52 protein-coding genes (2 of these 52 cut by a window edge) are annotated in these 57671 nt (G+C 39.8%); 24 read left to right on the forward strand and 28 right to left on the reverse strand.

All coding sequences use genetic code 11. The annotated features are described in order from the left end of the window. Nucleotides 1-289: the 5' portion of a hypothetical protein gene (locus R2Q94_RS10890; protein ID WP_316821488.1), read on the reverse strand. Its footprint begins 11 nt before the window's first position; only the first 289 of its 300 coding nucleotides appear in the window; it begins with the start codon at nucleotides 287-289; its stop codon lies off the left edge, out of view. 231 nt (nucleotides 290-520) lie between these two features. Between R2Q94_RS10890 and R2Q94_RS10895 the strand changes: the two genes are divergently transcribed. Beyond that, nucleotides 521-1666, forward strand: coding sequence for a tetratricopeptide repeat protein (locus R2Q94_RS10895; protein WP_316821489.1), 1146 nt, complete (start codon nucleotides 521-523; stop codon nucleotides 1664-1666). Here R2Q94_RS10895 and R2Q94_RS10900 read toward each other — a convergent pair. Genes R2Q94_RS10900 through R2Q94_RS10910 form a run of 3 tightly spaced genes read right to left on the reverse strand, consistent with a single transcriptional unit; the run spans nucleotide 1655 to nucleotide 4792 of the window. Next, entirely contained in the window at nucleotides 1655-2254 is a 600-nt protein-coding gene (locus tag R2Q94_RS10900) for a riboflavin synthase (protein WP_316821490.1), read from the reverse strand. The two genes, R2Q94_RS10895 and R2Q94_RS10900, sit on opposite strands and share 12 nt — an antisense overlap. A gap of 3 nt (nucleotides 2255-2257) precedes the next feature. Then, nucleotides 2258-3745, reverse strand: coding sequence for an acetyl-CoA carboxylase biotin carboxylase subunit (gene accC / locus R2Q94_RS10905; RefSeq protein WP_316821491.1), 1488 nt, complete (start codon nucleotides 3743-3745; stop codon nucleotides 2258-2260). Between the two features lie 6 nt (nucleotides 3746-3751). Beyond that, a complete protein-coding gene (locus R2Q94_RS10910; protein WP_316821724.1) occupies nucleotides 3752-4792 on the reverse strand; it encodes a GntG family PLP-dependent aldolase in 1041 nt (346 codons plus the stop codon). Between the two features lie 462 nt (nucleotides 4793-5254). On the opposite strand from R2Q94_RS10910, the gene R2Q94_RS10915 reads away from it, so the two are divergent. Both R2Q94_RS10915 and R2Q94_RS10920 read left to right on the forward strand, forming a co-directional pair. Then, a complete protein-coding gene (locus R2Q94_RS10915; protein ID WP_316821492.1) occupies nucleotides 5255-6112 on the forward strand; it encodes an N-acetylglucosamine kinase in 858 nt (285 codons plus the stop codon). 171 nt (nucleotides 6113-6283) lie between these two features. Beyond that, the gene (locus R2Q94_RS10920) at nucleotides 6284-9001 is read left to right on the forward strand and encodes an outer membrane beta-barrel protein (RefSeq protein ID WP_316821493.1); all 2718 of its coding nucleotides are present in this window, start codon (nucleotides 6284-6286) and stop codon (nucleotides 8999-9001) included. 68 nt (nucleotides 9002-9069) lie between these two features. On the opposite strand, the gene R2Q94_RS10925 is transcribed toward R2Q94_RS10920, so the two are convergent. Next, nucleotides 9070-9759 carry an NUDIX hydrolase gene (locus tag R2Q94_RS10925; protein ID WP_316821494.1) on the reverse strand — a complete coding sequence of 230 codons (690 nt, stop codon included), beginning with the start codon at nucleotides 9757-9759 and terminating at the stop codon, nucleotides 9070-9072. 564 nt (nucleotides 9760-10323) lie between these two features. Between R2Q94_RS10925 and pfkA the strand changes: the two genes are divergently transcribed. Genes pfkA through gap form a run of 3 tightly spaced genes read left to right on the forward strand, consistent with a single transcriptional unit; the run spans nucleotide 10324 to nucleotide 13161 of the window. Then, the gene (pfkA, locus tag R2Q94_RS10930; protein WP_316821495.1) at nucleotides 10324-11310 is read left to right on the forward strand and encodes a 6-phosphofructokinase; all 987 of its coding nucleotides are present in this window, start codon (nucleotides 10324-10326) and stop codon (nucleotides 11308-11310) included. A 2-nt stretch (nucleotides 11311-11312) separates the two neighbouring features. Next, nucleotides 11313-12155: a hypothetical protein gene (locus R2Q94_RS10935; protein ID WP_316821496.1), complete on the forward strand. Its 843-nt coding sequence runs from the start codon at nucleotides 11313-11315 to the stop codon at nucleotides 12153-12155. Nucleotides 12156-12159: 4 nt separating this feature from the next. After that, entirely contained in the window at nucleotides 12160-13161 is a 1002-nt protein-coding gene (gap, locus tag R2Q94_RS10940; protein ID WP_316821497.1) for a type I glyceraldehyde-3-phosphate dehydrogenase, read from the forward strand. Between the two features lie 246 nt (nucleotides 13162-13407). Here the strand turns inward: gap and R2Q94_RS10945 are convergent, their stop codons facing one another. Continuing rightward, on the reverse strand, nucleotides 13408-13869 hold the full coding sequence (locus R2Q94_RS10945; protein ID WP_316821498.1) for a JAB domain-containing protein: 462 nt from the start codon (nucleotides 13867-13869) through the stop codon (nucleotides 13408-13410). A 940-nt stretch (nucleotides 13870-14809) separates the two neighbouring features. Then, nucleotides 14810-14956 carry a hypothetical protein gene (locus R2Q94_RS10950; protein ID WP_316821499.1) on the reverse strand — a complete coding sequence of 49 codons (147 nt, stop codon included), beginning with the start codon at nucleotides 14954-14956 and terminating at the stop codon, nucleotides 14810-14812. Between the two features lie 696 nt (nucleotides 14957-15652). On the opposite strand from R2Q94_RS10950, the gene R2Q94_RS10955 reads away from it, so the two are divergent. After that, entirely contained in the window at nucleotides 15653-16450 is a 798-nt protein-coding gene (locus R2Q94_RS10955) for a hypothetical protein (protein WP_316821500.1), read from the forward strand. A gap of 3 nt (nucleotides 16451-16453) precedes the next feature. On the opposite strand, the gene R2Q94_RS10960 is transcribed toward R2Q94_RS10955, so the two are convergent. Beyond that, complete coding sequence (locus tag R2Q94_RS10960) at nucleotides 16454-16690, reverse strand: hypothetical protein (protein ID WP_316821501.1); 237 nt, start codon at nucleotides 16688-16690, stop codon at nucleotides 16454-16456. Between the two features lie 98 nt (nucleotides 16691-16788). On the opposite strand from R2Q94_RS10960, the gene R2Q94_RS10965 reads away from it, so the two are divergent. Next, nucleotides 16789-17130, forward strand: a complete 342-nt coding sequence (locus R2Q94_RS10965) for a DUF763 domain-containing protein (protein ID WP_316821502.1) — start codon at nucleotides 16789-16791, stop codon at nucleotides 17128-17130. Between the two features lie 143 nt (nucleotides 17131-17273). Continuing rightward, nucleotides 17274-17897: a phosphatase PAP2-related protein gene (locus tag R2Q94_RS10970; protein ID WP_316821503.1), complete on the forward strand. Its 624-nt coding sequence runs from the start codon at nucleotides 17274-17276 to the stop codon at nucleotides 17895-17897. Nucleotides 17898-17927: 30 nt separating this feature from the next. Here R2Q94_RS10970 and R2Q94_RS10975 read toward each other — a convergent pair whose 3' ends face one another. Further along, on the reverse strand, nucleotides 17928-18755 hold the full coding sequence (locus tag R2Q94_RS10975) for a glycosyl hydrolase family 18 protein (protein ID WP_316821504.1): 828 nt from the start codon (nucleotides 18753-18755) through the stop codon (nucleotides 17928-17930). A gap of 253 nt (nucleotides 18756-19008) precedes the next feature. Between R2Q94_RS10975 and R2Q94_RS10980 the strand changes: the two genes are divergently transcribed. From R2Q94_RS10980 to R2Q94_RS10995, 4 genes are read left to right on the forward strand one after another with little or no spacing between them, the layout of a single operon-like run. After that, on the forward strand, nucleotides 19009-19380 hold the full coding sequence (locus R2Q94_RS10980) for a hypothetical protein (RefSeq protein WP_316821506.1): 372 nt from the start codon (nucleotides 19009-19011) through the stop codon (nucleotides 19378-19380). A 38-nt stretch (nucleotides 19381-19418) separates the two neighbouring features. Beyond that, nucleotides 19419-20027 carry a hypothetical protein gene (locus R2Q94_RS10985; protein ID WP_316821507.1) on the forward strand — a complete coding sequence of 203 codons (609 nt, stop codon included), beginning with the start codon at nucleotides 19419-19421 and terminating at the stop codon, nucleotides 20025-20027. Continuing rightward, nucleotides 20006-20797 carry a sensor histidine kinase gene (locus R2Q94_RS10990; protein WP_316821508.1) on the forward strand — a complete coding sequence of 264 codons (792 nt, stop codon included), beginning with the start codon at nucleotides 20006-20008 and terminating at the stop codon, nucleotides 20795-20797. Before R2Q94_RS10985 ends, R2Q94_RS10990 begins: the two co-directional genes overlap by 22 nt. Before the next feature lie 11 nt (nucleotides 20798-20808). Continuing rightward, entirely contained in the window at nucleotides 20809-21480 is a 672-nt protein-coding gene (locus R2Q94_RS10995) for a response regulator transcription factor (RefSeq protein WP_316821509.1), read from the forward strand. A 70-nt stretch (nucleotides 21481-21550) separates the two neighbouring features. On the opposite strand, the gene R2Q94_RS11000 is transcribed toward R2Q94_RS10995, so the two are convergent. Next, entirely contained in the window at nucleotides 21551-21835 is a 285-nt protein-coding gene (locus R2Q94_RS11000) for an HAD hydrolase-like protein (RefSeq protein WP_316821510.1), read from the reverse strand. 292 nt (nucleotides 21836-22127) lie between these two features. Between R2Q94_RS11000 and R2Q94_RS11005 the strand changes: the two genes are divergently transcribed. Both R2Q94_RS11005 and R2Q94_RS11010 read left to right on the forward strand, forming a co-directional pair. Next, nucleotides 22128-22607 (forward strand): Lrp/AsnC family transcriptional regulator, encoded by a 480-nt coding sequence (locus R2Q94_RS11005; protein ID WP_316821511.1) that lies wholly within the window; start codon nucleotides 22128-22130, stop codon nucleotides 22605-22607. A gap of 9 nt (nucleotides 22608-22616) precedes the next feature. Next, nucleotides 22617-23591: an EamA family transporter gene (locus R2Q94_RS11010; RefSeq protein ID WP_316821512.1), complete on the forward strand. Its 975-nt coding sequence runs from the start codon at nucleotides 22617-22619 to the stop codon at nucleotides 23589-23591. Between the two features lie 97 nt (nucleotides 23592-23688). Here the strand turns inward: R2Q94_RS11010 and R2Q94_RS11015 are convergent, their stop codons facing one another. The 4 genes from R2Q94_RS11015 to R2Q94_RS11030 form a co-directional block, all read right to left on the reverse strand. Beyond that, nucleotides 23689-24090 carry a GreA/GreB family elongation factor gene (locus R2Q94_RS11015; RefSeq protein WP_316821513.1) on the reverse strand — a complete coding sequence of 134 codons (402 nt, stop codon included), beginning with the start codon at nucleotides 24088-24090 and terminating at the stop codon, nucleotides 23689-23691. 129 nt (nucleotides 24091-24219) lie between these two features. Next, entirely contained in the window at nucleotides 24220-24441 is a 222-nt protein-coding gene (locus tag R2Q94_RS11020; protein WP_316821514.1) for a hypothetical protein, read from the reverse strand. Between the two features lie 337 nt (nucleotides 24442-24778). Beyond that, nucleotides 24779-25246 (reverse strand): lipocalin family protein, encoded by a 468-nt coding sequence (locus tag R2Q94_RS11025; protein WP_316821515.1) that lies wholly within the window; start codon nucleotides 25244-25246, stop codon nucleotides 24779-24781. 163 nt (nucleotides 25247-25409) lie between these two features. Then, nucleotides 25410-26060 carry a hypothetical protein gene (locus tag R2Q94_RS11030; RefSeq protein ID WP_316821516.1) on the reverse strand — a complete coding sequence of 217 codons (651 nt, stop codon included), beginning with the start codon at nucleotides 26058-26060 and terminating at the stop codon, nucleotides 25410-25412. Between the two features lie 145 nt (nucleotides 26061-26205). Between R2Q94_RS11030 and R2Q94_RS11035 the strand changes: the two genes are divergently transcribed. After that, the gene (locus tag R2Q94_RS11035) at nucleotides 26206-26514 is read left to right on the forward strand and encodes a helix-turn-helix transcriptional regulator (RefSeq protein WP_316821517.1); all 309 of its coding nucleotides are present in this window, start codon (nucleotides 26206-26208) and stop codon (nucleotides 26512-26514) included. 100 nt (nucleotides 26515-26614) lie between these two features. Here the strand turns inward: R2Q94_RS11035 and R2Q94_RS11040 are convergent, their stop codons facing one another. Continuing rightward, entirely contained in the window at nucleotides 26615-27700 is a 1086-nt protein-coding gene (locus tag R2Q94_RS11040) for an acyltransferase (protein ID WP_316821518.1), read from the reverse strand. A gap of 172 nt (nucleotides 27701-27872) precedes the next feature. Between R2Q94_RS11040 and R2Q94_RS11045 the strand changes: the two genes are divergently transcribed. Then, nucleotides 27873-29660, forward strand: a complete 1788-nt coding sequence (locus R2Q94_RS11045; RefSeq protein ID WP_316821519.1) for an alpha-L-fucosidase — start codon at nucleotides 27873-27875, stop codon at nucleotides 29658-29660. A gap of 12 nt (nucleotides 29661-29672) precedes the next feature. Here R2Q94_RS11045 and R2Q94_RS11050 read toward each other — a convergent pair whose 3' ends face one another. Continuing rightward, the gene (locus R2Q94_RS11050) at nucleotides 29673-30914 is read right to left on the reverse strand and encodes an MFS transporter (protein WP_316821520.1); all 1242 of its coding nucleotides are present in this window, start codon (nucleotides 30912-30914) and stop codon (nucleotides 29673-29675) included. Between the two features lie 94 nt (nucleotides 30915-31008). After that, nucleotides 31009-32196: a DUF418 domain-containing protein gene (locus tag R2Q94_RS11055; RefSeq protein ID WP_316821521.1), complete on the reverse strand. Its 1188-nt coding sequence runs from the start codon at nucleotides 32194-32196 to the stop codon at nucleotides 31009-31011. 306 nt (nucleotides 32197-32502) lie between these two features. On the opposite strand from R2Q94_RS11055, the gene R2Q94_RS11060 reads away from it, so the two are divergent. Beyond that, nucleotides 32503-33030 carry a hypothetical protein gene (locus R2Q94_RS11060; RefSeq protein WP_316821522.1) on the forward strand — a complete coding sequence of 176 codons (528 nt, stop codon included), beginning with the start codon at nucleotides 32503-32505 and terminating at the stop codon, nucleotides 33028-33030. A 64-nt stretch (nucleotides 33031-33094) separates the two neighbouring features. Here the strand turns inward: R2Q94_RS11060 and glgB are convergent, their stop codons facing one another. The 3 genes from glgB to R2Q94_RS11075 all read right to left on the reverse strand — a co-directional run bounded on the left by glgB (nucleotide 33095) and on the right by R2Q94_RS11075 (nucleotide 40629). After that, nucleotides 33095-35068, reverse strand: coding sequence for a 1,4-alpha-glucan branching protein GlgB (glgB, locus tag R2Q94_RS11065; RefSeq protein WP_316821523.1), 1974 nt, complete (start codon nucleotides 35066-35068; stop codon nucleotides 33095-33097). A 24-nt stretch (nucleotides 35069-35092) separates the two neighbouring features. Next, the gene (locus R2Q94_RS11070) at nucleotides 35093-37564 is read right to left on the reverse strand and encodes a glycoside hydrolase family 31 protein (RefSeq protein ID WP_316821524.1); all 2472 of its coding nucleotides are present in this window, start codon (nucleotides 37562-37564) and stop codon (nucleotides 35093-35095) included. A gap of 179 nt (nucleotides 37565-37743) precedes the next feature. Further along, nucleotides 37744-40629: a TonB-dependent receptor gene (locus R2Q94_RS11075; RefSeq protein WP_316821525.1), complete on the reverse strand. Its 2886-nt coding sequence runs from the start codon at nucleotides 40627-40629 to the stop codon at nucleotides 37744-37746. A 198-nt stretch (nucleotides 40630-40827) separates the two neighbouring features. On the opposite strand from R2Q94_RS11075, the gene R2Q94_RS11080 reads away from it, so the two are divergent. The 3 genes from R2Q94_RS11080 to R2Q94_RS11090 are packed head-to-tail and all read left to right on the forward strand — an operon-like array spanning nucleotide 40828 to nucleotide 44628. After that, nucleotides 40828-43266: a penicillin acylase family protein gene (locus R2Q94_RS11080; protein ID WP_316821526.1), complete on the forward strand. Its 2439-nt coding sequence runs from the start codon at nucleotides 40828-40830 to the stop codon at nucleotides 43264-43266. 4 nt (nucleotides 43267-43270) lie between these two features. Next, nucleotides 43271-43624, forward strand: coding sequence for a hypothetical protein (locus R2Q94_RS11085; RefSeq protein ID WP_316821527.1), 354 nt, complete (start codon nucleotides 43271-43273; stop codon nucleotides 43622-43624). A gap of 23 nt (nucleotides 43625-43647) precedes the next feature. Beyond that, nucleotides 43648-44628 carry an acyl transferase gene (locus tag R2Q94_RS11090; RefSeq protein ID WP_316821528.1) on the forward strand — a complete coding sequence of 327 codons (981 nt, stop codon included), beginning with the start codon at nucleotides 43648-43650 and terminating at the stop codon, nucleotides 44626-44628. A gap of 83 nt (nucleotides 44629-44711) precedes the next feature. Here R2Q94_RS11090 and tyrS read toward each other — a convergent pair whose 3' ends face one another. Then, nucleotides 44712-45998: a tyrosine--tRNA ligase gene (gene tyrS, locus R2Q94_RS11095; RefSeq protein ID WP_316821529.1), complete on the reverse strand. Its 1287-nt coding sequence runs from the start codon at nucleotides 45996-45998 to the stop codon at nucleotides 44712-44714. Nucleotides 45999-46065: 67 nt separating this feature from the next. Between tyrS and R2Q94_RS11100 the strand changes: the two genes are divergently transcribed. From R2Q94_RS11100 to dapA, 3 genes are read left to right on the forward strand one after another with little or no spacing between them, the layout of a single operon-like run. After that, nucleotides 46066-46746 (forward strand): hypothetical protein, encoded by a 681-nt coding sequence (locus R2Q94_RS11100; protein WP_316821530.1) that lies wholly within the window; start codon nucleotides 46066-46068, stop codon nucleotides 46744-46746. Nucleotides 46747-46770: 24 nt separating this feature from the next. Further along, entirely contained in the window at nucleotides 46771-48783 is a 2013-nt protein-coding gene (gene ligA, locus R2Q94_RS11105) for an NAD-dependent DNA ligase LigA (protein ID WP_316821531.1), read from the forward strand. Nucleotides 48784-48792: 9 nt separating this feature from the next. Next, nucleotides 48793-49674 carry a 4-hydroxy-tetrahydrodipicolinate synthase gene (dapA, locus tag R2Q94_RS11110; protein WP_316821532.1) on the forward strand — a complete coding sequence of 294 codons (882 nt, stop codon included), beginning with the start codon at nucleotides 48793-48795 and terminating at the stop codon, nucleotides 49672-49674. Nucleotides 49675-49742: 68 nt separating this feature from the next. Here dapA and R2Q94_RS11115 read toward each other — a convergent pair whose 3' ends face one another. The 7 genes from R2Q94_RS11115 to murG form a co-directional block, all read right to left on the reverse strand. Beyond that, nucleotides 49743-49925, reverse strand: a complete 183-nt coding sequence (locus R2Q94_RS11115; protein WP_316821533.1) for a histone H1 — start codon at nucleotides 49923-49925, stop codon at nucleotides 49743-49745. Nucleotides 49926-50108: 183 nt separating this feature from the next. Next, a complete protein-coding gene (locus R2Q94_RS11120) occupies nucleotides 50109-51350 on the reverse strand; it encodes an aminotransferase class I/II-fold pyridoxal phosphate-dependent enzyme (protein WP_316821534.1) in 1242 nt (413 codons plus the stop codon). A gap of 177 nt (nucleotides 51351-51527) precedes the next feature. Continuing rightward, nucleotides 51528-53162 (reverse strand): cell division protein FtsZ, encoded by a 1635-nt coding sequence (ftsZ, locus tag R2Q94_RS11125; RefSeq protein WP_316821725.1) that lies wholly within the window; start codon nucleotides 53160-53162, stop codon nucleotides 51528-51530. 129 nt (nucleotides 53163-53291) lie between these two features. After that, on the reverse strand, nucleotides 53292-54653 hold the full coding sequence (ftsA, locus tag R2Q94_RS11130; protein ID WP_062547105.1) for a cell division protein FtsA: 1362 nt from the start codon (nucleotides 54651-54653) through the stop codon (nucleotides 53292-53294). Nucleotides 54654-54707: 54 nt separating this feature from the next. Further along, nucleotides 54708-55847, reverse strand: coding sequence for a cell division protein FtsQ (locus R2Q94_RS11135; RefSeq protein WP_316821535.1), 1140 nt, complete (start codon nucleotides 55845-55847; stop codon nucleotides 54708-54710). Beyond that, nucleotides 55840-57195 (reverse strand): UDP-N-acetylmuramate--L-alanine ligase, encoded by a 1356-nt coding sequence (murC, locus tag R2Q94_RS11140; RefSeq protein WP_316821536.1) that lies wholly within the window; start codon nucleotides 57193-57195, stop codon nucleotides 55840-55842. Before murC ends, R2Q94_RS11135 begins: the two co-directional genes overlap by 8 nt. Then, nucleotides 57182-57671, reverse strand: partial view of an undecaprenyldiphospho-muramoylpentapeptide beta-N-acetylglucosaminyltransferase gene (murG, locus tag R2Q94_RS11145; protein WP_316821537.1) — the end only. The gene runs 638 nt beyond the window's last position; the window shows 490 of its 1128 coding nt (coding positions 639-1128); the start codon falls outside the window, past its right edge; the stop codon is at nucleotides 57182-57184. Before murG ends, murC begins: the two co-directional genes overlap by 14 nt.

Consider the following 57671-nt stretch of genomic DNA (forward strand, 5'->3'; position numbering starts at 1 on the left):
TAGCTTCATTAATGGCCTGTTTTTCTTTTAAAGCTTCTACGTTGTTTTTATTTCCAAAATTCTGAGTTTTATCAGCAAAGTATTCCAGTATGCCAACAATGGTATCCAGGTTGTCCGATACCCTTTGGTGCATATCTGGCAAGTCTTTGTCCAGTCTTTTATCTCCCAATTCAATATTGTCCACTTCAATCTTACCTATTTTCTGGATAATCGCTTGTTGTGAATGTTGTAAATCTTCCAACTCCCTGACTATCTTCTCCATTAATTCAAACTTTTTTAAAGTATCCATATTTTTATCGATTTAGTTTAACCTAGTATTGATATACTAATAGAACCAATTACATGGCAAGTATGTTTTTATTTTTTCAGATAAGCGCAAAACCTACAGCCCATAATTTGGAAAACTGAAATCAAACTAATAACTTAGTTTATTAAATGAGCTCAGTATAATGTGCTGAGATTTTACAGCACCTAAAAATTCTGTATATACTTCTTTAAATTATAACACAAACAGCAACACATGAAAAAACTCCTGCTTTCGCTTTTAATTTTGATCAGTACCTCTTACGTAAACGGACAAACCAATGCTGTAGATAAAGAAAAATTGCTGGATTATTTTCAAACGCAACGCTACCTGGATGCTGCTCAGTACCTGCAAGGCATTTACACCGAAGACACAAAAGATTCGAAGGAGATTTCTCAGCTGGCTTATGCCTACCTGATGGCGGGAAAACTTGCTGAAGCAGAGAAGAACTACTTAAAGCTCTATGCAGAAAAACCAGAGGACATTGCAGGCTTGTTTAATCTGTCTAACATCAATTTAAGAAGGGGAAACAATGCCAAGGCCAAAGAATACCTGACCAAGGTTGTAGAACTGGATAGCAATAATTTCAATGCCTACAAGCAAATCGGGCGTATTGAAAAAGAACAGGGAGATCTGGTGCCCATGTTCAAAAATTTCAAAAAGGCGAATAAACTCAATCCAACAGATGCAGATGTAGCTTATGAACTCAGTGAGCTATACTTCAAGATGAACCAATTCATCAGTGCATTAAACGTGCTTGAACCTGCTTTGTCAGCTGACAGCAGTAATCTTCAATTGTTAAAAATGAAAATGCCAGCCAGCATTGCTACAAAAAAATACCAGGAGTCTATTCAAACCGGAGAAAAGCTGATGGCTTATGGGGACAGTTCTACTTTTGTGCTGACCAATATGGCGAAGAGTTATTTTCTACTTCTGAATTATCAAAAAGCATTGGATTACTTCTTAAAAGCAAGCATTGATAAAAATGCTGATGAAGGCCTTTTATATAATATCGCCTTAAGTTACCGCGGGATCAAAGATTACAAGAATGCGGCAGATTATTTAGAGCGTACCCTCAAAGTGGCCATTTCCAAGAAAACATCGAGTTATTACGGCCTTCTGGGAGATTCTTATGAAAGTATTGATAAAAACGACCTGGCTAATGCGGCCTATAAACGCGGGCTTTTATTTGAGAACAATGGCAGTTTATACTATAACATCGCTTTAGTCTATGAAACCAAGCTAAATGACAAGAAAAATGCCATCAATTATTACCAGCAGTACCTGAAAACCGTAGATCCTAAAGAGCAGGCCAAACTGGTCGTTTTTATCAAAAGTAAAATTGAAGAATTAAAGCGGTAATTCACCGCGTGCCATTAAGCGGGCCACGTATTTACCAATAATATCAAATTCAAGATTTACCGTATCTCCAACATTTACCTGATGAAGGTTGGTATGTTCAAAAGTGTAGGGAATGATAAAAACAGAAAACTCATCATTTTCTGACCCTACCACGGTTAAACTAATTCCATTGACACAAACAGAGCCTTTTTCTACGGTCACATTTCCGTTCTGGGCATCGTATTTAAAACGGTATTCCCAGCTGCCATCCAGTTCTGCTCTTTTCACACAAACCGCAGTCTGGTCTACATGTCCCTGTACAATGTGTCCGTCCAAACGTCCATTCATCTGCATACAACGCTCCAGGTTCACTTTGCTGCCTAGCGCCAAATGCCCCAGATTTGTCTTTTCTAAAGTTTCCTGAATGGCCGTTACCGTATGATTCGTGTCTGTTAAAGCCACTACGGTTAAGCAAACCCCATTATGGGCTATGCTTTGATCGATCTTTAGCTCATTGCTCAATTCCGATTTAACGGTAAAATGAAGATTAGTTCCTTCTTCCCTAATCGCTTCGATTTCTCCTAATGTTTCAATTATCCCTGTAAACATCTGCTAATTATATTTTGTACGGTTTCTTTTCCAATTGCTAGCCTGAGACTCCTGAGTTACAGTAGCTGGCTCATTGGTTTTCTTTTTATAAGTTATTGCAGCGATAACTGCTGCAATCATTGCTTCATTTTCATCGCTTTCCTTCAAGCGATCCGGATTAAAATACTTACTCACGAAGTGGGTATTGAAATCGCCTGATTTGAAAGCCTCATGTTGCATGACAAATTTACCAAAACCAAGGGTAGTTTTTATTCCGGTAATGTGATATTCGTCAATTGCCCTGACCATTCTTTCTATAGCCTCTTCCCTATTCTGGCCATAAGTAATCAATTTGGCGATCATTGGATCATAATAAATGGGAATTTCCATCCCTTGTTCAAAGCCGTCATCTACGCGGACCCCGTTCCCTTTTGGGCTCTGATAAACTTCCAGTGTCCCAATATCAGGAAGGAAGTTGTTCTCCGGATCTTCTGCATATACCCTCAGTTCAATCGCATGGCCATGGATTTTAAGGTCTTCCTGTGAATAGGACAAAGTCTCTCCTCTGGCGATTTTAATTTGCTCTTTAACCAGGTCTAAGCCCGTAATCAACTCTGTTACCGGATGCTCTACCTGAAGTCTGGTGTTCATCTCTAAAAAGAAGAAATCCAGGTGTTCATCCAGAATAAACTCTACAGTTCCAGCGCCCACATAATTAACCGAACGCGCCACATCTACGGCACATTTACCCATTTTAGCTCTGATTTCTTCAGTTAGCACACTTGAAGGGGCTTCTTCCACCACTTTCTGATGCCTGCGTTGAACAGAACATTCGCGTTCAAAAAGGTGCACAATATGGCCATGGGTATCCCCCAAAACCTGTATTTCAATATGCCTTGGCGAAGAAACATAACGTTCAATAAAAACAGCACCATCACCAAAAGCAGAAGTTGCCTCACTCACGGCCAACTGCATTTGCTCTTCAAAGTCTGCTACTTTTTCTACTATGCGCATTCCTTTTCCACCACCACCCGCAGCAGCTTTAATCAGAATAGGGAAACCTACTTCTACAGCTCTAGCTTTCGCTTCTTCTATATCAGTAATTGCTTCTTCAGTTCCGGGAACCATAGGGATCTGGTATTTTAAAGCTGCCGCTTTTGCAGACAACTTATTTCCCATAATTTCCATGGCTTCGGGAGTAGGGCCGATCAGAATTAGACCTGAGGCTTTCACCAATCTGGCAAAACCTGCATTTTCTGACAGGAAGCCGTATCCTGGATGAATCGCGTCGGCACCAGTAATTTTACAGGCTTCAATGATTTTTTCTCCCAATAGATAACTCTGACTGGATGCTGCAGGGCCAATACAAATGGCTTCATCTGCATAACGCACATGAAGCGCTGCTCGATCAGCTTCCGAATAAACCGCTACTGTTTTAATGCCCATTTCACGTGCAGAACGCATGATGCGCAATGCTATCTCGCCCCTGTTGGCTACCAAAATTTTCTTCATGTAAGGTTATTTATGCGCTGAAGGATGTAAATGTAAAATGATTTCAATGGTCTGGTCGATCATTTCCGGAGAAATATCGAGATGAGTCACCATACGAACCGTTCTCGGCCCGGTAGTACTGCAAACTACACCTTTTTCTGCCAAAAGATGGACAATATTTTCGGCATTAAAACCAGCGGCAATTTCAAACAACACGATATTGGTTTCCACAGGCATGACGGAAGCGACATAATTCATCTGAGTCAATGCCGCAGCCAATGTCCGGGCATGATCATGATCGATGGAAAGCCTTTGCACATGGTGGTCTAATGCATAAATTCCAGCCGCAGCCAGAAAGCCCGCCTGTCGCCATCCACCTCCAAACGCCTTGCGAAGTTTGATCGCTTTTTTGATGGTCTCTTTGCTTCCCAAAAGAACGGAACCCACCGGCGCGCCCAATCCTTTAGATAAACACACCGAAATACCATCAAAATATTGTCCGTAGTGTTTTGCAGAATTACCTGTCGCCACTAAAGCATTGAAAACTCTTGCGCCATCCAGATGTAACTTTAATCCTTTTATATTACATAAAGTATGAATGGGCTCGATCTGGGACAAATGATAACATGCCCCGCCCCCTTTATTTACTGTATTTTCCAATACCACAAGGCTGGAGTTCGGATAATGAATGTTATCTTCATTAATTTCAGGTTCGATCAGTTCCGGACTAACGATGCCCCTCGGTCCATGGAGTAAACGCACTGAAGCCATAGAATGATAGGCAATTCCGCCAGCTTCATAACGGTAAACATGAGCAGTCTGGTCGCAAATCACTTCATCCATTGGTTGGGTAAAACATTTGATCGCAATCTGGTTGGTCATCGTTCCTGATGGACAAAACAATCCGGCTTCCATATTAAACATCCCCGCAAGTTTCGTCTCCAGTTGATGAACAGTTTCATCTTCTCCGTAAACATCATCACCAACTTTCGCTGCCATCATTGCAGCCAGCATTCCAGCTGTTGGTTTAGTCACTGTATCGCTTCTCAAATCAATCTTTATTGGCATCATATTTTGATTATAGCTTATCTACAAATATTAACTTTTTAAATCTCGTTAAAAAGTGCTGCTCCACAAAATCAATGGAGCTAACGAGATAATTACAATAAATACAGATGATGGGTATTTTATTCAAAAACCGCTTTTAAGGCTAGTAAAACGTTTATTAAGTACGATACTGAGGTTTTTTAAATTTATAAAAAGCCCTTTTTCCAGAATTAAAATGCCAATTCCGCTAAATGCTTGATTTTTAATTTGGATTTCAAAATAACAAGTGTATTTTAGGCTTAGTGTTTTTTTAACAATATGGTAACTTTAAATCAATAAATAAAAAGAGCAAAAACGCCCTTATTTGCACAATAAAGGCGGAAAATTATTTAAATAACTTAAACCAAAGAATTAAATTTATGAAAAAAAAACATACAAAAGTGTTAGGATTATTTACTTTTATCCCGAAAAAAACAAATTAAGATGATAGTTATTGCAGATGGTGGTTCCACCAAAACCAATTGGTGCTTAATTAATGAAGCTGGCAGAAAAATTCTATTTAATACAGAAGGATACAATCCATACTTTTCGGATACCGCATATATTGTTGGTTCGTTAAGAAAATCTCTTCCGGATCATTTAGAAACAGATAAACTTACCGAAGTAAATTACTATGGTGCAGGATGTTCAACTGATGCCAAACGCAAAATTGTAGCAGATGCAATGCAACAGGTATTTCCTAATGCAAAGATCAACATCGGACATGATTTATTGGCTTCATGCCGTGCTTTACTAGGTGATGAGCCAGGTTTTGCGGCAATCTTAGGTACAGGTACAAACTCTTGTTTGTATGACGGTAAAGACATTACGCTAAACATCGATTCATTAGGATATTTCCTGGGTGATGAAGGTAGCGGATGCTACATCGGAAAAAGAATTCTTAGTGATTACATGAAAGGTTATATGCCTAAAGGTTTAAGAGAAAGTTTCTATGATAACTTTGCCCTGACCAATGAGGATATTTTTGATCATATTTATAATAAACCACTTCCAAATCGTTTTTGTGCTGGTTTCAGCAAGTTCTTATACGACTATAAAGACAATTACGAAGATTATACCTTCTCTACTGTAGATTTCGCATTTACTGCTTTCTTTGATAATTTAGTAGTTCACTATCCAAACTATAAAGATTACTCACTAAACTGCGTTGGATCTGTAGGTTATAGCTTCAGAGATATTTTAAGTGTTGTTGCCGACAGATATGAAATGGGTGTTGGTAAAGTGATCCGCTCTCCTATAGATGATTTAGTGGAATACCACATGAATACGGTGAACAAATAAGCAATACATTCTTATAAAGAAAAAAGAGGGCATCCCAAAAGGTGCCCTCTTTTTGTTATCAGCCAGAATTAATTTAACATATTTTAACAAGAGGGATTTAAGAAAATTTGGTATCATTGAATAACCAAAATATTTCCCCAAAAGGAAATTAACCTAAACCAAATTCTCTTCATGTTTAAAATTTTAGCGCCTCTCCTGCTATTTTTAATAGCGTCCAGTACCCATGCACAGGATAAAGCCAGTATCAAAGGCACTTTAGCTGACTCCATTAGCAATAGCCCTATAGAATTCGCCACTGTTGCGGTAGTGAATGCTAAAGACACCTCCCTGATCTCTTATACTTTATCCGATAAAAAGGGAACATTTCATATAGCAGGTATACCAACGAATCGCGCTACAAAACTGATCATTTCCTATGTGGGTTATCCTACCCACCGACAAAACCTCCAACTTAAACCAGGCGAGGTCAGGGATTTTGGCACTTTACGATTTAAAGGGACCCAACTGGATGAAGTAGTAATCAGGGGAGAAAGGTCGCCGGTAGTCATAAAAAAAGACACCATTGAATTCAACGTAGAAGCATTTAAAACCAGGCCGAATGCAGTGGTGGAAGAATTGCTCAGAAAGCTTCCTGGTGTCCAGGTCAATGCAGATGGTTCTATACTCGTCAATGGCAAGGCGATCAGCAAATTACTGATTGATGGAAAGGAGTTTTTCGGAAATGATCCATTGATTGCTACCAAAAACCTGGATGCAGACCTCCTGGATCAGATCCAGATTTATGATGATCGCGAAGATGATCCGGATCATAAAATCAGTGCTTCTCAAGTATCGAAGATCATTAACCTGAAACTAAAAAGCAAAATCAAAAAAAGTACCATAGGCAAGTTTTATGGTGGTGCCGGAACCCGCGACCGCTTCGATGGAGGGGGAATTCTGAGTAACTTTAGAGATACCCTACAGGTCAGTCTGATTGGGCTATCCAACAACTTGAATAAAACCGGTTTCTCTCAAAATGAGCTGTATAGTATGGGTGGATTTGATCGCTCTGGAGGTTCCGGATATTATGATGGCACCTTTGGAGGTAGATCCTGGGCTGGAGACATGGAGAAAATAACAGCCGGTGGCGTTAATATCAATAACAATTATGGGAAAAAACTAAAGACCAACCTCACCTACTTCTATACCAATACCAACACCACTAATGCCTCCAGTAGCTTTTCCGAACAGACCTTGGAAATCATAAAAATCACGTCATCCTCTACTTCAAAGAGCCGGAACAACAATCAAAAACACGCAATTGGTGGCTTAATCGAATGGAAACCTGACAGCTTAAATCAATTTAGATATCAGCCAAAGCTGAATTTAGGCAACGATAACCGTGAAAGTTCTTCGAATAGCAATAGCTTTAACACCTTGCATCCCAAACTGAATGAGATCAGCAACAGCTCTAACAGTAACAACAACAACCATCAGTTTTCTCATACCGCATCTTACTATAGACGCTTAAAAAAGGATGGCGAATCCATCAACATCCGTCATTCCCTGTCGCTCAACAAAAATGCTTCAGACAGATTCTCCCTTTATGATCTGAAATCATACGTAGAAAGCATTAAACCGGAGTTATTTGATCGTTTGGAAGAAAACAACAACAAATATAATGATGCCAGCTTAACAGCGGATTACACCTACCCCATCCACAAACTACTGACATTCGAAATCAAAGCAGTTATAAACTATGCAAATTCGACTGAAAAAGTATCCAGCTATGATAAAAACCCAATAGATGGAATGTACAACATCTTCTTAATTCCACAGAGTAGTAACCTAAGTAGAGATACCTGGTCCCAAGAGCTGAGACCAAAATTATCCTTCAACTTTGCTAAGTCCTATAGTTTGAAAGTTGGACTCAATGGAGCCTTGCAAAATGTACAAAACAAGTTCAATAGGGATGTTATGGATCAGCACTTGCAATACGCTAATCTATTTCCTGAAATCACTATTCAGGGGCCTAGTTTTTATCTTTCCTATACGGAGCAAATTCAACAACCAAGAATCGCTCAAATGCAGCCCATCACCAGAGAATATACCCAATTGACTAAATTTATAGGAAACCCTGATTTAAAACCCCAACACCACCGGTTCTTCCAGGGAAATATCTATAAATACAACCATAGTAAGCAAATCAATTTCAGTGCATATTCCGGTCTAACATTATCCGATAACAGTACCATAGAAAAAAACACAATTTCAGAGGATGGAGCCAGAGTCACCACTCCGGTTAACAGAGATGGTTATGTTTCTGGTTACCTGGGGATTAATTTCGGAAAGCAATTCAAAAAATCCCAGGACTGGCAAATTGGTTTAAACAACGATTTTTATGCTAACCTAAATCGAACTGCTTTCTTTCTGAATCAGGATGAAGGAACGCAAACCACTTATTACCTGAGACTCGGACAAGCGGTCAACTTTAATTACCAATCCCTACTTACGGTGACCACCAATTACACCTTCCTTCAAAACATGACCACCTACAAGGGAGTTGATTACAAAAATATCAAGACCCCTAGTCACGATATAGGAGCGGAACTGGTCCTGAGGTGGCCAAAAAGAATTATCCTGGAAAGTAAATATGCTTTTAATTACAATCCCAGAATTACCCAGGGCTATTCTAAAAGTGCCAACATTTTAAATCTTGCTGTTTCCTTTCAGATGTTGAAAAAAGACCGTGGACAACTAAAAATTTCGGCATTCGACCTATTAAATGAGAGTATTTCTGTTTCCCGTTATGCCAATGCCAATTCAGTGTCTATTTCTGAACGACAAATTCTAAGGAGGTATTTTCTAGCTACTTATCAGTATAAATTCTCTACACATAAAGGGAAATAAAAGGGTGGTAAAAAAACAAGGCCGCTGCATTTATAATGCAGCGGCCTTGTTCGTATAGGTGCTTTAATTTAAAACGAGATCTCTTTACTGAATAACTTCGCGTATTTACGCTTATCAAATTTATACAAAGTTGCAGCCCTGAAGCTCACTCCTTTTTGCTTTTCCTCAAGGTCTTTCAATACCCCAAAGCTCAGCATCTTCTTTCTGAAGTTTCTTTTGTCTAGTTTTTTGTTGAGAATAATCTCATACACATTTTGCAATTGTGTCAGGGTAAATTTCTCTGGTAAAAGTTCAAATGCAATCGGCTGGTGTTTGATTCTTCTTTTGATCTTTTCGAGTCCTTTATCGAAAATCTGCTGATGATCGAATGCCAGTTTAGGGAGATCTTTCACATTGATCCAATGTGCTTGTTTGGCATAATTACTTAATGGTTTTAGCGCTTTATCGCCTCCTAATCTTAATAAAGCGTAATAGGCAATACTCACTACTCTTCCCTGAGGATGTCGATTTACATCGCCAAAAGTGTAGTATTGTTCCATATATACATCACCCAATCCGGTGAGTTCATGCAAAATTCGGGAGGCAGACTGGTCCAGGCTTTCGTCTTCGGCTACTATATTTCCTGGTAATGCCCACCAGTCCTTGAAGGGCTCTTCGTTTCTTTCGATCAAAAGAATTTTCAATTCTCCTTCATCAAATCCGAACAGCACACAATCAATCGAGAAAGTGGAATTAAACTTTGGTAAGACTTCTTTCAAAATATCAAATTTTATTTATCAAACTTATTTTTCAATCTGCCTTGAATTCATTTTAAGGCGTTCATTTGTGGTAGATTATTTATCTTTTTATTCTTTCCCCTTATTCCCTTTGCTATACTTCCCTCCCCCTACTCTGGGTTTAATCTATAAAGTTCTTAAATAATATCGTGTTTTAACAAGATTAATAGGATTTAAGTTAAAAACAAAATGAAAAGTATAATTATAAAAATATTGTTGCAAAAGAATCTTAGCGGAATTGAGCTCCTAAGGAGGATTTTTCCATCGTGTTTTCTATATTGCATCCGCTAATCCTAAGGATGCAGAAATGTGAAATCTTATTTGTAGCGTTTTTAAGCTGTTTTTTATTAGAATGATCAAGGGGGATAGGGCCATATTTTAGTTTGCTAAATCATTAAAGCAACTATAAATCTGAGTCAGGGTTTATAAAACGGTAATTTTTTAAACATTGAAGCAATAAAATACACTTACATCCCAGTTAGGAAGGAAAATTAAAAATAAATTACTTAGTGTAAATAATACACGCTATATTCGTAATCACAAATCATGAAACCAAATATTAAAAATATCGCCGTATTGACATCTGGAGGAGACGCTCCAGGGATGAACGCCTGCATCAGGGCCGTAGTACGTACTGGCATATACAATGGAATCAACATGTTTGGGGTTTTGCAGGGATACCAGGGCTTGATCAATAACAACATCAATCCAATGGATGCAAGATCCGTTAGTAACATCATACATTTAGGTGGCACCATTTTAAAAACCGCCCGTTGTCTTGAGTTTAAAACTGAAGAAGGTATGGCACTTGCTTTTGAAAACTTAAAAGCACGTGATATAGACGGTTTGGTAGTGATCGGTGGAGATGGAACATTTACAGGGGCGCAGAGATTTGGCCAGAAGTTCGGAATTCGTGTAATCGGAATTCCAGGAACGATCGACAATGATTTATATGGCTCTGACTTTACTTTAGGATACGATACGGCAATAAATACCGTTATTGAAGCAATAGATAAAATTAGAGATACTGCCGATTCTCATGACCGTTTGTTCTTTATTGAAGTCATGGGCAGAGATTCAGGATGTATCGCCTTGAGAAGTGCAATTGCCAGTGGTGCAGAAGCTGTACTCCTACCGGAAAAAGAAACCAGTCTGGATGAGCTAATCTCACAATTGGTAGCTGGAGCTTCAACAAAAAAATCTTCGAGCATTGTCATCGTATCTGAAGGCCATAAGGCTGGTGGAGCATATGATGTAGCGAAAAAGGTGAAAGAGAGTTTTAACCACTACGACACGAAGGTCACCATATTAGGTCACCTGCAACGTGGCGGTAGCCCGAGTAGTTTCGACCGAATTTTAGGTAGTCGTTTAGGCTTTGCAGCTGTGAACGAATTGCTAAAAGGAAGTACCATGCAAATGGTTGGCTTACGTGGTAATGATATAAAGACGACAAGTATAGACGAAGCGCTAACCAGACATACTTTTAAGCTGGAAAGTGATTTATTGGAAATGACTAAGGTTTTATCCATTTAATCATGATAGCGGTAGTTTACAGTGGATCTAAAACAGCGTACTGGAAAATTGCTCAGGATGGAAAGACCATTGCCGAATGCAATATGCCAGGAATTAATCCCTGTTTTAATGACCAGAAGTCTATACTTCAGTTCTTAAATAAAAAATCGATTCTGGTGAATCATGCAGAAAGCATTAAGAAGATTTATGTTTTTGCTGCTGGTGCTTCCTCAGAAGAAAGAAGAAATGAATTAGCGGAAACGCTTGGAATGTTCTTTAGATATAGTAAAATAACGGTTAAAGATGACCTGTATGGAGCAGCGATCTCTGCCTGTTACAATAATCCTGGAATTGTAGGGTTATTGGGTAGCGGAGCCAATTGTGCTTATTACGACGGAAAGAAACCGGAGAAGAACAACTTTGGGCTAGGGTACATCCTTGGTGATGAAGGTTCAGCAAATTACCTTGGAAAAACGCTGTTAAAGTATTTTGTACAGGATAAATTGCCAAAAGAACTGCATAAAAAGTTTGAACAAAAGTATAACCTCGACAGGCCTCAAATCCTGGAACGGGTATACAAACGTCCTCTAGCTCAGCAGTTTCTAAGTTCCTTCTTTGACTTCTTTTTGGAAAACAGAAATGATAAATTTTTGTTAGGGATAATAGAGAAAGGATTTGAAAGTTATTTTAATACTTATTTGTTGCCAACATTGAAATTACATCCCGGTAAAGAAATACATTTTGTAGGTCTTGTGGCCGGAAACTTTCAGGAAGAGCTGCGGGCAACCGCAAAAAGGCATGAACTGGAAATAACATCGATTACTAAAGAACCGATATATAATTTACTAAACTACTATTCAAATTAACAAAATGAGCAAAATTGGAATAAACGGCTTTGGCCGTATCGGCAGACTGGTTTTTAGAGCTGCTTTAAAAAGAGGATTAGATATTGTTGCAATCAATGATTTAGTTGAGCCGGATTACATGGCTTATATGTTAAAATACGATACTACACACGGTCGTTTTGATGGTACTATTGAAGTAGTAAACGGTCACCTTGTAGTAAACGGAAAAACGATCCGTATCACTGCGGAAAGAGATCCAGCTAACTTAAAGTGGAATGAAGTAGGTGTAGAAACAGTTATCGAATCTACAGGTTTATTTTTAACTCAGGTTGATGCTGAAAAACATATTCAGGCTGGCGCAAAAAGAGTAGTACTTTCTGCTCCTGCAAAAGATGATGCCATCCCTACTTACGTAATGGGTGTGAATCATGAGTTATTAACTGCTGATCAAACTGTAGTTTCTAACGCTTCTTGTACAACTAACTGTTTAGCACCAATCGCTAAAGTATTGAACGACAACTTTGGTATCGTTGAAGGCTTAATGAGCACAGTTCACGCTGTAACTGCAACTCAAAAAACAGTAGATGGTCCTTCAGCTAAGGACTGGAGAGGTGGACGTGGTGGTTTCTCTAACATCATCCCTTCTGGTACTGGTGCTGCGAAAGCAGTAGCAAAAGTAATTCCTGCTTTAAAAGGAAAATTAACAGGTATGGCTTTCCGTGTACCGGTAGCTGACGTATCTGTTGTTGATTTAACAGTTCGTCTGGAAAAAGCAGCAAGTTATGAAGAAATTAAAGCAGCCATGAAAGCAGCCTCAGAAGGTTACTTGAAAGGTGTGCTAGGATATACAGAAGATGAAGTAGTTTCTTCTGACTTTATAGGAGATGATCATGCATCTATTTTCGATGCAAATGCAGGTATTGCATTAAATGACAACTTCGTGAAAGTAGTTTCTTGGTATGACAACGAATGGGGCTATTCTAATGCATTAGCTAAATTCGTAGAGTACTACGGAAACTTAAAGTAAAACCCGTTCATACAGGTTTATATTTGGTTAGAAAAGGGATGTGTCTGGATGGAACATCCCTTTCTTGTTTTCTAACCAGATACAGCTACTGTATTTCAATTAGTTACACCACAAACAACGGTTCAACATATGTTAATTATTCTGTTATTTATCTTTTAATATTGAATTCTAATGTAGGCATTCAAACGTTATATTGAAGGTCTTGTCCCCCATTTTGTACCCGTGTTTGTCCCTGCAGTTTCTATATCAACCCCTGATCAGCAAATCTGTAGAAACGGTCTTTACAAAGACGTAAATAATCAGGTGATCGAGTATCTTCAAATCTAATAGCACGCCTCCATCTTTAAGTTTACTTGTCAATACTATACCTTCCCTGCTTGGATCGGGTTCTCCGCTTGGATGACACTGGCAAAGAATGATACCACTTGCACAGGCTTTTAATGCAGCTGCAAAGATTATTTTAGGATCCGCTATTGTTCCACTAAATCCACCGGATGAGATATGCACTACACCAAGTACTCTATTTCTTCTGTTCAAGAGAAGTATTTTAAACTCCTCTACCAACTCAATTTTACTCATGCTCCAATGCTGTATGAAAATCTCATAGGCATCGTTAGAACTGCTAATTTGTGGTCTTTCTGCAACTTTGTAACTTGGTTTGTAGCTGATCTCTATCTCTGCTACTTTGAATGATGTGTTATGTACCATAGTTTTATTAATTATGGTACCCAAACCAAGCTTTCAACACAATTAAGCAAAGGCAGGAACGGAATAAAGAGACCGTGTAGTTACCACAGGAGCGTTTATGCCGTAGTTCCTTTAAGCGTATTGTGGTGACAAGCTTACCTTTGTGGAGTAATTAATAACGAAATTAACTATCTCCACAAGATAACAACACTACGTAATGATTTCCTTCAGTGTTTTTATAAATTCTTGAGTATCTAAGAAGTAACTCGGATAGGCCTTGCGTAAAGTTTCAAGTGATGTTGAAGACACAAGAACAACCTGCCTTTTGTTACCTTCCGTTATAGAGGTTTCTTCCTTAATAAAAATTGAAAGTTGTAAATCTAAACTCCTTTTATGCTAACCGCCTGCGAATGGATTGATGGTCAGTACAGTAAAGCTACATTGTAGCGGTGTACTGATATGTTTTCAGCATGAAAACACGAGGATTGGCGGAATTGTTGATCTGTTGGCCGAGAGCGCTGATGCTGCAACAATTGTGTCAATCTAAAGCCTGAGCTACCCGCAGGTGAGCTGAACTGAGAAAGCCGATAGATTCATTAATAATGAAGCGTAGCAAATGGTTAATGCAGATAGAGCAAGCTTTCATGAGTTGGCTCGTATGCTGAAAGCCAAAAATGATGACAGATTTGCGTGTGGGGGGGCTAAGCCAGGATGATTAGTCCTAGCTTAGTGCGGTGGGAATCTGGCGTTATTTTATGGCTAGCATAGTCACAGCGAATAACGATTTTCCTGCGTCTTGCTTTGTTCAAACCCACAGGTGGAAGATAGTGCGAATGCTTGCAATGCAGTTTATAGATCGCTTCTACAGCGTGTTTTACCTTATAAACGAATGAACAATCCTCCCATTCCACGACTTAAGCCACCCCTTTTTTGGGAGGGGAGGCATTGGGAATGATGATATTTACTCTGAAACCTCATCTACAGGTAAATCATTCCAATATTTAAAGAATGCCATTCCTTCATCTGTTAGCTTGTAATCCTTATTGTTAGTATTCACATTATGCTTAGTTCCAGGAATTATAAAGTTTTCACGTAAGAGCACTTTCATTATGTCATCTTCATTACTCATTAGTGCCACACCTGTAATATTAGCTAGATAGCCATTAAACTTTTTGGATGTCCATTCTTGTTTCGCTTTGTTAGCAACTCTAATAAAATTCTGTGGAATAGTGTTAGTTACTTCACTTTTTGATATTTGGATAGTACACCTAAGATTGGTACTATTTTATTTTAATAATTATACCATTATGAATGAATACATGCAAATATGATAAGAAGAGTATCTAAAGTTTATGATATGTCCAGTTATTCTGTAATTATTTTAAAAAATGATTTAATTTTTAACAAAAAAGCAATATAACAACCCATTATATAAATTTTTATTGTTATCTTACCTTAAATAAAATAAATATGGATCGTATAATCAATATCACACTGATTTCATGTGTAATCATTTTAGTTGCAATCTTGACTATGGAGCTTTTGAATCCAATACAGGGATTAATTGATCGCTTTCCTTATCCTTTAATTATATCCATCTGCTCCCTTTACTACATTAAAATAAAGCGCGCAAAACGTATCAAACAAAGTCCAAACGACTCCAGCACCATTTAAGTCAGGCTTTGACAGGGATATGGTCTGCCCCCCTTTTTCCCACCACATTTCTGTACTAAAATCGTAGCAGCTAATTACCTTTCTTTTTTATATTTGCGTGTAAACAAATGAAATACCTTTCCGCTCAATTATGAAAAAAACATTGCTTGCCCTTTCACTGACAGCCCTGATCTTTGGCTGTAGTAAAGATGAAGAAAAGACGAAAAACTATCTACCCAGAGTTTTAACAAAAAATGAAGCCTTCAACCAATACGCCGAACAAAAGGCTGATTCTATCACCATTTACAAATTAAACAAACCAGAACAGAAAGAATGGTTGTCTGTAAAATTCAGAGACAGTACGGTAAGCATCCAGACCGACCCTTCAGATCCTAAAAAATCAACACCGCATTTTACTTTTGCAGAATTCATCAATACCCAAAAAACAAGTTTATTGGTTCAAATTGCAGATGAAACTGCATTGGTTGCACCTGTTTATATCATTTCATTAAAAGATGGAAAACTGGAAGTGTTGAGCCTGGAACGCCCAACTCAACCAGGACCAGGTGAAAAATCTGGATTAGGCATCAACAGACTTGGCCGTACCGGACACCTGATCAACAATGACTTTTTCATTACCGGCGTAACCGCGAAAGCTTATTTATTGAAACGACAAGAACCGGAGCAAAGAATTGCCGGAAAATTTTTAATGTTATCCCCAGACCGACAAACCATCGTTTTTGCAACACCAAAAGAATTGTATCAGGTAAATTTTGTTACCGATCAAAGCTTAACACAAACTTTCCCAGGTGAATTACCTACTGAAGTGCCGGCAATTTACAGCTGGGTACAAAACAACTTTAGTTTCCAAAAAGACAAACAAGGTGTTACCTTTTTGAAAAAGAATGATACCGACAGAATCGTCGACATCAGTGAATTTAAGAAATAGCGGTTACACACCAAAATCATCAAGGGAGTAAGGCAATTCCTCACAAAAAAAGCCGTTGTTCAGGAGAATATGTTTCACCACTGCGACAGCCGGAATTGAACTTACTACCCTTAAAATCTTATCTACATCTTCAAAAGCAAACGACCAGTTTTTTTCTCCAAATAAAGTATTCATCACAGGACTAATCGAAACCAAATCCTTTTGATCCTGTACCGAGGTTTTAAATATCATAATATTCATCATCTTCCGATTTAATATTTTAGCAATAATCTTCCCTAAAATTGCATGATCCTCAGTACTTAGAAAAGTGGCCACAGTCAAAACCAATAAAAAGACCGATGAACAACGGCAAATCATCGGTAAACGATTTGCAAGTGCTAACTTTTTTTGATGAGATCAATAGAAAGAGCAGATCTGCCTTTGCACTATGTCCATTTACCCGGTTGCATAACCGGACGTATGACCAGACTTGTCCTGGCGAAAGTATCATTGCTGAATATGGCACTGGCGAAGTGTTAAGCCGCTTAAGCGATCCCTTTGGCTTTCAAAGTCTGGGCGCCGTATTGGGGATGGACTGGCAAAATGTAGAAAAAGAGAGAAGAGAATCCTGGAAATATAGAGGTAAAACCGTTTTCGGCGATGCTCAATCAGGTCTAGATTCGAAACTCAGTCTTTTTTAAACTTAAAAAGCCGAAATTACCTGTTTAAACATCTTAATTTTTTAGTAAAATAAGCACGATTTCTTATCTTGGCTATTCATTTATAATAGATTAATTCCGTTATTTGTTTTGTTTAGTTTAAAATATACCAACAGAACACATTAATGCAGTTTAAACAATTCTCCTGGCAAATTGCCTGGGATTACCCGCCATTCAGACTTAAATTTATTCTGGGAATCTCTATTCTTGCATTGATTTTGCTATTCATTCCTCATTTTTTCGCTTTCGTGGAGAATAGAGAGAAGGGATTTATACTAAACGACTGGCTATTGGCGAATATTCCTGCGGTTGATGTGTCCTGGTGGATCTTTATCATTCTTTATGGAATGTCGATATTCTTCATCATTCGCATGTCCAGAAATACCTCCATCTGCCTAACAGCCTTATGGTCCTATGTATTCCTCTGCATAGCAAGAATCATCACCATTTCTATTGTCCCGCTTCACCCACCTAAAGATATTATTGAATTAATAGACCCTTGCTCTATTGTTTTTTATGGCTCTAATGTGATCACCAAGGACCTTTTCTTCTCCGGTCATACGGCTACCATCTTCTTAGGAGCACTTTGCCTGGAAAATAAACGGGAAAAAACCATCGCTTTTATTGCAGCTGGAGTAATTGGTATTTTGCTATTGGTACAACATGTACATTATACGGCCGATGTCCTTGCGGCGCCGTTGTTTAGCTGGATATGCTGGTATTTTGGGAAATCAATTGAAAAGCTTTAAAACTTCTTTTAAAGTATAGCGGAAACATTCCTAAGAACTGCTTCCGCCAGAAGGGTTGAGAGCTTCTATATCTTTAATTCCAGTCGATTTCAAAGATTGAATCAACTCATTTGTATAATTAAAATCCTGATCAAGGTTGATGTTAAAGATCATCATACCTCCTTTGATGCCATTGTCAGGTTGCCATTGTGACAACTGAATAGCATCAGTCAAAGAAGTCAGCTGATGTTTTCCTGGTTGTACTCCAAACAATAACTTTTTGCTACCAACCAAACCAGCATATAACTCAAATTGATTGATCATGGTTTCCATATCCCATAGGTAACCTGCCAGTGATACATAGTCAAAACAAGCATTACATCGCTTCAATAACTGCTCGTCTACATAATACTGATAAGTCACATAACTCATCTTTTTTCTGGTCGCAGACTTAGGTCCAAAGTATTTAGATAGCTCTAGTACCACCTTAATAAAAGTCTCATTCGGCACCTCACCACCCATTTCAGGATCTATATCAATACCATCAAGCCCCCAGTCGTTGACCACCAGATCATAAACTTCAGCAGCAAATTTTTCAGGATCAGCAATCGTATTCCAGCAAATTTTTGGATAGATAGCAGAGGCAATTGAAGCCATCACCCGCACCCCCTTTTTCTGCTGCGACCGAACACCAGTCAGGATATCTTCCCAGCCCAGCCCGTTGCTGGTCAAGTATAAATGTTGTAATGTTTGATCAGGATCCAGATTAATTACAAATAAATTGATCACGTCAACTCCGCTTGGAAGTTCTTCAATAATCATCTTTTGATTCGCATAACCTAACCAGTAGGCAACAAACAGAGGATCCGGCGATTTCATATGAATAAATAGGGGTTAGTTATACTGGTGCTATGAAAAATAAAGATCTATAAATGGATTAGGATGAAAACGCGTGGGATTACCTGAATAAAAAAACAGGTATTTATACCTGTTTAAATAAGATAATCGTAACAAATATAAATTTGCTGTAAATAATTCATCAGCTTAGCAAAGAATGTTTTATTTTCGATTAAGAATTAAACTAACCTGCTCTTAAAAAAACTAGTAAATCAACAAAAAACAATAATAAGCCATGGAAAAAGAAGCCGTTAAACACGACAAAAGTATTTTTGAAATTCCTTTAGCTGAAGCTAAGGAACTAACTGCTGCATGGGCAGCAAGGGGAAACTTCATTAAAGGATTTCTGATTGATAAAGACGAATTACAGGATATGCTAAGAGAACCAGGAACAAGATATCTAAGGGTTTATTTTGGCTGGGATGTAGAAATGGAAGTGGGTAGAGAACAAAGAATGATCATGGTTCCTGCAGATATATATGGAAAAGACATGATCAATAAAGAAGGTTCAGAAGAAGCAGGAGATGGCGAAGTGAATAGCAACATATTTGATTTCACTATGCCTTGCCCACCAACCTGTTCACCTGATGAGATCTTGAACCCATAATGGCATCATTAGTAGAAAAAGTTTACTTATATTTTTCAATGGGCATTGTATTATGCCCATTGATTTTAGCCTTGATTAACGTTAAATCCTACCCAAAGGAATTAAAGGTAATCACCCTCTATTTGTCGTCCATAGCTATTATCGGCGCTTATAGTGCCTACCTATGGACCCATCTTCAAAATAACCTTCCGGTATTGCATATTTACACCATGGTAGAGTTTACTACCATTATGCTCTTCTACCAGGTTATATTTAAGAATTATATTCCTAAACGCTCATTCTGGTTAGTCATCGGAATATTTCTGGTTTTCTGCCTACTTAATGCCACCTATATCCAAGACTGGAAAATATTCAATACTTATCCGCGTACGCTGGAAAGTATCCTCGTCATAAGCGCATCCTTATATTATTATTATAAAATTACCCGTCAGAGCCTCTATACTCAAATAGAGAAAAGCCCTGTATTCTGGATCAATACCGGTTTTTTCATTTACTTCTCGGGAAGTTTTTTATTATTTACCATCAGCAATTATATCCTGCCATATAGCTTTAAATTCAATATGATGGTTTGGCAATTTCATGCCTTCCTTTCAATTGTCAACAATATTTTAATCTTTATTGGACTATGGCAGCACAAGAAAACATAGATGTTTACTTCTTTCTCTTTACAGGCATGATTGTCATGTTTGTCCTGAGTGCTGCTGTGGTAGTACTTTTCTTTGTGTACCAGAAAAAATTTTACCATCAGCAAGTTGCACTGAGAGAAAAAGATGCAGAATACCAGCAAAAACTATTACATAATAACATCGAAAAAATTGAGGAAGAAAGACGAAGAGTAGCTAAAGATCTTCATGATGAAGTAGGCAGTATATTCTCTACTATTGGCATAAAAATAATACAGTTTGAGAAAAAAAACAATGCTTTAGCTGAAGACAACGGAGGATTGGACCTGATCAAAGATACAAAGCTGCTGGTCGACAAAGGCGTAATGAGTGTCCGCAGAATATCTCACAATATGATCCCTAATGAACTGGAAATGTTTGGAATCGCTGCAGCAATTGAAGAATTATGCTTTCAGATTGAAGGTTCCGATGGTTTAGATGTGAACTTTGAAAGCGAAGGTCTGGATAAATGTGGTCGTGCAGAAATAGAACTAGCCCTTTACCGCATCACTCAGGAACTCATTAGTAATACCGTAAAACATGCCAGGGCTAAAAAAGTAGAAATACTCCTCAACTGTAGCGACATGGACATACTTTATCAGTATAAAGACGATGGCATTGGTTTCGACATGGATCAGATTCGAAGAGGTCTGGGTATACAAAACATCACTAGCAGGGTAGAAATGAACGGCGGGCAAATCACTTACCATAGCGGTATTCAGGGATTTGGTGTTTCAATTTATTTCCCTGCATAAACTTCAATAAGATGAATAAATTGATAAAAATAGCTGTTACAGATGATCAGGTGATGTTTAGAGAATGCCTGGTCAACAATATTAAAAGCTTTGGAAACATGGAAGTGCTGTTTGAAGCAGGAAATGGTCTGGAATTACTAACTGCAATGAATGAATGTGGTGAGGAGAAACCAGACATCGTACTCATGGATCTGAACATGCCTGAAATGAATGGCATGGAAGCTACAAAAAAATTGAAGATCACTTTTCCTGACGTCCGGGTCATCGTACTTTCAGTTCATGGCGAAGAGAAGCACATCACCAGGATGATTCAACAAGGTGTAAACGGTTATATCGCTAAAAACTCAGACCTTTCTGAGCTTAAAAATGCCATAGAAATGACCTATAATAATGGTTTCTATTTCAATGAAATGGTCTTAAAAACTTTACAATCCGGAAAATTACTCAACAAAACCAACCTTAGAGGGTTTGATGCCAGCTCTTCGCTTACACAACGTGAAAAAGAAATATTAGAGCTCATCTGTGAAGAACTTACTACAGCTGAAATTGCCGATAAATTGTCGATCAGCTTACGTACAGTAGATGGACACCGAAACAACTTATTGGTGAAAACCGGAGCAAAAAATGTAGCTGGATTGGTGGTCTTTGCCTTTAAACACAAGATTGTCGATACTGATCTTTAATAAAAAATCCTTCGCCATTTCCCCAACTGAGTTAGACACCAGTTGCCAGTAAAGCACTTTTAGCCTGCTTTTAATCCAGGAATAACTCATCCGCTATAGTCAATAACGGATGAACTTCCATATTATCTTCCCTCAGACTAGAAGTTACGATCACCAATAGCAATTTAGGTTCATGTAGAAATTCGATCATTTCCAAAGCATCTGGCATCAACTCCATACCTTTTGTTTTCAATCTCTCCAATGTAAGTGCTTCCCACCTCTTGATCACTTCTTCCAGATCTGTAGCTATGCCATATTTAGACAATAGATTTTTGCATTCATCGGAAGTAGAATTCCAGCATAATTTTTTAACCAATCGGAATAACTCAACTGAACATAATCATCTCCCAACAACTCATTCCAACATTCATAATGAAAATACCTAGAATCAATTAATGTCCCGTACAGATCAAATCATACAGCCTTTAGATTTTTCATTTGGTATTCAGGGCTTAAATGTATTCTACATATACCTTCTGATTGTACAAAACCCGAAATAAAATGCAGATGATCTCATAGAAGCTGGGATTGAATGCCTATAAAAGAATAATAATCATTATATTAAATATAATTTTGAATATTATTCTGATTATACATATATTCATAGAATGATAATCGAAAACAACATCAATTTAGATAAGATTGACCTTGCTATTTTAAGGTTAATGCAGGAAAACTCCCGAATATCCAATGTCCATATGGCTAAAGAACTGGAGATGGCTCCTTCTGCGGTATTGGAAAGGGTGAAGAAACTGGAACAAAAAAATGTGATCACACATTACACTGCAAGAATCAACCCCGCAGCTGTGGATTTAAAATTACTGGCCTTTATTTCTATGAAAGCATCACATAGTATTGGTTGTACCACCACTGCTACAGAATTAGCCAGGATTAAAGAAGTACAGGAAGTACATATTATCGCTGGCGACGATTGCTATCTGGTCAAGGTAAGAACCACAGACTCCGCCTCATTAATGGCCTTAATGAGAGACTCATTTAGCAAAATAACCACGATTCAATCTATCCGAACCACAATTGTACTGGAAACTATCAAAGAAGACTTACAATTGCTCATCCCTGAAAAATAACCTGAAACTATGAATCCTACTCCTAAAACCGCATCCCCTATCATGGTATATCTGGCTTTTACCGTCGTTTATATTGTATGGGGCTCCACCTATTTTTTCATCCAAAAAGCCCTTGCCGGCTTTCCACCATTTATCCTGGGTACTTTCCGTTTTCTGATTGCCGGAGGATTGATGATTTCCTGGTGTGCACTAAAGGGGGAACAGTTATTCAACAAAAGAAGTGTAAAAGTTGCGGCAATTGCAGGTATCCTGATGCTCGGTTTAGGAAATGGAATTGTCATCTGGGTAGAGCAGTTTATTCCAAGTGGATTAGTGGCCATTATGGTCGCCTCCGCAGCGATTTGGTTCGTCATTCTTGATAAACCAAAATGGAAAGAGAATCTAAGTAGCAAATCTACACTGGCAGGCCTTATTATAGGTTTCATTGGTGTGATCCTACTCTTCGGAGAACAGATGATCCATTCCTTTAATACCCATCAAAGTACAAAACAAATTATTGGTATGAGCCTACTGGTAGTAGGTCCGATTGCCTGGGCCGGAGGATCACTTTATGCCAAATACAAAACCTCGACTGATAGTTCAGTCACCGTAAATACCGCCTGGCAAATGATTGCAGCAGGAATTGTGTTCATACCTGGCAGTATTTTTAGTTCAGAATACCAAACCTTCCAATGGTCTAATGTTCCCTTGGATGCCTGGCTTTCGATCAGTTACCTGATTATTTTTGGTTCTATCGCTGCATTTAGTGCCTATGTATGGTTATTAAAAGTAAGGCCTGCTACCCAGGTGAGCACTTATGCTTATGTTAACCCTGTGGTGGCCATCCTGCTCAGTCTCTGTTTTACCAATGAGAAAATTACATTTATACAGATCATCGGACTGCTTGTTATCTTAGGAAGTGTGCTCCTGATCAATCTCGTGAAGTATAGAAACAGTGCTAAAGCAACTCCCCAAAAAAAAACACTACTGGTTCAGGAAGTTTAAATAATAGCTCCTTAGACAAAAAAGCATACTAAAAAACTAAAGCAGCTTAGGAAATCCTAAGCTGCTTTGTTGTAAACAATAACACCAGGCGCTGAAATTAAGCGATTTTACTCACCTCTTCAATACGGTATACTTTAATACCTTCAGGCATCTCCCATTGTAACTGCGCGCCTTTAACATAACCCACCATTGCCACACCTATTGGCGATAAAATGGAAAGCGTTTTATGCTTGTCTCTTGCCTTTGCAGGCGCAACCAGCTTATAGGTAAATTCTTCGCCGGATTCCATTTCTCTGACACGAACAGCCCTACCCACGGTTACTACATCTTCAGGAAGTTCTTTATTCAACACTTGCTTAGCAAAACGCAGTTCCAATTTTAGTTTTTCCTCATTGAACTTGCTTAATTTTCTTCTTCTAATGTGCTCTTTTAATAAGTCAAAAATTCCAGTGGATAATATGATAGGGGTCTCGTCTATTTTTAATGATTTTGTAGTCATGATTTGTTGATTAAATGATAAAATATTGGGTTAAATGATTACATATAGAGGTATGCGCTTGCCCCAGTCTGATACTCAACTGGGGCCAAACCATCAAAGTCCCTCACCCTCCTGACCAATACTCCCATATTAATAAGCGTTATTTTTTTCTTTCTCTAAAACAAGTGAACTTTCAGATTCCACAATTTGATGATAATTTTGAAAGACCGCTACCAGCACAAAAAAAGAGATAGAAAGGCCGATCGCTAATGGTTTAACCATCAAAATGGACATCAGCAAAAACCCGAGATTTAGTAGAGAAAGCAATACAAGGACACCCCTTAAAAAGGAGATGATGCCTGATTTTTTCATAATAAGAAAGAAAAAGATAAAAGGAAAAAAGAATTAAGATCAAATCCCCAAACCTTCAGAAAGGCTGGGGCTTACTTAATAAAGTCCTTACTGCTTTTAAGAAAAGAATCTCCCAAACGATATTGCAGAGATAAAAAATGGCAAGACACAGCCGACACCCTACGCAATTGAGTTGCGAGCTGGTTACTGCGGAAGTGATTGATATGCCTGATGGGATTCATTATGGCAAAGGTAGTCCAAATGCTTCGATATAAAAAATATCTGTTGAATAGGATAAAATTAAGTAAATGCCAGGCTTTGCAACCTGGCATTTAAAAAAGTTGTGAAAAGGACAGGCCTAATTTTTCAACCTCACGTATTTCTCAATGATCTCATGATCTACCCCAAGTTTTTCGTCTTTTTCAAAACCTCTCTGAATCAGAGTATCCCCTTTCATTGACAACGTGAATTCAAAGGTCTTATCTTCCCAATCCCTGCTAATAAAGTATTCCAGGTGTTCTGTGTATTTATTTCCCTTTAAAGTATAGGTGCCTCCCCCAGCCACAAAAACTGGTTTTGGATCTTTCCCGTGTTTCAAATCATGATTAAAAAAGGCAAAATGAGTGCCATTGAACATCTTAATCTGCTTCATCCCTTTCTTATAATCTGTAAATGTAGACTTCCCTTTTGCAATAGTCTCTCCGGAAACAAGTTGCCAGGTACCTTGAATAGGTAAGTCTTTTTCTACCGGATTCGCATCCTTCATCAGGTTTAATACAGGGAGCATGGCTGAACTAAGGATAAAGAGGCCAACTTTTAGGTTCATAACGTTAATTTTTAGGTTTAGGTTTTCTATTCGGTTTGGTTTAGCCTTAACTCTTCTTTGAAAGAAGAGAAAGCATTACTAAAATATTAAATATTTTTCATTCAGCCGTTATACTTTTCATTCCTTTTGTAACACTGAGAATCATAGTTGTTCACATTGAATATCAAATTGCTTCATATACAAAGCCCAGATCTTTATGCTTATACTTTTTTAAGGCCAATCCATTCTCGTCCACTAAAAGCTCCTCCAGAGCTATTTCTAGAAAACCAGCTTTAATCCGGTGACCCGCACGATTCCTGCACATATTAAAAATTGCCAATGGCGTCTTAGGTCCGGAATCAAAAAAACCTTCCATGATTAAATGACTGAGTTCTATTTTACTGTGCTGCCGAAATGCGATACGCTCATTTTCATGGTAGCGTTTCACCGGATTCGCTTCATTCAGCAGGTATAAAAGCTCCATTGGCTGTTCCTCATGGAGTTGATAAACTTTGTATTGGATGAAATCCCCCTTTTGCGAATGTAGCGACAATAATTTGATCTCCTTAGGACGACCATCTATGTTCCTGAAAAAGTCAACGGTATGGCAATCAAATATCTTTGCCAACACAGAGATATCCCCCAGCCATAATTCCTTATGCAATTTAAATCCTTCCCGGTCTGCAATAAACCCTTTCTTCCTTCCCATTAAAAAGGAAAGTTCTTCCTGTGAATATTGTGCAGCGATCCGCTTCAATTGTATGAAATATATCAAGTCAAAATTTAAATAGGTAGTTTTTATTCCCTTTTCCACTCTTTTTGCAATAATTGTCATATTTTTCGGTTTTTATTAACCAAAAGTAAAAACAACAATATCATAAAAAGAATAAGGTGAGGTTGTAATTAACAACACGTAGGTTGTATTATACAACTGCTCAACTCATTCCTGGTTCCGGCATAATTTAATAAACACGAATAAAATGATCAAAAAACCCCATTTAGGAAGAAATCTGAGTCGCATCCGCCTCTATTACGGAATGAAACAAAGCACCTTAGCTAAAGCACTGGGTATTAGCCAGCAAGCCGTTTCAAAAATGGAACAGAAAAAGACAATAGGAGACGACTTATTACTTAAAATCTCAAAAATTCTAAATGTCAAACTTAGCCTTTTTAAAAAACTGGATACCGAGCTTAGTTTACACGTCAACAATAATGCTTATGAAATTGAAAAAAATAGCGATATGGGACTAATCATCGAACTCATTAAGCGATTAAGGGAAAAAGAATAAATCCATCCTTCCAAAAACAATAAACCTGATTTAGCGATTCTTCGATAGCAAACACCCGATAAACACCCTATCGAAGACGCTATGACTGAAAAGGAACACACTATAGCAGTAATTTTCGCATCCATTTGATTCTGCAGAGTAGCCAAACCACTGCATAAGCCAGCAACAACGTGATCATACAAGAAAGCAATACATTTAAACCCGGATGGAGGTCAAACTGAGCAGCAAAATACCTAAAAATCAAACCTATAAAAAAATAATGCACTAAAAATATTCCAAAAGAATATTTAGCAATGGATTGAATGACTTGCCTGAAAACTCCATTTTTTAACTCCATACCTTCCAGCATTAAAAATACCCCGACCGCTTCTAAAAGTACATTAGGTGAACAATAATACCAGACCATTTCAATATTAGGGATAGAAAAAGGAACACTGATCGTCAGGTAATATGTGATGCCATAACCCGTCAGAAACAACAAAATCCCCATACATCTTTTTGTCAGCGTACTCCATCCCGGCAAATAAGTGTACAGATAATAGCCCATCAGTAAATACCCGATAAAGCCTGATAAATAGTAAAAAGAATGAAACTCATTCCAGTCACATACGCCAAAGGCCAATTCAGTTAAAAACTTCAGATAAGGGATAAAAGTGGAGAAAATAAAAATGGCCAGTACCAGTTCCAATTCCCTTTTTGTTGCCTTAGCTACCCATGGAGAAATGATGGGAATAATAAGATACAAACCAACCAACATATACAAATACCATAAATGAGGAGAAGCATCACCAAAACTTAAAGGCAATCTGACCATATTGAACCAGATTTTGTCTGCTGATTTAGGATTCAATACCAGCGCATCAAATACCACATAAGCTGCACCCCAAAAAAGTAATGGGGGGATAATGCGCCACAACCTCTTTTTATAAAATTCAATGGTATTGAGTTTCGTGGGCAACAGTAAAACTCCGGAAATGAGCACAAATAAAGGTACTGCGAAACGGTATAAAGAACCAATGTAAGTCCCCCATTCAAAATTAAAATTACCGTCCTGGTTCAGAATAATACAGTCATTGGCATGAGCTACAATCACCATAAAAACAGCGATCACTTTCAGTAAATCCAGCCAGTTAATTTTCACCTTATTCTTCAAAATCTCCTGCTCTAATCTTAATTGGTCTTCCATACGCTTACTAATTGGGAGGATAAACCTAAAGCAATTAACGCAAACTATCAAGCTTTGCCACCATACCCCAGCTCAATGCCAAAAGCGTTTAATCATTAGCTATAAATGGTTAATGATTAAAAATCAGGTAACCTATCTTAGTAAACGACTAACCATCAAGCGATATCCAAATATGAATAAGCTCAAAAAACGCGTCATTTACCTGCTTTTATTTTTTTCCACAATTTATCACAGTCAAGCCCAGGACATCGAAAGATGGGATAAAGATGCCTCCACAAAAGAAAACCCAAATACCCGCTGGTTTCAGGAAGCTAAATTTGGCCTGTTTATCCATTGGGGATTGTATTCCAAACTGGCGGGCGTATGGGAGGAGAAGGATTATTATGGTAGCGGAGAATGGTTGATGCATCAGGCTAAAATCCCTGCAAAAGACTATGAAAAGGTAGCTACCAGCTTTAATCCTACAAAATTTAATGCAGAAGAATGGACTGACCTGGCAAAGGATGCCGGGATAAAGTATATGGTCATCACCGCCAAACACCATGAAGGTTTTGCCATGTACGACTCGAAAGTAAGTGATTTCAGCATTGTAAAAGCCAGTCCATATGGTAAAGATCCGATGAAAGCACTTGCCAATGCCAGTCGCAAAAAAGGCATCCGCTTTGGCTTCTATTATTCTCAATTTTTAGACTGGCATGAACCTAACGGTGGCGGCAATAAGTGGGACTTTAAAGAAGAAAATAAAGATTACTTAAAATACTATAAAGAAAAGTCTATCCCGCAGCTCAAAGAATTATTGACCAACTATGGTGATCTGGGCATTGTCTGGTTTGATATGCCAGGCGGATTAAATAAACAACAGACTCAGGACCTGGTGAATGAAATGCATGCACTGCAGCCGAAAAGTCTGTTCAGTAGCCGTGTCGGACAAGGTCTTGGTGATTACCGTACTTTCGGTGATTCAGAAGTTCCGGCAACGCCGATAAAAGGTGCATGGGAATCTATTTATACCCATAATGATTCATGGGGCTATATCAGCCACGACATGAACTTCAAAACCCCTGAAGAAATTACCCAGCTCCTGGCTAATGTCGCTTCAAAAGGAGGAAACCTCATGCTAAATGTGGGCCCTGATGGAGAAGGTAACATTCCCTACTACTCGGAGAAATACTTGAGAGCCACCGGTAAATGGTTACAGAAAAATGGAGAAAGTATTTATGGCAGTACCTATGGTCTGGTTCCAGCTCAGCCCTGGGGAGTAACGACTTCTAAACCAGGAAAACTTTACCTGCATATCCTTCAGCCTGCTAAAAATGGCAAGATCAGAGTTCCGGGAATCAACGTGAACGTCACTGATGTGGCACAACTTGGTAGCAACACTAAATTGAAATATGAACTTAAAAATCAAGTCCTATATCTGGAGCTGCCTCCTGGAAGGGACCCTTACCATACAGTCATTACAGTGAGTTTTAAAGGCCAGCTAAATGATGGCTATTTAAATTCAATCCCAACGGTTTCTGCTGCGTACGACAACAATGTACTGGAAGTTGTCCATTCAAAACCCAGCGGTGCCGCAAAAATGCAAACCTTAACCTATAGCCATTATTTTGGCGACTGGAAGCATACCAATTGTATCACCGACATGGTAAAACCTGAAGATCAGGTTAGTTTTCAATTTAACATCACAGAACCTGGCGATTATAAAGTGCTATTGGAATATGCTTGTCCGGAGGAAAGTGCAAAACAGGAAGGTCTCCTGGAATTCGACCATAAGACCTATAAATTTCAAACCCTAAGAACCTCCGAATATAAGTCTTCTAAACCACTGCTCTTTATTAAACACCCGGTGGCGACTGTTACCGTACAAAAACCTGGAGTATACATCTTGAATTTAAAACCGGAAAACAATACTAAGGAACTTTTTAAATTAAAATCCCTGATTCTGCAACCTATCCAATAAAGCTGAGCAGACTTAATCCTCTACGAAATCCAGGTCTTTATGATGGGTTTCAGGAATGGTTTTAATACAATAAAAGCCGATTCCAAAACAAAGCAACCCGATGATTGCTGCTGCATGCAATTCCATCACATGCGGTTTTAAAAAAGTATAACCTGTAGTCATCAGCACCACTGTTCCGCGCACCATGTTCGGAATGGTGGTGGCTGCTGTTGCCCTTACATTCGTTCCGAATTGCTCCGCACCGATGGTCACAAACATCGCCCAATAGCCAATTCCAAACCCGATCCATAAACACATCGCATATAGTCCTTTTGTAGTAGAAATCCCTCCATAAAGAAAAATCAGACTCCCAATTGCAGCAAACATCATCAGGTAAGCAACTGCCTTACGGCGCGACTCCAGCCAGTAACTGATTATTCCACTAACCAGATCCCCCGCAGCAAGACCTACATAACACCACATCACTGCCAACCCAGGTTTGATGGCCTCTGAAATGTGTAAGGCTTTACCAATCTCATTACTAAACGTAGCCAGAATCCCAATCACAAACCAGGTAGGTAAGCCCATACCAATGCATTTCAGGTACAGAACTAACCGGCTTTTCTTTGTGAAAAAAGAGAGGAAATTCCCTTTGCTCAATTGTTCTTTGGCCTTCATCGTATGAAACATTCCAGACTCGAATACGCCAATCCTTAAAAACAACAAAAGGATCCCCATTCCTCCTCCAATAAAATAAGCATTCCGCCAGCTAAACAATTCTACCGTAAAATAACCAACTACAGCGCCCAGCAGTCCAACTCCAGCTACCAATGAAGTTCCCAATGCCCGAAGTTTTTTGGGTAAACTTTCAGAAACCAGGGTTATCCCGGCTCCAAGCTCCCCTGCCAGACCCACTCCCGCAATAAAGCGCAGAACCTTATACACAAAAACATCATGCACAAAGCCACAGGCAAAATTTGCAATAGAATAGGTAATGATAGAACCAAATAGAACAGAAAGCCGGCCTTTCTTATCGCCCAGTACACCCCATAGAATTCCACCTAACAATAATCCCGTCATTTGCCAGTTGAGGATACTTGCTCCTTCTATAGAACGGGCTGCTTCATCAAGCCCCAGCTCTGTTAAACTGGGAATCCTTACGATACCAAATAATAGCAAATCATAGATGTCTACAAAATAGCCCAGAGAAGCTACAATAACTGGTGCACTGAGCAAGTAAGCCCAGTTGCTTTTTTCTTTAATGGTGGTGGTCATTTATGATTTAAGGTTTGTTGGTTGAAATCTATTTCTAATGTAACAATTCCATGAGGAATAATTTCAATTTTATCTACTGTACATCTGGACCTGGTTATTTTAACCAGGTTGCTCTTGCCCACAAGCCTTCCAAAGGGCCTTGTTTGTGCTTGCTCAGCCACCATTTACAAAATTGCACCTGTGCCAGAAAAACAACAATACCGATCAATAAGCTCACTGTCATTCCGCATGATTTCGCCAGAGAAAGCCCAAAAGGAAAATAAATTAAAGCGCCTAAAATCGACTGACTCACATAATTCGTTAAACTCATTCGTCCATAAGGGATCAAAGAAGCCGTCAGCTTTTTAAACTTGATTTTCTGATATAAAAGCTGGAAAGAAGCGGCTAAAACTATGGTAAATGAAAATTTAGACCACATGTCCATCACCACACCTACCGTAGATTTATTGATCAGATCCTTATTGTTGTCCATCATGATCACTTTAAATTCATAAAGTGGCGCAAATGCGATAGCAGAAATGATCAAAGCGCTCAGCCAAAAATTCCTGTTTTCTTTTGAATCCAGGAAAAGTTGCTTTCTCCCAATCCACAATCCACACATAAACAAGCCCATGGTCTGCATAAAGCGTCCCTCTTCAATTGCCCACAATAAACTGGCCTTTTGTCCGGTAGTCAGGTTAACAATGAAGAACTCTCTAAGGTTACCACTCGCTACTACCTTTCCGATTTCTCCATAAAGCGCAGAAGCCTGCTTTACAGGTAAGCTATAAGTTGCATCAAACAAACTTCTTAAATAATGATACCACTCTATAGGCTGAAGTAAACAAAGTACCGCCAGAAATAACAAGGTTTTATTGTCTGCTTTTCTGACAAAAAACAAAATTACACCTGCAATACAATAAAGTAGCAAGACGTCTCCCCCTGGAAAGAACAAAGCATTCAAAGAAGCAAACACACTTAATAACAGTAGTCGCCATAAAAAGCGATATCCAAAATCCTTACCCATGGCCTGTTGTTTGGCGAATAAGAGGGAAAAAGTAAAACCAAAAAGAAGTGCAAATATCGCATAGGCTTTCCCTGCAAATAGAGAAAAAACAAAGCTAAAAACGCCTTTATCCAAGGCATTTAACCAATCAGGTTGTGAGGCTGGATCCGGATAAATGCCAGAAATAAAGTGTTCAATATTATGTACTAAAAAGATGGCCATTACAGCAAATCCTCTAAAAGCATCCACTACATCGATCCGGTTGCTTTGCCCGGGAATTGTACTCGCTAAATTCATTTAAATTAGTTTGATTTCAAATTTGTGTCCCTAAAGCTAATAATTTTGTTCTTTATGTCAAATATCAGAGGTGGAACCAGGTACAAACCAAACGTTTTGATATTAAGCCACATATGCGTATCTTTGTTAAAAAAAAGACCATGCTAATTACCCACATATCCATTTTACAAGCCGCAGCTACAAAGCCTGCCTGCTTCGGATAGTCATGGAATATTCTTTTTCCAGCTGATATTCAGCCCAATAAAATACAATGATTTAATACCCATCCCGATTTTCTTTTCGGATTAAACAACGACACAATTCCTTATGGACATTTTATATACCACTGAAGAAAAGTATTTGGAAGCGCTTGAAGAATTAAACTTCGGAGAGCCACCAAAAGCCCTTCACTTACTAAATGCAATTATTCAATCAGACCCGGAATATGCGAGAGCGTATTGCAGTCTGGGAAACATTTACCAGGATAAATTTAAAAACTATCAGACTGCTGGTTACTATTACACAAAATGCATCGAATTGGAACCTGAATTTCCGGATACATATTTGCCCTATTTACGCTTATTGACTACCCTGGAAATGCCGAAACTTGCCGAGCAGGTATTCAAACAGGCATTAGCCACCAAAGGAGTTTGCAAATGCTGCATCTATGAGCAAATGGGCATCTATGCAGAGCAGGATAAAAAATGGGAAGCTGCCAATGAATTATATAAAAAAGCGCTGTTAAACAGCACAGGAATAGAAGACAAAACTGCATTACATGATAACCTGCAGCGACTAAAAGATAAAAAGAAATTAAGCTCTACGGTGATTTACAACTTTCAATCACAGGATTAAAAACAAGCAAAGCCTTCATAACTGAAGGCTTTGCTTGTTTTATAAATTCCGGATTTACCCGCTACTATTTTCCTTGCTTTAACACAATAGCTCCTAAAGGTGGCAACTGCAGTTGAATGGAATACTCCCGACCATGACAATCTAAAGGTTCAGGCAGGAACAGCATACCTTCATTTCCTTTTCCGCTACCAAAAAACTCTGGAGCATCTGTATTAAAAATTTCTTTCCATTTTGCTTTGAACGGAAGTCCGATACGGTAGTTTTCCCTGAATACAGGGGTCATATTCAATACCACAATCAACGTATCTTTAGCTTTAAGTCCCTTCCTGAGGTATACGTAAACTGAATTATTGGTATCGTCGGCGTTCATCCATTCAAATCCTTCATAAGAAAAACTATGGGCATAAAGCGCAGGTTCAGTACGGTAAAGTTGATTCAATGCACGAACGGTTTGCTGCATCCCTAAATGAGGCGCATGTTGCAGCAGATGCCAATCCAATGAGCTTTTAAAATCCCATTCATGCGTTTGAGCAAACTCATTCCCCATAAACAATAATTTAGTTCCAGGTTGCGTAAACATATATGCATATAAAAGTCGCAGGTTAGCGAACTTCTGCCATTCATCTCCCGGCATTTTATAGATCATGGAAGATTTTCCATGCACCACCTCATCATGTGAGAAAGGCAGCATAAATCGCTCAGTAAAGGCATAAGTAATGCTAAAAGTAAGCTGATGATGATGATAACTCCTATTCAACGGATCATTTTTGAAATACTTTAAGGTATCATTCATCCAGCCCATCATCCATTTCATGCCAAAACCTAAACCGCCCTCTTTAACCGGATGGGTAACACCAGCATAGGTACTACTCTCTTCCGCGATGGTATGTACCCCTTCAAAATTCCCGTAAACAGCCTCATTCAGATCTTTCAAAAACTGTATGGCGCCCAGGTTTTCTGGCCCCCCAAACTCGTTCGTGGCCGATTCTCCAGCCTTTCTGGAGAAGTTAAAATACAACATGGAAGCTACAGCATCCACACGGAGTCCATCAGCATGAAATTTATCCAGCCAGAATACCGCATTGCTGATCAGAAAAGACCTCACTTCCCCTCTGTCATAATTAAAAATGTAGGACTTCCAGTCCGGATGAAAACCTTTTCTCATATCTGCATGCTCATACAAATGTGTACCGTCAAAATGGTACAAACCATGTGCATCACCAGGAAAATGAGAAGGTACCCAGTCCAGAATGACCCCAATATCGTTTTTATGAAGTTCATCAATCAGGTACATCAACTCTTCTGGTGTCCCATGTCTGGAACTGGCGGCATAATATCCTGTAATCTGATAGCCCCAGGATGGGAAATAGGGATACTCCATGATTGGCATCAGTTCCACATGTGTAAAACCCATATCCAGAATATAAGGCACCAGACTATTGGCTATTTCTTTGTAAGTAAGTACCCGCTGAGGTTCTGAAGGATCCCGTTGCCAGGAACCCAAATGAAGTTCATACACCGAGAAAGGCTGATTTAAGGCATTTACTTTTGGTCGTTTCTTCAACCAGCTCTTATCCTTCCAGCGGTAATCAGCTTCCCAAATGACAGAAGCAGTTCTGGGAGGATGTTCCCAATGCCGGGCAAAAGGATCACCTTTCTGGATATCCAGGCCATCAAAACCTTTAATGGCATATTTATAAACTTCTCCATTTTTCAGGTCAGGAATAAAACCTTCCCAGATTCCAGAGGCATCCCATCTTTTATTCAAATAATGACTGCCCGCATCCCAATTGTTAAAATTTCCGACCACACTTACTTTCTGCGCATTTGGAGCCCAAACGGCAAAATAAGCACCATCTCTACCATCAACCCGGAGCAGATGTACCCCCAATTTTTCATACAAACGGAAGTGTTTCCCGGTCACAAATAAGGAAACATCAAAATCTGTAAATAGGCTATGCAACCAAACGCTACAATCTTGCGCTACTACTTTATCGGCTATTATTTTTTCGGAACTGCGCTTTACTGGTACACTCATGAAAATGATTTTAATTATTTGTCGCTACTCACCAAATATCTTAACGGTCATAAAATTCTTGTTGGACCTGAACCGTAAGCAGTTACGTTCGTCCATATAATAATCCTTTACATCCTTTTCATCTACCGTGATTTTATTCACTTTAAATGGAAGACCAGCAACGGTATAATCGTACAATTCGTAATTCGGAGTATATAGTCCGGCTATACTTTGCTCAATACGCAATTGCTGAAGGTCGCCTTTAACACTAAACTTTTTCTCTGAATAAATATCCTGCTCGTAAGCAAAAGTATCCCCATGATCTTCATAGAAGAAGGAATTCACTTCATAGTCTGCATAGTAAATGCTCAGCTTTACTTCCTCAATATTTTTCTCACCTACATATTGCATCACCGGATACTCAGGAATCACTGAACCAGCACGGACAAACAATGGCATATGGTCTAAAGCAGCTTGAATCAGATGCTCACTTTCGCCTGTCAGAATCTCATGTGTCCAGAAGTTATACCATTTGCCTTTTGGAAGATACACCATACGGGAAGTGGCACCTTGTTCCAATACCGGACAAACCAGTATTTTATCCCCAAAAGTAAACTCATCCTGACGGTAGTGGTTGCCTACATTTTCCTGCTCCATCATTACCAATGGCCTTAATATAGGGAAACCATAACGATGGTGCTCCCAGAACACCGAATATAAATAAGGCATCAATTGATAACGCAATTCAATAAATGCCCTGTTGATACTGGTATAAGGCTCTCCGAAGCTCCATGGCTCACGCTCTGCTGTATCTCCTGCCGAATGCGCGCGCATAAAAGGAGAAAAAGTGCCCAGCTGAATCCAGCGGGTAAATAACTCTGCATCTGGTTCTCCACTGAATCCACCAATATCAGTTCCACAGAAAGGAACGCCGGAAACCGACATCCGCTGACATTGGATATTGCCCATTTTCAAATGCTCCCAGGTCGCTACATTATCGCCTGTCCACACACAACCATACCTTTGCATTCCGGAATATCCAGCTCTGGTAATGGTAAAAGGACGTTTATTCCGCATCAATTTCTTCAGTCCATCATAAGTAGAACGTACCATTTGCATCCCGTATACGTTATGCGCTTTACGATGTGAACCTCTGTAGCCATCAAAATTATGCCTTACATCATTCGGAAAGGTACCTGCGCCAAATACGGCAGGTTCATTCATATCATTCCAAACCCCCGCTACACCAATATCAACGAGTTCCTTATATAAATTGCCCCACCATTCCCTGACCACCGGATTGGTGAAATCAGGAAACTGACACCTGCCTGGCCATACATGGCCTTCCATAAAATAATCGTCGCTTCTTCTACAGAAATAATTGTGTTCTTTACCCTCTTTAAAAACCCAGTAGTTGTCATCCACTTTAATTCCCGGATCAATCATGACCACCGTCTTAAAGCCATCGTTGGCCAGCTCCCTGATCATTCTTTTGGGATCAGGGAAATAGTTTTTATTCCAGGTAAAACAGCGGTAACCATCCATATAATCGATATCCAGATAAATGGCATCACAAGGGATATTCCTGGAACGGAAACCATCCGCGATTTCTTTCACTTTCTTCTCCGGATAATAACTCCACCTACATTGGTGGTAACCTAGAGCCCATTTTGGAGGCATAGGATGAGTTCCTGTTAAGGTTTGATATCTTTTTACCACGTCCATCATATGTGGTCCATGGATGTAATAATATTGCAATTCACCACCATCAGCCCAAAAACTGGTCTTCTGCTGATTTTCCCTTCCAAAATCAAAATAAGAACGGAAAGTATTGTCGAAGAAAATACCGTAAGCTGCCTGCTGATTGATGCCGATGTAAAAAGGAATGGTTCGGTACAAAGGATCCTGATCCCATCCAAAAGAATAGGCATCAGTATTCCAGTTCTGGAAATGACGTCCCCTTAGGTTCATATTCCCCGATTTATCTCCTAATCCAAAGAAGTTTTCTTCCGCCTGACATTTCTTAGTCGCATACACATAATAACCGCCAAACTCAACATTCTCTTCCCAGTGCATTGGTGCATCATCCTCACTCATCACCATCTGGTTTTGATTTTCTACAAAGATGATATGAAAATCTGCTTTCCTCACCTTACAGGTAATGGTATTTGTGGAAATGGCATAGTAGTCCTCCAGCTCTGTCATTTTAAAAGTGGTCACTTTCTGATCTACAACAGGTACGGCATAAGAGAAATCATCCAGGAAAACACCATGAGGTGCCAGTCTTACTCTAATGATTTCATCGCTCACTACCCTTACTTCTACCCTTGCATCCCCATCAGAAAAGAAGAACTTATTTCCTTCTTTCTTCATCTTCTGCACCCCAGACAAATATTTTTTTACAATTGGTTTTAAATCGGTAACCGGATTATTTAAGTGTTGAATCGTTTCTTCAACAATTTCGGGAACTTTATCCTCCTCTTTTATTTCTTTCCCTTGTTCGTGTTGTTCTTCCATGAAAATCGTTTAAGTAATAGTAGCAGATTGATAGATCGTGTATTTTGTACAACTAAGGTTGTTAAAATTTACAGGAAAACCAAAGGATTATTCAGCTCTTTTAGATTGTAACTGAAAAGTTTAGCGCATAAAAAACCCCGGCATTTCTGCCAGGGTTTTTCCAATTTTAAAACTGAGAGCTATGGATTGAATACGTAAGACACATAATACAGCGCCCCAACTGAAGGGTTTCCGTAAGAAGTGAAATAGTATTTATTTAACACATTTGATCCACCTACTTTAATCATAGAGTTTACTGAAGGGATCTTCAGGTTCACCTGTGCATCAAGTGTACTGAATGAAGGTACTTGTCCTGAAGCAAATGAAGAGTTCCAGTAGAAATCACCTTGCCAGCGCCAGTTCAAATTGAAACCTATGTTTTTGATGATTTCTCTATTGCCAAAACCCAGGTTATAACGCCATTCCGGTGTATTGAAATCATTGATATAATCTTGTGGGAGTTTATCCAGTTTGTTATAGGAAACATTACCACTCAGGTTATACTTCCCAATTAAATAGTCCAAACCAAGGGCTCCTCCATATGTTTTCACTTCACCTTTAGCATTCACAGGAACACCAAATTTAGTGAAAGATCCATCTGCATTACCTTGATAAACATCAACAGCAGTAATGAAATCCTTATAAATGCTATAATAACCATAAACATCGATCAGGAACTTAGGACCCAATAAGCCTTTATAACCCAGCTCATAGGATTGTACACTCTCCGGACGAACGCCTTTAGTATCAAAATTATAATTCTGAAGCAAAGCCGGATTTGGTGCACCAGCCGAAGCTGAAGCTAAAAATGCACGGTAACTTACATCAGTAAATGGTTTATTCGTCAGCAAATTGTACTTAGCCAGACTTGATGGTAAACCACCAATCAAACGCTGAGATCCACCACCCACAGATAAATCTATGTATTGATTCTGGGTAGTAGGATTACGATAGCCTGTCTGATAAGATACACGAATGTTATTATTTGGTGCCACAGTGAATACACCGGTGATTCTTGGGGTAAACCTGCCATCAAAATTCGAGCTTTTATCATAACGTCCTGAAAACGTTAATTTCAACTTTTCATTGAACAATTTCTTACCCAATTGCGCAAAAGCACCATACTCATTGATGTCGATTTCTTTATTTAAATCGTCGAAAATAGTACCACCAGACCTCAATTGATACATACGGTAAGAAGTACCAACCTGCAATTCCACAACATTGTTCAGGGCATTAGAAAAGTTGTACATGCCCTCATAATGATACAAATTGGTTTTATCATTAAATTTCGCACCATAAGTACCCGATTTAAAATCTGTACTGGCAATCGTGGTATTCATGATCTTCTCTTTTGCAGCCTCAAACTCAGGAGAACCAGGTTGGAACCTCCCCTGATCAGCTGCCGCTCTTGCAGCTGCATGTGCTTGTTCATCAGTTCTACCTAAAGCCTTTGCGCCTACAAAATTACCTACATACTGAGGGAACCAGTCCGTAGATCTTTTAGAGGTCTCATTGATGTAACTACCCAATATAGAAGAAATATAAGAATCTCCGGAACGTTCCTGAGTCGTATAACCTCTTAAGAAGAAATCCTGACCTTTCAACTCCAGTTTATATTGTCCGATACTGAAATTACGCAGTGAATAACGGTCAGAACCGGTATAAACCGAGGTTCCTGTTCCCCAATTTGCCTGCGCAATTGCTTCAATTGTTGGTGAAAAACGGTAGTGTAGAGCTCCAGCAGCTTTTAACGATTGTGTTTTATAATCTACCAGATTCTGTTCTTCATATCCGGTTCTGGAAACCGCCTGATCTGGAAGTAAAGCAGGATTCGATAAACCTGCTACAAAAGGTCTGAACCTTGGATCAGTCCCCAGGAAGTTGTTTAACGCTGTTAAGCCTGCCGGATTAGCTTTAAATCCTGCAATTTGAGCGGGAGTAGGCGCAGTAGGTAAACCCAATGCTTGCTGAACAAATCCGGAAGTTCCGGCGTTTACTGCAGCCTGAGCCACATTTCTCATATTCTGACTCACCTCATCACCATACACGTTTATCCCGTCATAGTTTGGATCAGATTGTCTCGTTCCTTCTTTAAATTTGCGAGCAGCACGGTCAAAATCGCTGTAATTATTCGCATGCCAATCCTGTGCCTGAAGAAAAGAGAAGCTTCCTTTAAATGCAAACTTATTGTTCCAGGCCTTTGCCAGACGTACATCCAGCTGATTGAAGGGCTCTACCTTTGAAGTAGGATCGTTCACATGGTTGATCCCGCTTTTAAACTGGAAACTTGCACCCTGATAATCAAAAGGATTTTTAGAAGTGATCAACATGGTTCCACTGATCCCACCGGCACCATATAAGGCAGATGAAGCACCAGGCAATAACTCTACATTATCTACATCCAGATCATTGATCCCAACGATGTTACCCACAGAGAAATTCAGACCAGGTGCCTGATTGTCCATCCCATCCACAAACTGGTTGAAACGGGTATTTCCATTAGAGTTAAAACCCCGGGTATTGATCGATTTGAAAGTCAAACTTTGCGTACTCATCTCTACCCCTTTCAAATTCGTCAATGCATCATAAAATGACGGTGCTGCAACTTCTTTAATGGCTGTCGCACCCATTCTTTCAATAGAAACAGGAGATTCCAGAATCCGCTCAGGAGTTCTGGAAGCAGAGATCACCACCTCTTGCCCTAAAATTCCGATTTGCTCAAGCGCAGCATCCAGATTCGCCATGTTTCCTGTAATTTGTTTTTCTACCGGCGCATACCCCACATAAGAAATCACCAGAATAAAAGGTGCTTTCTGTGAAGTACTGAAATTGTACTTTCCATTAATGTCTGTTGCCGTGCCGGAGGTAGTGCCTTTAACCGTGATTCCAACACCTGGTATTGGTTCCTTAGTGTTCTTATCGGTAATTGTTCCACTAATGATCACATTTTGTGCTTGTGCAAATGCAACAGTGATACACAGCAGTAAAAACGTGAGGATCGTTTTTGTAAAAGTTTTGCTCATACTATCGAGAATTTATAGGTGGTTAATTTATCTTAAAATTAATACATTTTTTTAATTATCCAAACCCAATTTGGGCAATAATTTAATTGACGAAATCTAATTTTCATTTCAAATGAATTAAGTTTTATGTTAAATTGCAAAGGGATAAAAAATCTATTCCCTTTTTTTGATAAGATAAGCCGTACATTTAATTCAACCATGATGAATAAATTAAAAGCCCTGATTTGTGTAGTTATCCCTATACTACTGGCCTACGCCTTAAATACCAAGTTTGGCAATACACCTCCACTGCTGAAATTCCTCAACCCTTTTACCGGATTCTGGCAAAATGCTGAAAAAAATACAATCGCTTCCAAAACAAGCCTGGCCTTAAAAGGAACCCTGGATAATGTAGATATTGCGTTTGACGACCGCATGATCCCACATATCTTCGCAAAAAATGACCATGATGTTTATTATGCCCAGGGATATGTAACAGCCATGCATCGTTTATGGCAAATGGATTTCCAGACACGTTATGCCGCCGGACGATTATCAGAGGTTGTCGGCAAAAAAGCCATAGAACTCGACCGCTACCAACGCCGGATGGGTATGGTTTATGGCGCAGAAAAATCATTGGAAGGGATGATGGCAGATCCAAAATCTAAAGAAATGGTGCTGGCTTACACTGCTGGTATCAATGCTTACATTCATAGCCTCAATGCAGCAACACTTCCCCTAGAATACAAAATACTGAATTTTAAACCCGAAGACTGGACGCCACTGAAATGTGCGTTATTGTTAAAACAAATGTCGGCCGTCCTCGCCATGGGTTCCGACGAATTTTATATGACCAATATCAGGAAGAAATTCGGAACAGAAGTGGTAAAAGACCTCTTCCCGGATTATCCTTTCAAAGAAGATCCTATTATCCCTGTAGGCACAAAATGGGATTTCAAACCACTCCCAATCCCTACAGCGCCTACTTCATTCGCAGAAATGACGACCGCAAACATCAAAACACAAGAGAAAATCGAAGGAATCGGAAGCAATAACTGGGCGATTTCAGGAGAAAAAACACTTTCAGGATCGCCAATCCTCGCCAATGATCCACACCTTGATCTTACCCTACCCTCCATCTGGTACCAGATCCAATTGCATGCACCCGGCTTAAATGCCTACGGCGTATCCCTGCCGGGAGCACCGGGCATCATTATCGGATTCAACCAGAACATTGCCTGGGGCGTCACCAATGTAGCAGCAGATGTGCTTGATTTTTACCAGATCAAATTCAAAGACCAAAGTCATAAAAGCTATTGGTACAACAACAAATGGAACAATACCACCACCCGACTGGAAAATATTAAGATCCTTGGTGAAAAGACTGAAGTAGATACGGTATTCTATACCCATCATGGCCCTGTCGTATATCTGCAAAAACCAAAAGACTTCTCCAAAGCTGCAAATGTGCCCATTGGAAATGCACTACGTTGGATCGCTCATGAAAAATCCAACGAACTCAGAACCTTTTATCTCCTGAACAGAGGTAAAAATTACAACGATTACCGCAATGCCCTGACTTATTACACCGCACCAGCTCAGAATTTCGTTTTCGCTTCTGCTGATAACGACATTTCCATCACCGCAAATGGAAAGTATCCACTCAAATGGAAAGACCAGGGTAAATTTATTCTGGACGGTACAGACCCTAAAAGCGACTGGCAAGGCTGGATTCCTGCATCGCAAAACCCAACGGTAAAAAATCCGCCAAGAAATTTTGTGAGTTCTGCCAATCAATCCTCTACAGACCCCAGCTACCCTTATTACATCAATTGGGAGTTCAGTCCGTATGAACGTGGCAAAAGAATCAACGACCGCCTTACTGTCATGAAAAATGCAACTGCCGATAGCATCCGCCTCATGCAAACGGATTCCTACAGCATATTTGCACAAAATATTCTTCCCTATATCCTGCCACTTATCAACCAGCCTAAACTCAACGCCACCCAAAAAGAAGCCTTCAGAATTACCTCCGAATGGAATAAATATTATGGTGCAGAATCTGTTGGAGCCAGCATATTCGACCTTTGGACAAAAAGAATGATGTTCAACATCTGGAATGATGAATTTACAGTAGACTCCGTTCCAATGCGATTCCCTTCCAGAGACCGTACCGTTGAATTGATTCAAAAAGACCCAAACTCCAAATGGTTTGATAACATCAATACCCCGACCAAAGAAACCCTGAATGATATTGCAAATGAAGCTTTCAAATATGCTTGTGATAGTCTGGAAAGGAAATATGGTGCCATCAGCATGGATTGGGCCTGGGCAAATGTGAAACATAGCAATGTGCCACACCTGGCCAAAATTCCCGGTTTTGGCTCCAAAGTACTGATAACCGGTGGTGGAAAAATGACCATCAATGCCCTAAGTGAAAGTAATGGCCCTTCCTGGAGAATGGTCATCGAACTTGGTAAAAATCCTAAAGGACATGGCGTCTTTCCAGGCGGACAATCAGGCAATCCCGGAAGTCGCTTCTACGACAACATGATCGATACCTGGGCCAGTGGAAAATTGTACGACCTGTATTTCATGCAAACTCCTGAAGACCCTGCTGCTAAAATTATTGCTACTTTAAAAATAACCAAAAAATAAGCATATGGTATTTCTAATTATACTGATCGCCTCCTTCCTTTTACAAATGGTGCTCCCTTGGTGGGTCATCATTGTCATCTCTTTTGCAACCTGCGGATTGATCGGCAAAACTGCAAAAATATCCTTATGGGCGCCCTTCTTTGCGATTCTGCTACTCTGGACAGGCATGGCACTTTTCAAAAGCATTCCCAACGACCATATCCTGGCCAGTCGGATTGCCGAAATGATTGGTGTAAAAACCTGGTACCTGGTTCTGGCATTAACCGCTATCCTTGGTGCTTTTGCAGCAGGTGTAAGTGGTTTCTGTGGTTACCAGTTTAGAAAAGCACTCCTTATTAAAAATCAGGTCGCCAACTAAAGCTTTCTTTGTACTTTTACAGTGTGAAGGAATTAATCAATCAAATATTTTCTATCTCCAATAAGGAACAGTTTGAAAAAACCTGTCTGGAGGTGTTTCAACACCAGGCAGAAAACTGTCAGGTCTATAAAGACTATATGTCTCACCTTAAAGTAAAGCCCGCAGCAATCCGCGCTTCAAAAGACATCCCGTTTCTACCGATCAGCTTTTTCAAAACTCATGAAGTCCTGAGCAGCACTGCTCCGGTAGAAATTACTTTTAGCAGCTCTGGCACCACTGGAATGGTACAAAGTAAACACCTTGTCACCGACCTTTCTATCTACGACCAAAGCTTTAACCTGGCCTTCGAACAATTCTATGGAACAATAGAAAACACTTGCTTCCTGGCCCTCCTGCCTTCGTATCTGGAACGCGAAGGATCTTCCTTAATCTATATGGTAGATGCCTTGATCAGAGATAGCAAACACCCCGACAGTGGCTATTTCCTCCACAATCACGAAGAACTACATCAAAAATTAACACAATTAAAGTCCAGCGGACAAAAGACCATCTTAATTGGGGTCACCTATGCGCTGCTCGATTTTATAGAAAAATATCAGATCAATTTTCCGGAACTGGTGGTCATGGAAACTGGTGGCATGAAAGGTAAAAGAAAAGAAATGGTGCGCGAAGAACTCCACCAGATCCTACAGGATAGATTTGGCGTAAACAGTATCCATAGTGAATATGGCATGACGGAACTCCTCGGACAAGCATACTCCCAGGGACTGGGTATTTTCAATTGCCCGCCATGGATGAAAATCTATCTGCGTGATACCAATGATCCCCTAAGCCTGATCAGCAATAATAGTGGCGGAATCAATGTCATTGATTTATCCAATCTCAATTCCTGTGCTTTTATCGCTACTCAGGATTTAGGAAAACTATTTCCTGATGGATCTTTTGAAGTCTTAGGCCGCTTTGACAATGCAGATATCAGAGGATGTAACCTGCTCGTTCAATAGTAGAGATTCCTATCAATCAGGACATTCACATAAAAAAAGACCGGCCTTATTAGGACCGGTCTTTTTCATTTATATTTTTTTCCTTATTTCGCGCTCAATAAGAAATAGTTTTTCTTTCCTTTTTGAACAATAATAAACTGATCATTCAAAAGATGTTCTGATCCAATCATTGCTGCTGCATCCTTCAATTTCTCTCTGTTTACAGATACACCACCACCTTGAATCAATTTCTTCGCTTCACCTTTCGAAGCAAAAACTGCCGATTTCTCTGCCAGTAAAGTCGCGGCATCTATTCCTGCCATCAAGGCTTCTTTTGAAATCTCAAACTGAGGAATACCTTCAAAAATCTCTAATACCTGTTCCTCATTTAAAGTCCTAAAGAACTCCAATGATCCATTGCCAAATAAAAACTCTGAAGTTTTAATCGCAGTTTCCAAAGCTTCCGGAGAATGCGTTCTCAGCGTAATGTCCTCCGCCAATGCTTTCTGCAAAATGCGCAAATGTGGCGCTGCATCATGCTCCACTTCTAAAGCCTCAATGTCTTCCTGTGTTTTCAAAGTGAAGATTCTGATCCATTTTTTAGTATCATCATCAGATGCATTCAACCAGAACTGGTAGAATTTGTATGGAGAAGTTTTCTCCGGTGCCAACCAAACTGCACCACTCTCCGTTTTACCAAATTTAGTGCCGTCTGCTTTTTTAATCAGCTTGGTGGTAACCGCAAAGGCAGTCCCCGAATCTTTACGTCTGATCAATTCTGTACCGGTCACGATATTTCCCCACTGATCTGATCCACCCATCTGTACCAGACAGTTGTGATGTTTCCATAAGTAGTAAAAATCGAAACCCTGAATCAACTGGTAGCAAAACTCGGTAAATGACAAACCTGAATCACCTTCAAGACGTCTCTTCACACTATCTTTTGCCATCATATAGTTCACAGTAATATGCTTTCCTACATCCCTGATAAAAGTGAAAAGATTCATGTCCTTAAACCAGTCATTGTTGTTCACCATGACTGCACCATTTCCAGCTTCCTCAAAATTCAGAAATTTAGACAGTTGCTTTCTCATTCCTGCAAGGTTATGCTCTACCATATCCTCAGTCTGCAGGTTACGCTCATCAGATTTACCTGAAGGATCACCAACCATTCCCGTTGCTCCGCCTACCAAAGCATAAGGCTTATGTCCGGCACGTTGAAAATGAATTAAAGTCATGATCTGAGTCAGATGGCCCACATGCAGAGAGTCTGCTGTTGGATCAAAACCGATATAACCCGATGTCATTCCTTCATTTAATTTTTCTTCAGTACCAGGCATTATATCCTGCAACATGCCTCTCCAGCGTAACTCTTCAATGAAATTGGTCATTATGTATCTCCTTAGTTTGCCGCAAATATAAGACAAAAACCAAACAAAAATCGTTACTTTTAAAGCCATGAACTTTCTTTCCCACTATTATTTTGAACGACACAATACCGACGAAAATATTGTAATAGGCGTTATTTTGCCCGATCTGGTGAAAAATGCACAGAAAGAAAGTAACCTCTATCCACAGAAAGAAAAACATTTATTTTTAAAGGATCCTCATCAGCAATCGCTGTTAAAAGGATGGGAAAGGCACCTGGAAGTAGACCGGATTTTCCATAATTCCGACTTTTTCAAAGTTCAAACCAATGCCTTAAAACAACTGATCTTACCTGCCTGTGAAAATAGCCCTGTAAAACCTTTTTTTCTGGCCCACATTGGTATTGAACTGGTGCTGGATCACATTCTGACCCAAAAAGGCATGGTCAATATCGATATCTTTTACCAGCACCTGATCAAATCCGATAAAGAAGCCATTGAAGCTTTTCTGAAAAACTGTGGTGTAACTGATACCAGTGTATTCCTCAAATTCCTGGAAAACTTTATCAACAGCCGCTACCTCTTCAGCTATCAGAAAATAGAAAACATCTCTTACGCACTCAACAGGATCTGTATGCGTATCTGGCCAAAACCTTTCAGCGAAGCACAGACAGAAATGCTCAGCGAAAAGCTCATCATTTACCGCGATGCAATGGAACCAGAGTACATGGAGATTTTCAACACCATCGAGAGCATTCTGCCCCCTTTATAATCTGAGTTTTTCTATCTTTGTCTTATGCCACTTATGGAGATAAAAGACAAAATGGAAGCCTTGGTTAAGGAGCTTAACCAACATAGTTACAATTATTATGTATTGGCAATGCCTACCATTGCAGATTACGAGTTCGATAAAAAATTAGCCGAACTGGAACAACTTGAAAAAGCACATCCGGAATTCGCTGATCCTAATTCACCTACCCAAAAAGTTGGCGGAGACATCACCAAATCTTTCAAAACGGTAAACCACCGCTGGCCAATGCTTTCTTTAGGGAATACCTATAACGAACAAGACCTCCGCGATTTCGACGAACGTGTCAGAAAAGCAATTGGAGATCAGTTTGAATATGTATGCGAACTGAAATTCGATGGTCTTTCCATTAGCTTAACCTACGAAAACAATAAACTGGTTCGTGCAGTTACCCGTGGTGATGGAACCAAAGGTGATGATGTCACTACCAATATCAAAACCATCAACAATATTCCCCATCAGTTAAAAAACGAAACTGTTCCCCCTCTATTTGAAATCAGGGGAGAGATATTTATGCACCGTGCAGCCTTCGACCGCCTCAATAGAGAACGCGAAGAGCTTGGGGAGGTACAATATGCCAACCCTAGAAATTTTGCTGCAGGAACCGTTAAAATGCAGGATTCCAAAGAAGTGGCCAGACGACCATTAGACTGTTTCCTGTATTCACTGAATACCGATAAAAACTATTTTAAAACCCATTGGGAAAGCTTACAAAGCTTAAAAGAATGGGGCTTTAACGTCTGCGAACATACCATACTGAGCAGCAGTATCGAAGGTGTGCTGGACTTTATCCATAAATGGGAAGATCAACGTTTCAAACTTTCCTACGATATTGATGGGATTGTCATCAAAGTAAACAGTTATGCACAACAGCAGGAATTGGGCTTTACCGCCAAATCTCCGCGCTGGGCCATCTCTTATAAATACAAGGCACAGGAAGTAGAAACCATTCTGGAAAAAGTCAGTTACCAGGTGGGAAGAACCGGTGCGGTTACCCCTGTAGCCAATTTAAAACCGGTGCAACTGGCAGGTACCACTGTAAAAAGAGCCACCTTACACAATGCCAATGAAATCGAAAGATTAGACCTACACGAAGGAGATACGGTATTTGTAGAAAAAGGCGGAGAGATCATTCCTAAAATCATCAATGTCAATCTGGAAAAACGTAAACCAGGTGCCTTGAAAATACATTACCTGACCGAATGCCCGGAATGCAATACCCCTTTGATCAGAAAAGAAGGAGAAGTGGCTTTCTATTGCCCGAATGATGAAGCCTGTCCGCCGCAAATCGTAGGAAAAATCCAGCATTTCATTAGCCGCAAGGCCATGAATATCGACGGATTAGGTGATGAAACCATTGAAACCTTTTACCAGCGTGGATTAGTTGCACACATCAGCGATCTATATACGCTCCACCAAAGATCCGAAGACCTCAAAACACTGGAACGTTTTGGAGAACGCTCCATTGAAAACATGCTGAAAGGAATTGAAAACTCGAAACAGATGCCTTTTGAGAAAGTACTTTTCGGATTGGGAATCCGTTATGTGGGTGAAACCGTTGCCCGTAAATTGGCAGTAGGCACCAAGCATATCGATAAATTAATGACTGCAACTGTAGAAGAGCTGACTGCAATTGATGAAATCGGACAAAGAATCGCAGAAAGTATCATAGAATACTTCGCAAAACCAGAACATATTCAGCAAATCGAGCTGTTAAAGTCATACGGACTGCAGTTTGAAGTGGTAGAAAAAGAAATTACACTGCAAAGTGACAAATTAACTGGAAAAACATTCGTAATTTCGGGAGTTTTTGACAATTACAGTAGAGAAGAACTCAAAGAGATAATAGAAAGCAATGGTGGTAAGATCCTAAGCGGTATTTCCGCTAAACTCAACTACCTTGTCGCGGGTGATAACATGGGACCTTCCAAATTGGAAAAGGCGAATAAATTGAATGTCCCCCTGATTTCACAGGATGACCTATTAGCGTTATTGAAGTAAATAAAAAAGATGAACAAATTTCACGGAACGGGTGTGGCATTGGTCACCCCATTTAATGCAGACGGAACAGTGGATTATCCAGGCCTTAAAAACCTGATCAATCACCTGGTTGAAGGAAAAGTAGAATACCTGGTATCATTAGGTACAACAGGAGAAGCATCAACACTGAATAAGAGCGACAAGAAGAAGATCTGGGAATTTACTGCTGAAATTAACAATGGCCGCTTACCACTGGTAGCTGGTATCGGCGGAAACGATACTGCTGAACTTGTTCAAAGTATAAAAGAATTCGAAGTGAATGGTTATGATGCAATTTTATCAGCCAGTCCTTATTATAATAAGCCAAGTCAGGAAGGCATTTACCAACATTATAAAGCAATAGCGGAAGCAAGCGCATTACCATTATTCCTTTACAATGTCCCAGGTCGTACGGGCAGCAATGTCAGCCCTGAAACCACCTGCCGCTTAGCCAATGATTTCAAAAATATCATTGGAACCAAAGAGGCTTCTGGAAGTTTCGACCAGTTCAACCAAATCCTTCGCGATAAGCCTGCCGATTTTATGTTGATCTCTGGCGATGATCCGGTAGCCATGCCAATGATTGCATTGGGTGCAGTTGGGGTGATTTCTGTAGTAGGAAATGCCTTGCCTAAACAATTGTCTGATATGATCAGATTGTGCTTAAATGGTGATTTCAAAACAGCAGCACCTTTACACCTGGACTTAATTGAGTTCACCAGACTGATCTTCGCAGAAGGTAATCCTGGCGGCGTAAAAGCAGCATTGAAACATTTAGGCGTATGTGATGACTATGTGCGTTTGCCATTGGTACAGGTTACTGAAAACCTACGCAAAGCCATTATTGCAGAAACCAATAGAATTTCGGCATAATACCTACACCTTATTCCATAAAAAAAGCGTCCCGGTTGCCTGGACGCTTTTTTTTTGAATCAAAAAGCTTATTTAGCCTCTTTGTTTTTAGTTTCCTGAACTTCCAGACGGATCGCCTGAGCTAAGTTCTTAAGATCCTGCATACCTTTACGAACACGTGTTCCTGCGGCGCTATTAGCTTTGTTGTAGAATTTGTCCGCATCTGCTTCTAAAGCAGCAACAAGTTCTTTTGCTTCCTGAAATTTTTTCATCGTTAATTTACTCCTTTTTAGTTTTTAATGGTTTGATTGATACTCTATTACTAAAGTAAGATGTTTATTCTAATAAAAAAAGATTTTCAGACAATAAATAAAGGGCTTTTGAAAACTATATTTTCAAGGGCAAAAAAAAGACTGCCTTTAAAAGCAGTCTTCTTTAAAATCATTTGAAATGAACTAAGCCATAGAGAACTGATTCTCTTTGTAATAACCAGTTTTCAATTTCTCAGACACCTCGCTAAAAGCGTCTAAAGTACGTTGTACGTCCTCCATAGTGTGAACAGCAGTTGGGATCAACCTAAGCTCAATAAGTCCTTTAGGGATCACCGGATACACTACAATCGAGCAAAAGATACCGTAGTTCTCACGTAAATCCATTGTCAATGCTGTAGCTTCCAGTAACTCGCCTTTTAAGAATACAGGAGTCACCATCGTATTAGTAATCCCCAAATCAAAACCACGTTCTCTTAAACCTTTCTGTAGGCTGGTTGCGATCAACCAAAGACGCTCTCTTAACTCCGGATTATTTTTTAACAACTCTAATCTTTTCAATAAACCAATCACCATTGGCATCGGTAAAGCCTTCGCGAAAGTCTGCGAACGCATATTGTAACGGAAATAGTTGGTCAGTTCTTCTGTAGAAGCCACGAAAGCACCAATACCTGCCATTGATTTTGCGAAAGTACCGAAGTACACATCTACGCCATCAATACAACCTTGTTCTTCGTGAGTACCCGCACCTGTTGGGCCCATCGTACCGAAACCATGTGCATCGTCAATTAATAAACGGAAGCTGAATTCTTTTTTCAGTTCAATCAGTTCCTTCAATTTACCCTGAGCACCTGACATTCCAAATACACCTTCAGTGATCAAAAGAATACCACCACCAGTTTGTTCCGTCAGTTTGGTAGCACGTTCCAATTGCTTGCGCGCGCTTTCAATATCATTGTGTTGGTAAACAAAGCGTTTACCCATGTGTAAACGTAAACCATCAATAATGCAGGCATGAGATTCCGCATCGTAAACGATCACGTCATTTCTATCTACTAAACAGTCGATGATAGACACCATTCCCTGGTAACCGAAGTTCAATAGAAACGCATCTTCTTTCCCTACAAATTCTGCCAGCTCTTTTTCCATTTGCTCATGGTACTTAGAGTTTCCTGACATCATTCTTGCACCCATTGGGTAAGCCATACCAAAGTCTGTCGCTCCCTGCTGATCCGCTGCCCTTACTTCCGGGTGATTGGCCAATCCTAAATAGTTGTTTAAACTCCAAACTAAATGCTCTTTGCCGCGAAAATTCATGTGAGGTGCGATAGCCCCTTCTAATTTAGGAAAAGAGAAATATCCATGTGACCATTTCTGGTGCTGACCAATCGGTCCCATGCGTTTTGCTACTTTATCAAAAATATCCAATGTGTATTTATTTAAATGTGATGTATCTTATTTTTTGCAAATTTAAGGTTAATCTGCTTCAATAGCAATTTTACCTGGCTGCGCTTTAAGCCGCTAGCCCTCCCCACACGATTATTATGCCAAAAAAGCCTTAACAATAAAATTGCTAAGGCTTTTTCAAATATTTAAACCGATGGGTTAATCAACGTTATCGTGTAAGAATGAGTTATTAGGTCTGATCTCTGTTGAACCTTCTTCATCATTACTCAGTGTAAATCTGGAAACCTGAGACTCTGAAGAATGCTGAACCTGTTCCAACTGCATTTGCTTACGTTTATAAGCAGGCTCGTTTTCCAGTTCCTGTAAACCATTGCTGGTCCTTAGTTTCATACTCAGGTCTTTTAACCTTAAAATCCTTTCTTTGGATTTTCTCAACTGATCTTCGATAGAGTCATCACTCTTATCATCATCAGCTCCTGGTGCTGCCATTTCCTCAGGCTGAGCTTCCACATTGTTATGGAACACCGCTTCTGGTTTTTCAAAGGTGAAATCAGTTTCCGCCACCTTCACTTCAAATTCAAAAGAAGGATCATTTTGCGTTTCCGCAACCGGAGCCTCTTCTTCCACCAAAGTATGTCTGACGATGCCATTGTGATCTGGCTCCTGATAAGCTCTTTTATTGTTGCCGTATAAATCACCAAAAAGATCAGACTGCTTAAGGTCTTCTTTAGTTTTCATAACCGGCTCATTTGAATAGGCTTCCGGTCTTGGCGCGATAAAAGAATTCACTGCTTCTACCGGCTTCACCAGCGGTGCTTCCTCAGGCGTAAGCAAAGAAACTTTTCTTACATTTTTTTTTTCTTCATCACGTTGCTCTGTAGTCTGGAATCCAGTGGCAATAATCGTTACCGATAATTTATCCTCCAGGTTCTCATCAATACAGTTACCCCAGATCAGGTCCGCAGAAAGTCCCGCTTTATCCTGAATATAGTCTGTGATGATCGTCACCTCATCCATCGTTACTTCACGTAATCCTGAACTGATATTTAATAAAATATATCTGGCGCCTTCAATTTCGTTATCTTTTAACAATGGAGAAGCCAAAGCGCCTTCCACTGCATTTAATGCTCTGTTCTCACCATCACAAGCGAAACTACCCATGATCGAAACCCCACTGTCCTTCATCACCGTACGCACATCTTTAAAATCCACGTTGATGTATCCAGGTACAGTAATGATCTCTGCAATACCCTTCGCTGCGGTAGTTAAGATATCATCTGCCTGTGCAAAAGCAGAACCCAAAGTCAGGTTACCGAAAATTTCCCTTAAGCGGTCGTTCGAGATCACCAGATAAGAGTCTACATATTTTTTCAGTTCATCCAAACCATCATTGGCCTGCATCTTACGTCTTTTACCCTCAAAGGCAAATGGCGTAGTCACAATAGCAACAGTTAATATATCCAATTCTTTTGCGGCCTTAGCAATGATCGGACTGGCACCTGTTCCGGTACCACCGCCCATTCCGGCAGTAATAAACAACATCTTAGTGGTATTTCCCAGCATTTGTTTGATGTCATCTATATTCTCTATAGCAGAGTTCTTTCCTACCTCAGGGATAGAGCCTGCACCCATTCCCTCTGTTAAGCTAGCACCCAATTGTACCTTGTTAGGGATAGGACTAAACTCCAATGCCTGCGCATCTGTATTACAAATAATAAAGTCTACTCCAGTAATTCCCTGACGGTACATATGGTTTACCGCATTACCACCACCGCCACCAACACCAATTACCTTGATGATTGATGACTTATCTTTTAACATTTCGAACTGCATATCTTTATGAATCAGTTGTTTAAAAATTCGTTTTTCCTGTTCATCTACCAACGTAATAATACCATTTTTTAACAGGGCTTTTATTAATCTGTTTGGAATGTGGAAAAATCGCTAATTGTGGATAAGTATTTATGATTTAATATAATCTTCGTCACTTACGTTCATATCGTCCTTTACGAAGTCTTTCGCCTTTGCCAATAGCTTATCGAAGAGCCCACCGCCAGAATTTTTATTTTTGTCTTTAGGATCTTTAGGCTTCTCTACATACACTCCTGGTTGCTTCATTTCTTCGATCAGCTCCTCTGCTTTTTGAATTCCTTTGATCAGCAAACCCACACTGGTGGCATACATCGGACTTTTCAAATCGTCATAAATCGTCTTTGGCATGTCTTCATATTTCGACAAATGCTCATTTGGATAACCTACGCGGCAGTCTAAACCAGTCACATATTCGACCAATTGAGAAAGGTGTTTCAGCAAGGCACCCCCACCAGTGATGACCACACCACCGATTAGTTTTTTCTCATATCCGGACGACTTAATCTCATAATAAACATGCTCAATGATTTCTTCCATACGGGCCTGGATCACATAAGCTAGGTTTTTTACAGAAATCTCTTTTGGCTCTCTTCCACGAAGTCCGGGAACACAAATGATTTCATTTTCTTTGTTCTCTTCAGCCAGGGCAGAACCGAAACGGGTCTTCAACAATTCAGCCTGATTTCTCATCACAGAACATCCTTCACGAATATCTTCCGTTACACTGTTCCCCCCAAACGGGATCACTGCAGTATGGCGGATGATGCCTTCATGAAAAATAGCAATATCGGTTGTACCACCACCAATATCCACTAAAGCAATACCAGCTTCCTTCTCTTCGTCGCTCAACACCGACTCTGAAGAAGCAAGAGGCTCTAATATTAATTCCTGAGTTTGTAACCCGGCATTGGTTACGCATCTCATAATGTTTTTAACTGCAGTTACCTGTCCGGAGATGATGTGGAAGTTCGCTTCTAAACGTACCCCTGCCATCCCGATCGGGTCTTTCACCCCAGGCTCATTATCGATAGTAAATTCTTGTGGCAGGACATGAATAATTTCTTCTCCTGGGGGCATCACCAGTTTGAACATATCATCGATTAATTTGTCGATATCCTTTTTACCAATTTCATTATTCAGCTCTCTCCTGGTCAAAATGCCACGGTGCTGCAAACTCTTGATATGCTGACCAGCGATACCAACGTTCACCACGCGGATTTCTACATTCGATTGACCGCTGGCAACTTCCACTGCCTGTGCGATTCCCTGAACTGTTTTTTGGATGTTGGAAACCACACCACGGGTTACCCCGGCAGATTCCGCTTTTCCAATGCCCAATACCTCTATTTTCTTATGCTGAGTGCGCCGACCAACGATCACGCAAATTTTTGTAGTACCAATATCCAATCCTACGACGATTGGAGACTGCACGATAGATTTTTCTTTGCCCATAACTATATCGATTTGCTGAGTTATATTCTTGTTGTTTTTCTGGTATCTGTATTCTTATTTCTTTTCTGCTGCCTTTGCAGGCTTTTTAGCAGGTGTTTTTTTCTCTGTTGTTGCTGTCTTTTTAACTGCAGTCGCTGCTGCTTTTGGCTTGTTCTCCGCCTTTTTAGCCGGAGCTTTTACCGCTGCCTTAACTGGCTTTTTCACTTCCGGCTTCTTTACCGCAGTTGCTTTAACAACTGGCTTTGTCGTCGGAGGCTTAAGTGGCTCTACGCTTCCATCCGGGACATCCGGATCTTCAGCATCGTTCTTCATTTCCTTGGCAATCTCCTGCATCACCGATGCACTGAGCAGACCTCTGGTCGCTTTCGAGCTGTCCGAAACCCTAGGGCGCTTTAGCCCATTCACAATCTGCGAGTCAGGCTGGTTCTTTTCGCAAACCACCTGGTTCGTATATTTGATGTTGATCGTTTTATAAGTATCCCATCCCACTTTCGGCATGGCTTGTTTATAAAACGCCAGAAGATTTCTCATTTTCACCTGCAAGGAATCAGCAGAACCCAGCAAGATGCGCTGGTTACCTACTCTTGGGATCAACTCAATATCCATTTTATCATCTACGAACAATTGCTCGATTTGTGCATCCCACAAAGTATCTCTTTTGATGAACAATGCGGTCTCGTACAAATCTGCTGCCAATTTGGTGATCAAAGTATCTACTCTGCCACTAAAACGCTCCATGATATTTCCATTAGCCACCAAAACGTTGGCCGTAAAGTTTGGAGACACCGGCATTTTCAGACCATCGCGGTCTATGTAATAGTCCTGTCCACCCGCATTAATCACCCTTAAAATAGGCTGACGCTGCGTAATTTCAATATGAATCACCCCATCCATGTCGGCGTACACAATGGCACGGCCAATGTATGGATTGGAAATGAGCTTTTTCTCGATCGCCTGCAAGTTGACATTTTCCAACCTCTGACCGATTAAAGTGCCCTGACTATGCTTTAAAACCGCATCAATCTCTTCCCGCTCGATAAAATTATCTGCTCCCGGGATTAATATTTTGACATTCGTAATGGTCACCGTATCCTTCTTCATGCTGATGAAACTCATCAGCACAACCACTCCACACAGGCAAAAAATCCATGCAAAGCATCTGAATACAAATTTCCAATTGATGTCTTTAAACATTAGTAAAATTGGTTTTTAAAGGTTGTATTAAGGTATCAATATCTCCGGCACCTACGGTAATCAGCAGCTCCGGATTTTTACTTTTAACACGCTCCAGCACAAGGTCTTTCGCGCAAATTTCTTTATTCTTTAAAGTGATTTTATCCAGTAAAAATCTGGAGTTTACCCCCTCAATCGGCAATTCCCTGGCTGGATAAATCTCCAATAAAATCAGGTCATCTACCGTGCTCAGCACCTCTGCAAAGCCATCGGCAAAATCGCGTGTGCGACTGAACAAATGGGGCTGAAAAATCACTGTCATTTTCTTCTCCGGATACAATTGTCTAACCGCATGAAAACATGCTTTTAATTCTTCCGGATGGTGTGCATAATCGTCAATATAAATGTGCTGATCTGTCTGAACAATATATTCAAACCTTCTCTTCACTCCTTTAAAACTGGCAATAGCGCCCTTTATTTTATCCGCATCAATGCCCAGCTTTAAGGCCACTGCAATTGCCGCTACTGCATTTTCAACATTATGTTTTCCAGGCAACATCAACTCCACATCATTGATCTTCAGATCCCCGTCCTGATAATCAAAAACAAACTTAGATCCGGCTACGCGAATGTTGTCGCCTTTAATGGAGGAAGACAATCCTGCACTATAGCTCAGGCCATTTTCCAAAGGCAAACCTGCCTTTACGAACAAGGTACCCTCAGGCTTCAATTGGCCTGCAAACAAACGGAAAGATTCTTCCAGGTGACTCGCATCCCCATAGATGTCCAGATGATCTGCATCCATAGAAGTGATCACTGCCAGATCCGGATGTAAGGTCAGGAAGGAACGGTCGTACTCATCCGCTTCCACCACCACTACATGGTTGGTCCCCAATATAAAGTTGCTGTCATAGTTACTGGCAATACCGCCCAAAAAGGCAGTACATCCAAAACCCGTATCCGTCAACACATGTGCAATGATCGAAGAAGTGGTCGTTTTACCATGAGTACCTGCAACAGCAATACAAAACTGCCCTTCGCTAATGATCCCCAGCACCTCCGACCGTTTCTTTAAAACAAAGCCCTGCTCCTGGAAATAATGCATCAAGGCACTATGCTTCGGAATGGCAGGCGTATACACCACTAAGGTATATTCATCCTTATTCAGGAACTCTACAGGTAAAGTAAATACTTCATCCACATAAGAGATCTGAATCCCTTCATCTTCTAAAACTTTTGTCAGGTTAGTCCTGGTCTTATCGTATCCACAAACCTCGCAACCTCTGCTTTTGAAGTAACGGGCAAGCGCACTCATACCGATTCCACCGATCCCAACAAAATAAATTCTTTTAATCTTATCTAACTTCACTTAGACCTCCTTTCCCTGCTAAATTTAACACCTCTTCTGCGATGATGTTATCCGCATCAGGCAAAGCCATTTTTCCTATATTTTCGGAAAGCAGTTTACAGCGTTCCTTATCTTTTAATAAATTCAAAGCCTCAGCTACCAATGTATCCTCTGCAGAACGATCGGCAATTAAAAGCGCGGCATGGTGTTTCACCAATGCCATTGCATTTTTTGTCTGGTGGTCTTCTGCCACGTTTGGCGAAGGCACCAGGATCACCGGTTTTTTAATCAGACACAACTCTGCAATCGTACCTGCACCTGCTCTCGAAATGATCAGATCGGCCGCAGCATAAGCCATGTCCATTTTATTCAGGAATTCCAGAATACACACGTTAGGATGGTAATTCAGACCTAAGCGATCCACAATTCCTTTGTAATAATATTTACCCGTCTGCCAGATCACCTGAACATCCTGAGCAATTAAATCTGGCAAATGC

The organism is Pedobacter gandavensis (assembly GCF_032678465.1).
Classification (GTDB): Bacteria; Bacteroidota; Bacteroidia; order Sphingobacteriales; family Sphingobacteriaceae; genus Pedobacter; species Pedobacter gandavensis_B.

Bases quoted from the DNA above. Each gene is read 5' to 3' on its own strand.
- R2Q94_RS11115 (WP_316821533.1), bottom strand. From the start codon at position 49,925: ATGAAAAAATTTCAGGAAGCAAAAGAACTTGTTGCTGCTTTAGAAGCA.
- R2Q94_RS10935 (WP_316821496.1), top strand. From the start codon at position 11,313: ATGATAGCGGTAGTTTACAGTGGATCTAAAACAGCGTACTGGAAAATT.
- R2Q94_RS11135 (WP_316821535.1), bottom strand. From the start codon at position 55,847: ATGTTTAAAGACATCAATTGGAAATTTGTATTCAGATGCTTTGCATGG.
- R2Q94_RS11075 (WP_316821525.1), bottom strand. From the start codon at position 40,629: ATGAGCAAAACTTTTACAAAAACGATCCTCACGTTTTTACTGCTGTGT.
- R2Q94_RS10985 (WP_316821507.1), top strand. From the start codon at position 19,419: ATGGGCATTGTATTATGCCCATTGATTTTAGCCTTGATTAACGTTAAA.
- R2Q94_RS11035 (WP_316821517.1), top strand. From the start codon at position 26,206: ATGATCAAAAAACCCCATTTAGGAAGAAATCTGAGTCGCATCCGCCTC.
- R2Q94_RS11015 (WP_316821513.1), bottom strand. From the start codon at position 24,090: ATGACTACAAAATCATTAAAAATAGACGAGACCCCTATCATATTATCC.
- R2Q94_RS11020 (WP_316821514.1), bottom strand. From the start codon at position 24,441: ATGAAAAAATCAGGCATCATCTCCTTTTTAAGGGGTGTCCTTGTATTG.
- R2Q94_RS11070 (WP_316821524.1), bottom strand. From the start codon at position 37,564: ATGGAAGAACAACACGAACAAGGGAAAGAAATAAAAGAGGAGGATAAA.
- R2Q94_RS10900 (WP_316821490.1), bottom strand. From the start codon at position 2,254: ATGTTTACAGGGATAATTGAAACATTAGGAGAAATCGAAGCGATTAGG.
- R2Q94_RS11030 (WP_316821516.1), bottom strand. From the start codon at position 26,060: ATGACAATTATTGCAAAAAGAGTGGAAAAGGGAATAAAAACTACCTAT.
- ligA (WP_316821531.1), top strand. From the start codon at position 46,771: ATGCCACTTATGGAGATAAAAGACAAAATGGAAGCCTTGGTTAAGGAG.
- R2Q94_RS11040 (WP_316821518.1), bottom strand. From the start codon at position 27,700: ATGGAAGACCAATTAAGATTAGAGCAGGAGATTTTGAAGAATAAGGTG.
- R2Q94_RS11050 (WP_316821520.1), bottom strand. From the start codon at position 30,914: ATGACCACCACCATTAAAGAAAAAAGCAACTGGGCTTACTTGCTCAGT.
- ftsA (WP_062547105.1), bottom strand. From the start codon at position 54,653: ATGGGCAAAGAAAAATCTATCGTGCAGTCTCCAATCGTCGTAGGATTG.
- R2Q94_RS11060 (WP_316821522.1), top strand. From the start codon at position 32,503: ATGGACATTTTATATACCACTGAAGAAAAGTATTTGGAAGCGCTTGAA.
- R2Q94_RS11045 (WP_316821519.1), top strand. From the start codon at position 27,873: ATGAATAAGCTCAAAAAACGCGTCATTTACCTGCTTTTATTTTTTTCC.
- R2Q94_RS11080 (WP_316821526.1), top strand. From the start codon at position 40,828: ATGATGAATAAATTAAAAGCCCTGATTTGTGTAGTTATCCCTATACTA.
- R2Q94_RS11005 (WP_316821511.1), top strand. From the start codon at position 22,128: ATGATAATCGAAAACAACATCAATTTAGATAAGATTGACCTTGCTATT.
- R2Q94_RS10970 (WP_316821503.1), top strand. From the start codon at position 17,274: ATGCAGTTTAAACAATTCTCCTGGCAAATTGCCTGGGATTACCCGCCA.
- R2Q94_RS10960 (WP_316821501.1), bottom strand. From the start codon at position 16,690: ATGAATATTATGATATTTAAAACCTCGGTACAGGATCAAAAGGATTTG.
- R2Q94_RS10955 (WP_316821500.1), top strand. From the start codon at position 15,653: ATGAAAAAAACATTGCTTGCCCTTTCACTGACAGCCCTGATCTTTGGC.
- R2Q94_RS11100 (WP_316821530.1), top strand. From the start codon at position 46,066: ATGAACTTTCTTTCCCACTATTATTTTGAACGACACAATACCGACGAA.
- R2Q94_RS10945 (WP_316821498.1), bottom strand. From the start codon at position 13,869: ATGGTACATAACACATCATTCAAAGTAGCAGAGATAGAGATCAGCTAC.
- R2Q94_RS11010 (WP_316821512.1), top strand. From the start codon at position 22,617: ATGAATCCTACTCCTAAAACCGCATCCCCTATCATGGTATATCTGGCT.
- R2Q94_RS10895 (WP_316821489.1), top strand. From the start codon at position 521: ATGAAAAAACTCCTGCTTTCGCTTTTAATTTTGATCAGTACCTCTTAC.
- R2Q94_RS11055 (WP_316821521.1), bottom strand. From the start codon at position 32,196: ATGAATTTAGCGAGTACAATTCCCGGGCAAAGCAACCGGATCGATGTA.
- pfkA (WP_316821495.1), top strand. From the start codon at position 10,324: ATGAAACCAAATATTAAAAATATCGCCGTATTGACATCTGGAGGAGAC.
- tyrS (WP_316821529.1), bottom strand. From the start codon at position 45,998: ATGACCAATTTCATTGAAGAGTTACGCTGGAGAGGCATGTTGCAGGAT.
- accC (WP_316821491.1), bottom strand. From the start codon at position 3,745: ATGAAGAAAATTTTGGTAGCCAACAGGGGCGAGATAGCATTGCGCATC.
- R2Q94_RS10950 (WP_316821499.1), bottom strand. From the start codon at position 14,956: ATGAAAGTGCTCTTACGTGAAAACTTTATAATTCCTGGAACTAAGCAT.
- gap (WP_316821497.1), top strand. From the start codon at position 12,160: ATGAGCAAAATTGGAATAAACGGCTTTGGCCGTATCGGCAGACTGGTT.
- R2Q94_RS10980 (WP_316821506.1), top strand. From the start codon at position 19,009: ATGGAAAAAGAAGCCGTTAAACACGACAAAAGTATTTTTGAAATTCCT.
- R2Q94_RS10975 (WP_316821504.1), bottom strand. From the start codon at position 18,755: ATGAAATCGCCGGATCCTCTGTTTGTTGCCTACTGGTTAGGTTATGCG.
- ftsZ (WP_316821725.1), bottom strand. From the start codon at position 53,162: ATGCAGTTCGAAATGTTAAAAGATAAGTCATCAATCATCAAGGTAATT.
- R2Q94_RS10920 (WP_316821493.1), top strand. From the start codon at position 6,284: ATGTTTAAAATTTTAGCGCCTCTCCTGCTATTTTTAATAGCGTCCAGT.
- R2Q94_RS11085 (WP_316821527.1), top strand. From the start codon at position 43,271: ATGGTATTTCTAATTATACTGATCGCCTCCTTCCTTTTACAAATGGTG.
- dapA (WP_316821532.1), top strand. From the start codon at position 48,793: ATGAACAAATTTCACGGAACGGGTGTGGCATTGGTCACCCCATTTAAT.
- R2Q94_RS10995 (WP_316821509.1), top strand. From the start codon at position 20,809: ATGAATAAATTGATAAAAATAGCTGTTACAGATGATCAGGTGATGTTT.
- R2Q94_RS11025 (WP_316821515.1), bottom strand. From the start codon at position 25,246: ATGAACCTAAAAGTTGGCCTCTTTATCCTTAGTTCAGCCATGCTCCCT.
- R2Q94_RS10965 (WP_316821502.1), top strand. From the start codon at position 16,789: ATGAACAACGGCAAATCATCGGTAAACGATTTGCAAGTGCTAACTTTT.
- R2Q94_RS10990 (WP_316821508.1), top strand. From the start codon at position 20,006: ATGGCAGCACAAGAAAACATAGATGTTTACTTCTTTCTCTTTACAGGC.
- R2Q94_RS10915 (WP_316821492.1), top strand. From the start codon at position 5,255: ATGATAGTTATTGCAGATGGTGGTTCCACCAAAACCAATTGGTGCTTA.
- glgB (WP_316821523.1), bottom strand. From the start codon at position 35,068: ATGAGTGTACCAGTAAAGCGCAGTTCCGAAAAAATAATAGCCGATAAA.
- R2Q94_RS10910 (WP_316821724.1), bottom strand. From the start codon at position 4,792: ATGCCAATAAAGATTGATTTGAGAAGCGATACAGTGACTAAACCAACA.